At 61.3% G+C, this 42,087-nt stretch carries 47 protein-coding genes and 2 pseudogenes; 31 read left to right on the forward strand and 18 right to left on the reverse strand.

Features of this window, described 5'->3' with window-relative positions; translation table 11 throughout:
• The 3 genes and pseudogenes from ROG8370_RS14245 to ROG8370_RS14255 all read left to right on the forward strand — a co-directional run.
• Positions 1 to 134, forward strand: a pseudogene (locus tag ROG8370_RS14245) (S-(hydroxymethyl)glutathione dehydrogenase); the annotation flags it as partial.
• 117 nt (positions 135 to 251) lie between these two features.
• Positions 252 to 1,118 carry a glutathione-dependent disulfide-bond oxidoreductase gene (gene yghU / locus ROG8370_RS14250; RefSeq protein WP_085827851.1) on the forward strand — a complete coding sequence of 289 codons (867 nt, stop codon included), beginning with the start codon at positions 252 to 254 and terminating at the stop codon, positions 1,116 to 1,118.
• A gap of 123 nt (positions 1,119 to 1,241) precedes the next feature.
• Positions 1,242 to 1,961: an NYN domain-containing protein gene (locus ROG8370_RS14255; protein WP_085827852.1), complete on the forward strand. Its 720-nt coding sequence runs from the start codon at positions 1,242 to 1,244 to the stop codon at positions 1,959 to 1,961.
• A 9-nt stretch (positions 1,962 to 1,970) separates the two neighbouring features.
• On the opposite strand, the gene ROG8370_RS14260 is transcribed toward ROG8370_RS14255, so the two are convergent.
• Positions 1,971 to 3,056 carry a CaiB/BaiF CoA transferase family protein gene (locus tag ROG8370_RS14260; protein ID WP_085827853.1) on the reverse strand — a complete coding sequence of 362 codons (1,086 nt, stop codon included), beginning with the start codon at positions 3,054 to 3,056 and terminating at the stop codon, positions 1,971 to 1,973.
• Positions 3,057 to 3,206: 150 nt separating this feature from the next.
• Here ROG8370_RS14260 and ROG8370_RS14265 point away from each other — a divergent pair, with 150 nt between their 5' ends.
• The gene (locus ROG8370_RS14265; RefSeq protein ID WP_085827854.1) at positions 3,207 to 3,710 is read left to right on the forward strand and encodes an SRPBCC family protein; all 504 of its coding nucleotides are present in this window, start codon (positions 3,207 to 3,209) and stop codon (positions 3,708 to 3,710) included.
• On the opposite strand, the gene ROG8370_RS14270 is transcribed toward ROG8370_RS14265, so the two are convergent.
• The gene (locus tag ROG8370_RS14270) at positions 3,707 to 4,402 is read right to left on the reverse strand and encodes an SGNH/GDSL hydrolase family protein (RefSeq protein ID WP_085827855.1); all 696 of its coding nucleotides are present in this window, start codon (positions 4,400 to 4,402) and stop codon (positions 3,707 to 3,709) included. The genes ROG8370_RS14265 and ROG8370_RS14270 overlap by 4 nt on opposite strands.
• 207 nt (positions 4,403 to 4,609) lie before the next feature.
• Between ROG8370_RS14270 and ROG8370_RS14275 the strand changes: the two genes are divergently transcribed.
• The 14 genes from ROG8370_RS14275 to ROG8370_RS14340 all read left to right on the forward strand — a co-directional run bounded on the left by ROG8370_RS14275 (position 4,610) and on the right by ROG8370_RS14340 (position 15,838).
• Positions 4,610 to 5,539: an ABC transporter ATP-binding protein gene (locus tag ROG8370_RS14275; RefSeq protein WP_085827856.1), complete on the forward strand. Its 930-nt coding sequence runs from the start codon at positions 4,610 to 4,612 to the stop codon at positions 5,537 to 5,539.
• Positions 5,536 to 6,297 carry an ABC transporter permease gene (locus tag ROG8370_RS14280; protein ID WP_085827857.1) on the forward strand — a complete coding sequence of 254 codons (762 nt, stop codon included), beginning with the start codon at positions 5,536 to 5,538 and terminating at the stop codon, positions 6,295 to 6,297. The genes ROG8370_RS14275 and ROG8370_RS14280 overlap by 4 nt, the downstream gene beginning before the upstream one ends.
• Before the next feature lie 112 nt (positions 6,298 to 6,409).
• Entirely contained in the window at positions 6,410 to 7,207 is a 798-nt protein-coding gene (locus tag ROG8370_RS14285; protein WP_085827858.1) for a S49 family peptidase, read from the forward strand.
• Positions 7,188 to 7,379 carry a hypothetical protein gene (locus ROG8370_RS14290; RefSeq protein ID WP_085827859.1) on the forward strand — a complete coding sequence of 64 codons (192 nt, stop codon included), beginning with the start codon at positions 7,188 to 7,190 and terminating at the stop codon, positions 7,377 to 7,379. The genes ROG8370_RS14285 and ROG8370_RS14290 overlap by 20 nt, the downstream gene beginning before the upstream one ends.
• On the forward strand, positions 7,376 to 8,341 hold the full coding sequence (locus tag ROG8370_RS14295; RefSeq protein WP_085827860.1) for a calcium/sodium antiporter: 966 nt from the start codon (positions 7,376 to 7,378) through the stop codon (positions 8,339 to 8,341). Before ROG8370_RS14290 ends, ROG8370_RS14295 begins: the two co-directional genes overlap by 4 nt.
• Positions 8,342 to 8,354: 13 nt before the next feature.
• Complete coding sequence (locus ROG8370_RS14300) at positions 8,355 to 9,134, forward strand: SDR family oxidoreductase (RefSeq protein WP_085827861.1); 780 nt, start codon at positions 8,355 to 8,357, stop codon at positions 9,132 to 9,134.
• Positions 9,135 to 9,431: 297 nt separating this feature from the next.
• Complete coding sequence (gene uvrC, locus ROG8370_RS14305; protein WP_085827862.1) at positions 9,432 to 11,300, forward strand: excinuclease ABC subunit UvrC; 1,869 nt, start codon at positions 9,432 to 9,434, stop codon at positions 11,298 to 11,300.
• Positions 11,301 to 11,378: 78 nt separating this feature from the next.
• Entirely contained in the window at positions 11,379 to 12,059 is a 681-nt protein-coding gene (locus ROG8370_RS14310; RefSeq protein ID WP_085827863.1) for a TetR/AcrR family transcriptional regulator, read from the forward strand.
• Positions 12,056 to 13,357 carry a phenylacetate--CoA ligase family protein gene (locus ROG8370_RS14315; protein ID WP_085827864.1) on the forward strand — a complete coding sequence of 434 codons (1,302 nt, stop codon included), beginning with the start codon at positions 12,056 to 12,058 and terminating at the stop codon, positions 13,355 to 13,357. Before ROG8370_RS14310 ends, ROG8370_RS14315 begins: the two co-directional genes overlap by 4 nt.
• Positions 13,358 to 14,119, forward strand: a complete 762-nt coding sequence (locus ROG8370_RS14320) for an enoyl-CoA hydratase/isomerase family protein (protein WP_085827865.1) — start codon at positions 13,358 to 13,360, stop codon at positions 14,117 to 14,119. It abuts the gene before it with no gap.
• A 60-nt stretch (positions 14,120 to 14,179) separates the two neighbouring features.
• Entirely contained in the window at positions 14,180 to 14,845 is a 666-nt protein-coding gene (pgsA, locus tag ROG8370_RS14325) for a CDP-diacylglycerol--glycerol-3-phosphate 3-phosphatidyltransferase (RefSeq protein WP_085827866.1), read from the forward strand.
• On the forward strand, positions 14,845 to 15,090 hold the full coding sequence (moaD, locus tag ROG8370_RS14330) for a molybdopterin converting factor subunit 1 (RefSeq protein ID WP_085827867.1): 246 nt from the start codon (positions 14,845 to 14,847) through the stop codon (positions 15,088 to 15,090). The genes pgsA and moaD overlap by 1 nt, the downstream gene beginning before the upstream one ends.
• A gap of 3 nt (positions 15,091 to 15,093) precedes the next feature.
• The gene (locus tag ROG8370_RS14335) at positions 15,094 to 15,537 is read left to right on the forward strand and encodes a molybdenum cofactor biosynthesis protein MoaE (RefSeq protein WP_085827868.1); all 444 of its coding nucleotides are present in this window, start codon (positions 15,094 to 15,096) and stop codon (positions 15,535 to 15,537) included.
• Between the two features lie 10 nt (positions 15,538 to 15,547).
• Entirely contained in the window at positions 15,548 to 15,838 is a 291-nt protein-coding gene (locus tag ROG8370_RS14340; RefSeq protein ID WP_085827869.1) for an SCP2 sterol-binding domain-containing protein, read from the forward strand.
• Here ROG8370_RS14340 and ROG8370_RS14345 read toward each other — a convergent pair.
• Both ROG8370_RS14345 and ROG8370_RS14350 read right to left on the reverse strand, forming a co-directional pair.
• Positions 15,835 to 16,485, reverse strand: a complete 651-nt coding sequence (locus ROG8370_RS14345; RefSeq protein WP_085827870.1) for a ChrR family anti-sigma-E factor — start codon at positions 16,483 to 16,485, stop codon at positions 15,835 to 15,837. The two genes, ROG8370_RS14340 and ROG8370_RS14345, sit on opposite strands and share 4 nt — an antisense overlap.
• A 5-nt stretch (positions 16,486 to 16,490) precedes the next feature.
• Complete coding sequence (locus tag ROG8370_RS14350; protein WP_085827871.1) at positions 16,491 to 17,156, reverse strand: sigma-70 family RNA polymerase sigma factor; 666 nt, start codon at positions 17,154 to 17,156, stop codon at positions 16,491 to 16,493.
• A gap of 122 nt (positions 17,157 to 17,278) precedes the next feature.
• Here ROG8370_RS14350 and ROG8370_RS14355 point away from each other — a divergent pair, with 122 nt between their 5' ends.
• The 6 genes from ROG8370_RS14355 (at position 17,279) to ROG8370_RS14380 (ending at position 22,243) form a co-directional block, all read left to right on the forward strand.
• Entirely contained in the window at positions 17,279 to 18,577 is a 1,299-nt protein-coding gene (locus tag ROG8370_RS14355) for an NAD(P)/FAD-dependent oxidoreductase (RefSeq protein ID WP_085827872.1), read from the forward strand.
• Positions 18,574 to 19,329 carry a DUF1365 domain-containing protein gene (locus ROG8370_RS14360; RefSeq protein WP_085827873.1) on the forward strand — a complete coding sequence of 252 codons (756 nt, stop codon included), beginning with the start codon at positions 18,574 to 18,576 and terminating at the stop codon, positions 19,327 to 19,329. The genes ROG8370_RS14355 and ROG8370_RS14360 overlap by 4 nt, the downstream gene beginning before the upstream one ends.
• A complete protein-coding gene (locus ROG8370_RS14365) occupies positions 19,326 to 20,561 on the forward strand; it encodes an MFS transporter (protein ID WP_085827874.1) in 1,236 nt (411 codons plus the stop codon). The genes ROG8370_RS14360 and ROG8370_RS14365 overlap by 4 nt, the downstream gene beginning before the upstream one ends.
• A 4-nt stretch (positions 20,562 to 20,565) precedes the next feature.
• A complete protein-coding gene (locus ROG8370_RS14370; protein WP_085827875.1) occupies positions 20,566 to 21,126 on the forward strand; it encodes a DUF3833 family protein in 561 nt (186 codons plus the stop codon).
• Positions 21,123 to 21,857 (forward strand): SDR family NAD(P)-dependent oxidoreductase, encoded by a 735-nt coding sequence (locus ROG8370_RS14375; protein WP_085827876.1) that lies wholly within the window; start codon positions 21,123 to 21,125, stop codon positions 21,855 to 21,857. The genes ROG8370_RS14370 and ROG8370_RS14375 overlap by 4 nt, the downstream gene beginning before the upstream one ends.
• A 65-nt stretch (positions 21,858 to 21,922) precedes the next feature.
• Complete coding sequence (locus ROG8370_RS14380) at positions 21,923 to 22,243, forward strand: DUF3775 domain-containing protein (protein ID WP_085827877.1); 321 nt, start codon at positions 21,923 to 21,925, stop codon at positions 22,241 to 22,243.
• A 72-nt stretch (positions 22,244 to 22,315) separates the two neighbouring features.
• Here the strand turns inward: ROG8370_RS14380 and ROG8370_RS14385 are convergent, their stop codons facing one another.
• The 5 genes from ROG8370_RS14385 to ROG8370_RS14405 form a co-directional block, all read right to left on the reverse strand.
• Entirely contained in the window at positions 22,316 to 23,458 is a 1,143-nt protein-coding gene (locus ROG8370_RS14385) for a saccharopine dehydrogenase family protein (RefSeq protein ID WP_085827878.1), read from the reverse strand.
• A 2-nt stretch (positions 23,459 to 23,460) separates the two neighbouring features.
• The gene (locus tag ROG8370_RS14390) at positions 23,461 to 24,516 is read right to left on the reverse strand and encodes a saccharopine dehydrogenase (RefSeq protein WP_085827879.1); all 1,056 of its coding nucleotides are present in this window, start codon (positions 24,514 to 24,516) and stop codon (positions 23,461 to 23,463) included.
• Between the two features lie 9 nt (positions 24,517 to 24,525).
• Complete coding sequence (locus tag ROG8370_RS14395) at positions 24,526 to 25,140, reverse strand: glutathione S-transferase family protein (protein WP_085827880.1); 615 nt, start codon at positions 25,138 to 25,140, stop codon at positions 24,526 to 24,528.
• A gap of 28 nt (positions 25,141 to 25,168) precedes the next feature.
• Positions 25,169 to 25,819: a histidine phosphatase family protein gene (locus tag ROG8370_RS14400; RefSeq protein ID WP_085827881.1), complete on the reverse strand. Its 651-nt coding sequence runs from the start codon at positions 25,817 to 25,819 to the stop codon at positions 25,169 to 25,171.
• Between the two features lie 103 nt (positions 25,820 to 25,922).
• On the reverse strand, positions 25,923 to 26,267 hold the full coding sequence (locus tag ROG8370_RS14405; RefSeq protein WP_085827882.1) for a hypothetical protein: 345 nt from the start codon (positions 26,265 to 26,267) through the stop codon (positions 25,923 to 25,925).
• A 244-nt stretch (positions 26,268 to 26,511) separates the two neighbouring features.
• Between ROG8370_RS14405 and fdhF the strand changes: the two genes are divergently transcribed.
• Entirely contained in the window at positions 26,512 to 29,292 is a 2,781-nt protein-coding gene (fdhF, locus tag ROG8370_RS14410) for a formate dehydrogenase subunit alpha (protein ID WP_085827883.1), read from the forward strand.
• Between the two features lie 59 nt (positions 29,293 to 29,351).
• Here the strand turns inward: fdhF and tnpA are convergent, their stop codons facing one another.
• Together tnpA and ROG8370_RS14420 are read right to left on the reverse strand one after the other, a co-directional pair.
• Positions 29,352 to 29,768, reverse strand: coding sequence for an IS200/IS605 family transposase (tnpA, locus tag ROG8370_RS14415; RefSeq protein WP_085825361.1), 417 nt, complete (start codon positions 29,766 to 29,768; stop codon positions 29,352 to 29,354).
• A gap of 146 nt (positions 29,769 to 29,914) precedes the next feature.
• On the reverse strand, positions 29,915 to 30,655 hold the full coding sequence (locus tag ROG8370_RS14420; RefSeq protein ID WP_085827884.1) for a glutamine amidotransferase: 741 nt from the start codon (positions 30,653 to 30,655) through the stop codon (positions 29,915 to 29,917).
• Positions 30,656 to 30,879: 224 nt separating this feature from the next.
• On the opposite strand from ROG8370_RS14420, the gene ROG8370_RS14425 reads away from it, so the two are divergent.
• Positions 30,880 to 32,100, forward strand: coding sequence for a 3-deoxy-D-manno-octulosonic acid transferase (locus tag ROG8370_RS14425; protein WP_085827885.1), 1,221 nt, complete (start codon positions 30,880 to 30,882; stop codon positions 32,098 to 32,100).
• Complete coding sequence (gene lpxK / locus ROG8370_RS14430; protein WP_085827886.1) at positions 32,097 to 33,113, forward strand: tetraacyldisaccharide 4'-kinase; 1,017 nt, start codon at positions 32,097 to 32,099, stop codon at positions 33,111 to 33,113. The genes ROG8370_RS14425 and lpxK overlap by 4 nt, the downstream gene beginning before the upstream one ends.
• A 20-nt stretch (positions 33,114 to 33,133) precedes the next feature.
• On the opposite strand, the gene ROG8370_RS14435 is transcribed toward lpxK, so the two are convergent.
• Positions 33,134 to 33,799 (reverse strand): DsbA family protein, encoded by a 666-nt coding sequence (locus tag ROG8370_RS14435; RefSeq protein ID WP_085827887.1) that lies wholly within the window; start codon positions 33,797 to 33,799, stop codon positions 33,134 to 33,136.
• Between the two features lie 18 nt (positions 33,800 to 33,817).
• Entirely contained in the window at positions 33,818 to 34,327 is a 510-nt protein-coding gene (locus ROG8370_RS14440) for a DUF721 domain-containing protein (protein WP_085827888.1), read from the reverse strand.
• An 80-nt stretch (positions 34,328 to 34,407) separates the two neighbouring features.
• On the opposite strand from ROG8370_RS14440, the gene ROG8370_RS14445 reads away from it, so the two are divergent.
• Positions 34,408 to 35,469 (forward strand): A/G-specific adenine glycosylase, encoded by a 1,062-nt coding sequence (locus tag ROG8370_RS14445; protein WP_085827889.1) that lies wholly within the window; start codon positions 34,408 to 34,410, stop codon positions 35,467 to 35,469.
• A gap of 32 nt (positions 35,470 to 35,501) precedes the next feature.
• Complete coding sequence (locus ROG8370_RS14450; protein ID WP_139838168.1) at positions 35,502 to 36,641, forward strand: alkane 1-monooxygenase; 1,140 nt, start codon at positions 35,502 to 35,504, stop codon at positions 36,639 to 36,641.
• Here the strand turns inward: ROG8370_RS14450 and ROG8370_RS14455 are convergent.
• The 4 genes from ROG8370_RS14455 to petA all read right to left on the reverse strand — a co-directional run bounded on the left by ROG8370_RS14455 (position 36,638) and on the right by petA (position 40,187).
• On the reverse strand, positions 36,638 to 37,303 hold the full coding sequence (locus ROG8370_RS14455) for a cupin domain-containing protein (protein WP_085827891.1): 666 nt from the start codon (positions 37,301 to 37,303) through the stop codon (positions 36,638 to 36,640). The two genes, ROG8370_RS14450 and ROG8370_RS14455, sit on opposite strands and share 4 nt — an antisense overlap.
• Before the next feature lie 123 nt (positions 37,304 to 37,426).
• Positions 37,427 to 38,272 (reverse strand): cytochrome c1, encoded by an 846-nt coding sequence (locus ROG8370_RS14460; protein WP_170925256.1) that lies wholly within the window; start codon positions 38,270 to 38,272, stop codon positions 37,427 to 37,429.
• 16 nt (positions 38,273 to 38,288) lie between these two features.
• A complete protein-coding gene (gene petB / locus ROG8370_RS14465) occupies positions 38,289 to 39,611 on the reverse strand; it encodes a cytochrome b (protein ID WP_073197484.1) in 1,323 nt (440 codons plus the stop codon).
• Between the two features lie 12 nt (positions 39,612 to 39,623).
• Positions 39,624 to 40,187, reverse strand: a complete 564-nt coding sequence (petA, locus tag ROG8370_RS14470; RefSeq protein WP_085827895.1) for a ubiquinol-cytochrome c reductase iron-sulfur subunit — start codon at positions 40,185 to 40,187, stop codon at positions 39,624 to 39,626.
• 226 nt (positions 40,188 to 40,413) lie between these two features.
• Here petA and ROG8370_RS14475 point away from each other — a divergent pair, with 226 nt between their 5' ends.
• Entirely contained in the window at positions 40,414 to 41,106 is a 693-nt protein-coding gene (locus tag ROG8370_RS14475) for an outer membrane beta-barrel protein (protein ID WP_085827893.1), read from the forward strand.
• A 40-nt stretch (positions 41,107 to 41,146) separates the two neighbouring features.
• Here ROG8370_RS14475 and ROG8370_RS14480 read toward each other — a convergent pair whose 3' ends face one another.
• Positions 41,147 to 41,749, reverse strand: a complete 603-nt coding sequence (locus tag ROG8370_RS14480) for a glutathione S-transferase (RefSeq protein WP_085827894.1) — start codon at positions 41,747 to 41,749, stop codon at positions 41,147 to 41,149.
• Between the two features lie 214 nt (positions 41,750 to 41,963).
• Here ROG8370_RS14480 and ROG8370_RS21440 point away from each other — a divergent pair.
• Positions 41,964 to 42,087: pseudogene (locus tag ROG8370_RS21440) on the forward strand (IS110 family RNA-guided transposase); the annotation flags it as partial.

The following is a 42,087-nucleotide window of genomic DNA, read 5'->3' on the forward strand; positions in this document are numbered from 1 at the left end:
TCGTCGATTGGTACATGAACGGCAAGATCGAGATCGACCCGATGATCACCCACACCCTTGCCCTCGACGATATCAACAAGGGCTTCAAGATGATGCACGCAGGCGAATCAATCCGCAGCGTCGTGGTTTACTAAACCAAGCCTCTGCACTCTGAAAAGTACAACGCCGCACAGCCCCCTGTGCGGCGTTACGCATTGCGCGCGGGCCAAGACCGCTTAAATTCTGCCCGAAGCCGAGGAAGGATCATAGATATGAGCGACACTTACACACCCCCCGAGGTCTGGACATGGGAGGCAGAATCAGGCGGCAAGTTCGCCTCGATCAACCGCCCCATCGCCGGGGCTACCCATGACAAGACCCTGCCGGTTGGCAAACACCCGTTCCAGCTTTATTCCCTGGCGACGCCCAACGGCGTCAAGGTGACGGTGATGTTCGAGGAACTGCTGGCCGCAGGTCATGACGCTGAATATGACGCCTGGCGCATCGATATCGGCGAGGGTGATCAGTTTGGCAGCGGCTTTGTCGAGATCAACCCCAACTCGAAAATCCCCGCCCTGATGGATCGCTCTGGCGATACCCCGCTGCGGGTGTTCGAAAGCGGCTCGATCCTGATGCATCTGGCCGAGAAATTCGGGGCTTTCCTGCCCGCCAGCGGCCCGGGGCGCACCGAGGTCTTGAACTGGCTGTTCTGGCAAATGGGCAGCGCGCCCTATCTTGGCGGTGGCTTTGGTCATTTCTACGCCTATGCGCCGGAAAAATGGCAATACCCGATCGACCGCTTCGCGATGGAAACCAAGCGCCAGCTTGACGTGCTGGACCGGCAATTGGCCGAGCGCCCCTATATCGCGGGCAATGACTATTCGATTGCCGATATGGCGATCTGGCCGTGGTACGGACAGCTTGTTCTGGGTCGCCTTTACAGCGCTGCGACATTCCTTGACGTGACCAGCTATACCCATGTCATGACCTGGGCCAAAAAGATCAACGCACGCGAGGCCGTGCAACGCGGTCGAAAAGTCAACCGGAGCTTTGGCGAGCCGCATATGCAGCTGCATGAACGCCATAACGCATCCGATTTTGACACCAAGACACAGGACAAGATTGCGCCCTCGACGTAAGGCCCAAGAAAATTCGGCGAATTTTCTTGGCTGATTTTCTTGGCAGAAGAAAATCCACACCGCAAACGGGTTTCACACCCGGCCTGGATCGGGCATGACTGGGCCGAACCAAGGAGGCTGACCATGCCCGACTCCAAAACTCCGCTTCTCGCGGTATTGATCGACGCCGATAACGTGCCGGCCAAATACGCCCGCGCGATCCTGAAAGAGGTGACAAGCTATGGCGAGCCGGGCCTGCGCCGGGTCTATGGCGACTGGTCCAGCCAGCAGCTGTCCGGCTGGACCAAGACCGCACAGGAACTGGGTCTTGTCCAACACCAGCAGACCGCCAACACCAAGGGCAAGAACGCCAGCGACATCGGCCTGGTGATTGATGCGATGGATATCCTGCACGCGGGCCATTTCAACGGCTTTGTGCTTGTCTCATCGGACAGCGATTTCACCCGTCTCGCAAGCCGCATCCGCGAACAGGGCCTGACCGTGATTGGCATAGGCGAGGCCAAGGCGCCGGATGCGCTCAAGAATGCCTGCAACCGTTTTGTCGCCATCGAAAACATCTATCAAGGCACCGAGAACACCCCGCAGAGCGCGCCTGCGCCAAAGATCGACGCGCAAACCATGACCGCCGCGCGCGACCTAATCTTCGAGGCGATGGAAAAGATCGACCTTGACGATGAATGGTATCCGCTTGGCCGTATCGGCCAGCAGATTCAGGCCGACAAACCCGATTTCGATACCCGCAGCTATGGCAAGAAAAAGCTCAGCGATCTGATCAAGGAACTGAAGGTCTTCGAGACAAAATCAGGCCCCGGCAATCAGCTTTTGGTGCGTCGGGTCGACTAGACAAGACCGTTAGACCTCTGACGCCAGCCAAGCCCTTATCTCGTCGCTCTGCGCCCCGCGCGCAGGCGGCGCGGACACGGCGCGCACGTGACCGTCGAACCGCGGCGCCGGGGCGGGTTCTAGCCCGCCATCGCCTTTACGCCAAACCGCACGTGCGGTCATGTGGGCCTCTTTCGCGGCGTCTTTTGGGGCCAGAACCGGCGCCACGCAGGCATCCGATCCGGCAAAGATCGCGGCCCAATGGGCAAGCGGATGTTGCGCGAAGATCGCCTCAAGCGCGGCGCCCTGCGCGCGCCATTCAGAGCGCTCATGCTGGTTCGCAAATGCCTGCGTTTCCTCAAGCCCCAACAGGCGCAGGAACTCGGCATAGAACTGCGGCTCAAGGCATTGCACGCTCAGATACCCGCCACAGCGACAGCGATAAACACGCGACCAATGCGGACCGTCCAACAGGCTTTGACCGCGCTCTGTGCGCAAATGCCCAGATGGGGCCATCGACATCAAAAGCGCCATCATATGGGCCGAGCCATCGACAATCGCCGCATCAACCACCGTACCCGCCCCGCTACGCGCGGCCTGCAAAAGACCTGCAAGAACACCGGCCACAAGGTACAGCGCGCCACCGCCCACATCGCCGACCATCGTCGCGGGTGTCTGCGGCGGGGTGCCCGGCGCGCCGGCGTACCAAAGCGCCCCAGAGGTGGCGATATAGTTGAGGTCATGCCCGGCCGTTTGCGCGCGCGGCCCCTCTTGGCCCCAACCGGTCATGCGGCCATAGACCAGCTTGGGGTTGACGCGCCGCATCTCTTCGGGGCCGAGGCCAAGCCGCTCCATCACGCCGGGGCGGAACCCCTCGATCAAAGCATCCGAACGCGCGATGAGTGCCTTTGCAACGTCAAGATCGTCCGCGTCCTTGAGATCAAGCGTGATCGAGCGTTTACCCCGATCCAGAAGGTTACGATCCCCGGCCACCAAATTCGCCTTGCCGGGGCGGTGGATCACGATCACCTCGGCACCAAGTTCGGCCAGCATCATCGCCGCAAAGGGCGCAGGCCCCAATCCTTCGATCTCGATCACACGGATGCCTGATAACATGCTCTGCCCTTTCCCGATTTGCCCCAGAGTACAAAGCCGGGCGCAAACCCGCCAGCCACCTTTGCGCGGCTAAGACTTTCTGCTCTCTTGGCCTGAGCGCAACCCTGCGCTAGGCTCTGTGCAATCCCCGCAAGGCAAGGAGCGATACCAATGCAGATGAGTGACGAGCGCGATATCAAGGCGGATCGCGCAACGGTCTGGGCGGCCCTGCTTAGCCCCGAGGTTCTCAAGGAATGCGTGCCCGGCGCGCAAGAGGTGACCGGCACGCCCGAAGACGGGTTTGATGCGTTGGTCGTGCAAAAGGTCGGCCCGGTCAAGGCCACCTTCAAGGGCACCGTGACCCTGTCGAACATGGTCGAAATGGAAAGCCTGACCCTGACGGGTGAAGGCAAGGGCGGGGCCGCAGGCTTTGCCAAGGGCGGCGCCAATGTGCGGCTGGAAGATAGCGAGACCGGCACCCGCCTGATCTATGAGGTCGAGGCAAAGGTCGGTGGCAAACTGGCCCAGCTTGGAAGCCGGATCGTCGATGGCTTTGCCAAGAAGATGGCAGAACAGTTCTTTAGCCGCTTTGAAGAAGTGCTTGAGGGCCCCAAGGATGAAGACGACGCACCCGAGGCGGAAAAGAAAGGCTGGCTCAAGCGGTTGATCAGCTAGCGACGCGCCTCGGTCTGCGCAATGATCCGGGCAATGCGTGCGCCAATGGCAGCGCTTGCCTTGGTCGAGGGGTGGATAAGGTCAATGCCGTGATAGCTTCGGTCGCCATGTGGCACCAGATCGGCCAGCGGCACGAAATGCACGCCCCGGTCAAGCGCGGCCAGACGCGCGACGCGGCGGTCCATCTCGTCGCCCTCATCGGCGCATCCCTCAATCGGCGAGGTCACGCCCGGCGTGCGCATGTACCCCACGTAAATCACCTGCGCGCCGCTGGCCCGCATCCGCGAGGCAAAGCCGGGGATCGCGCCGCGCTTGCCGTCTTTGCTGACCAGCTGATCAAGTTTGGGGCCGCAGGCACCGCACCCACAGCCAAGCCAGATATCATTGCCGCCACCATTCAGCACAACCCAATCCCAATCCCCGGCGCGGTATTGCTTGGGGATGCTAAGCCCCGCCGCCCCGGAAATCGGCAGGCGATAGACAAACCGTGCGCCCGACACGGCACGATCGACGACCGGCTCCTTCAGCGCGCGTTCAATCCCGTTGGCCACCGATTGCCCCGACATCCCATGCACGGCAAATAGCGAATCGCCCATCAGCAAAATCCGCGATGGCGTGTCGCGGTTAACGCTTTCGGTGCACCCAAGCAGCGCGAAAACGAACAAAATAAGGGCGAACACAGGTTTGAACATGTCAGGGGCACTTCATGATCCGGGGGGACGGGCGATGCCGTCTAGGCGATTGGTGGCAAAAGACCAAGACTTGCTGTTTGAAATTGGTCGAAACCGCGACACCGGCAAGGCATCTCGCGCAAATGTGCACAGATCACTCTGCGCCATGGGATGTTGCACATGCCGGGCAAAGGCCTAGGTTTGCCGGGACTGCGAAAGAGGGGCAGAATGGCACCGATTGTAAAAGTAGACGACCTGCGCAAGGTTTATAAAGGCGGGTTCGAGGCGCTTTCTGGCGTGTCTCTGTCGATTGAAGAGGGCGAGATCCTGGCCCTGCTTGGCCCCAATGGCGCGGGCAAGACCACGCTTATTTCGGCGCTCTGCGGCATCACCACCCCGACCGGCGGCAGCGCGACGATTGGCGGGCACGATATTGTGACCGGCTATCGCGCGGCGCGTGCGATGATCGGGCTTGTGCCCCAGGAACTTGCGCTTGAGCCGTTTGAAAAGGTGATCAACACCGTGCGCTTTTCGCGCGGTCTTTTCGGCAAGTCCAATGACCCGGACCTGATCGAACGCATCCTGCGGCAATTGTCGCTTTGGGACAAACGCAACAGCCGCATTCGCGAACTTTCCGGCGGGATGAAGCGCCGGGTGCTGATTGCCAAGGCGCTGTGTCACGAGCCGCGCGTTCTGTTTCTGGACGAGCCGACCGCCGGCGTCGACGTCGAATTGCGCCGCGATATGTGGCAGGTGGTCGAGGGTCTCAAGGCGCAAGGCGTGACCATCATCCTGACCACCCATTACATCGAAGAGGCCGAGGCCATCGCCGATCGCGTCGCGGTGATCAACAAGGGTGAAATCCTCTTGGTGGAAAACAAGGCCGACCTGATGGCCCGGATGGGCCGCAAGACCCTGCGCATTGACCTTTCGGAGCCGCTTGATCGCGTGCCCGAGGCCCTCAAGGATTACGACCTTGAACTGGCCGGGGACGGTGAGGCGCTCAAGTATCATTACGACACCCGCGGCGATGGCACCGGCATCACCCGCCTGCTTCAGGCCCTGGCCAAAGAGGGCTTGTCGCTGCGCGATATCGAAACCCGTCAAAGCAGCCTCGAAGAGATCTTCGTCGGGCTTGTGCACGAGGATACCCCATGAACCTGCATGCAATCCAGGCGATTTACATCTATGAAATGAAACGGTTTTTCCGAACCATCATGGAAAGCCTCCTGTCGCCGGTGATCTCGACATCGCTTTATTTCGTGGTTTTCGGCGCCGCCATCGGAAGCCGGATAGAACAGGTCGAAGGTGTGCCCTATGGCGCCTTTATCGTGCCCGGTCTGATCATGCTGAGCGTGATGACCCAGGCGATCAGCAATGCCTCTTTCGGGATCTATTTCCCAAAATTCATCGGCACCATATTCGAGCTTTTGTCGGCGCCGATCAACTTTCTTGAGATCGTGATCGGCTATGTCGGCGCGGCGGCGACCAAGGCGTTATTGATTGGCGTGGTGATCCTTATCACCGCGAACTTTTTCGTCGATCTCGACATTCAGCACCCGGTCGCGATGCTCGCCTTTCTGGTGATGATCTGCCTGTCGTTTTCTCTGTTTGGGTTCATCATCGGCATCTGGGCCGAGAATTTCCAACAGCTTCAGCTTATCCCGCTTCTGGTGATCACGCCGCTGGTGTTCTTGGGCGGGTCCTTCTATTCGATCTCGATGCTGCCCCCCGCCTGGCAGACGGTGACGCTGTTCAACCCGGTGGTCTACCTGATCTCGGGCTTTCGCTGGTCGTTCTTTGGCACGGCGGATGTGGCCATCGGCTATAGCCTCGCGGCCATCGCGGTGTTCTTCGCGCTCTGCCTTGCGGCGGTCTGGCTGATCTTCAAGACCGGGTACAGGATCAAATCCTGACGCCTCTCAGCGTGATCTTTTTACCCCGCCCCCGCCGCAATTTTGGCGGGTGACGCGGCGGCTGTGCTGCCCTGCCTTGTTTGTCGTGCCCCGGCACTCTACATCGGGGAATATGAAACATTTGATCCCCTTTCTGAAGCGCAAACCGATGGTCTCGGTCATTCGACTTGTCGGCACGATTGGTGCGGGCGGGCGCAGCCAGCTGAATGACGAGGCCCTTGGCCCGGTCATCGAAAAGGCGTTTTCCAAGGGCAAGCCGGTTGCCGTGGCCCTTGTGATCAATTCGCCGGGCGGCTCGCCGGTGCAATCGTCGTTGATTGCCGCGCGCATTCGGCGGCTGGCGGATGAAAAAGACATCCCCGTGCATGCCTTTGTCGAGGACGTTGCGGCCTCTGGCGGCTATTGGCTGGCCACCGCCGCCGATGATATCTGGGCCGATCCCTCGTCGGTTCTTGGCTCGATCGGGGTGATTTCGGCCGGCTTTGGCGCACAGGTTCTTCTGTCGCGCCAGGGGATTGAGCGGCGGGTATACACATCCGGCAAATCCAAGAGCATGCTTGATCCGTTCCTGCCCGAAAAGCCCGAGGACGTGACCCGGCTCAAGGGCATTCTTGAAGATATCCACGAGGCCTTCGTCGCCCACGTCAAATCCCGGCGCGGCGCAAAGCTTGCCGATAACCCGGATATTTTCACCGGTGAGTTCTGGCTTGGTCAGCGCGCGATTGATCTTGGGCTGGCCGATGGTATCGGCCACGTGGTGCCGAAATTGAAAGAGCTTTACGGCGACAAGGTGCGCTTTGCCCGCTATGGCCGCAAACGCGGGCTGTTTCAGCGTTTTGGCGCCGAGATCGCACAGGACGCCATGACCGCAATCGAGGACCGGGCAAGCTATGCCCGGTTTGGGCTCTGATATGGTGGTCAAGATCGTCGTATTGTTTCTGGTCGGCATGGGCGTGATGGCGATGTTCGGCAAGCTCAAGTATCCGGGCCAAAAGCGCCTTGCGCAGGCCAAATGCAAGAGCTGTGGTCGCTACCGGATCGGCAAAGGCCCCTGTTCTTGCCAAAAGGGTAAGCTTAAATGATGCCATGGATTTTATCCGGGCTTGGCCTGGTGATTTTGCTGCTTGCCGGCGATGCCCTGGTCAAAGGCGCCGTCAATCTTAGCCTTCGGGTCGGTATTCCCGCGCTGATCGTCAGCCTGACTATCGTGGCCTTCGGCACATCTGCGCCGGAACTTTTGATTTCGGTCAACGCGGTTCTGTCGGGCAAACCCGGCCTTGCGCTTGGCAATGTTGTCGGCTCGAATACGGCGAATGTGCTTTTGGTCCTTGGTATTCCGGCAATGATGTCGGTGCTTCACACCAGTAGCTGTCGCTGCTCCAAATCCTACCTCCAGATGCTGTTCGCCACCGCGCTTTTCATCGCCCTGGCGTTTCGCGGCGAATATGATGCGCTTTCGGGTATGGTGCTTTTGGGGGCGCTGTTCCTGATGCTGGGCGATGCCTTTCGCGATGCGCGCAACCACCGGCGCGACGCCGCGATCAAGGCCCTTGCCGACGCCGACGAAAACGCCGATGTCGAAGGCGCCGACCCCGATATGCCGTGGTGGCAGATCATCACCTTTTTGCTGCTTGGCCTCATCGGCCTGCCGCTTGGGGCGGATATTCTGGTCGATAACGCCTCGATCATCGCCGAGCGCTATGGCGTCAGCGATTCCGTGATCGGCCTGACGCTTGTGGCGGTTGGCACCTCGCTTCCGGAACTGGCAACCACGGTCATGGCGGCCCTGCGCAAACAGGCCGATGTGGCGCTTGGCAATGTCATCGGATCGAATATGTTCAACCTTCTGGCCATTATCGGGGTAACACCCCTTGTCGGAAGCGTTCCGGTGGATCCCGAGTTCTTGAAATTCGACCTCTGGGTCATGCTCGGGGCGTCGCTTGCGCTTATTCCGTTTGTGTTTTTCCGTCTGGATATCGGGCGGTTTTGGGGCATTGCCTTGACCTCTACCTATGTGGGCTATGTCACGATTGTGTTGATCTAACCGGAGACAGGACATGACACGGGCATTGGTAACAGGCGCCGGAAAACGACTTGGCCGCGCTATGGCGCTTGAACTGGCACGGCAGGGCCATGATGTGGCCGTGCATTACGCAAGCTCGGCTGAGGCCGCCGAAGACGTCGCCAACGAGATCCGCGCAATGGGCCGCAAGGCGGTCACGATTCAGGCCGACCTCTTGGATGAGGGTCAGGTAACGCCGCTTGTAGGGCGCGCCGCAGAGGCGCTTGGCGGGCCGGTTACCACGCTGATCAACAACGCCTCGATCTTTGAATACGACAACATCGAAAGCGCCACGCGCGCGGGCTGGGACCGGCATATCGAAAGCAACCTGCGCGCACCATTCGTTCTGACGCAGGCGATGGCACGCGATATCCCCGGCCCGGTGATGGATGGATTCGGCGAGCCGGTGGCGCAGGGCCTTGTGATCAACATGATAGATCAGAGAGTGCGCAAGCTCACGCCAGAGTTTATGACCTACACCATCGCCAAGATGGGGCTTTGGGCCTTTACTCAGACCGCCGCACAGGCGCTTGCCCCGAAACTGCGGGTGAATGCGATTGGTCCGGGGCCCACGCTTCAGGGTCATCGCCAGAGTGATGGCCATTTCCAGAACCAGCGACAGGCCACGATCATGGCCCGCGGCGCCAATGCCGGTGACATCACCAGCGCGCTTGTCTATTTCCTCTCGGCGCCCGCCGTGACGGGGCAATTGCTCTGTGTGGATGGCGGTCAGCACCTCGGCTGGCAGACCCCGGATGTCCTTGGGGTTGAATAGCCAACGGGGCCTTATGGCAAAAGTTTTGCACTGGTCGCCACTCTGTAATGTAAGCGTTACAAAAACTTCAACGTTTTCAACATTTTGCAGAGGGTTCATTATTTTATAAAATAAAATCAATGGGTTAAGAAAGCGCCTATTTTTTAGGCAAATCAGCGAAGACAGCCAAATGCAACGGAAATTTCCGGTTCACTGAAACTTATCAGCAGAGTTATCCACAGGAATGGTGGAAAGCTTCCCTCTTGCCCTTGGTGCCGTATCATTGCAGCACACCCAAAGAATCAAAAGTTAATGCCAATGACCGAGCCCGATCAGGAAATGCCGCAAAAATCCGGCCATGAGGTGATCCGCGATTACCTGCGCACGCTAGATGCCTCGCCGGGCGTCTACCGCATGCTCGATGCACAGGCGCGGGTGCTTTATGTCGGCAAGGCGCGCAATCTTCGGGCGCGGGTGTCGAACTATGCCCGCCCCACCGGGCACACCGGGCGGATCGCGCGAATGATCTCTGAAACCGCGACGATGATGTTTTTGACCACCGCCACCGAGACCGAGGCGCTGTTGCTTGAACAAAACCTGATCAAGCAACTCAAGCCGCGCTACAACGTGCTTTTGCGCGACGACAAGAGCTTTCCCAACATCCTTGTGACCAGCCACGATTTTCCGATGATCAAAAAGCATCGCGGTGCCAAGCGCGAAAAGGGGTCTTACTACGGCCCGTTTGCAAGCGCCGGTGCGGTCAATCGGTCGCTGGCCCAATTGCAGCGGGTGTTCCAGTTGCGCAATTGTTCTGATGCGATGTTTGAAAGCCGCACGCGCCCCTGCCTGCAATATCAGATCAAGCGCTGCACCGCGCCTTGCGTGGGCCAGATCAGCAAGGAAGATTATCGCGCGCAGGTCGGCGATGCAGAGCGCTATCTGTCCGGCAAATCCACCGAGATTCAGGAAAAGCTTGCGGCCCAGATGGCCGAGGCCTCGGACGCGATGGAATTCGAGCGCGCCGCCGCCCTGCGCGACCGGATCAAGGCGATGACACAGGTGCAGACCGCACAAGGCATCAACCCGCGCAGCGTGGACGAGGCCGACATCGTCGCCCTGCATCTTGAAAAGGGACAGGCCTGCGTGCAGGTATTCTTTATTCGCGGCGGGCAAAACTGGGGCAACCGCGATTTCTATCCCCGCGTTGGCGCGGATGTGGAAGAGGCCGAGGTACTCGAGGCTTTCCTTGGTCAGTTCTACGACAGCAAAGACCCGCCCCGGCAGCTTATCCTGTCGCACGAGATCGAAAACCCCGATCTCATGCAACAGGCGCTCTCGGACAAGCTTGGCCGCAAGGTCACGCTGGCGGTGCCGCTGCGTGGCGAAAAGGCCGAATTGATCGACGGCGCCCTGCGCAATGCCCGCGAAAGCCTCGCGCGCAAGATGGCCGAGACCGCCACGCAGAGCAAACTGCTCAAGGGGCTGGCCGAGGCGTTCGATCTGCCGAGCCCCCCGAAACGGATCGAGGTTTATGACAACAGCCACATTCAGGGCACCAATGCCGTCGGCGCGATGATCGTGGCGGGGGCCGAAGGCTTCATGAAGAACCACTATCGCAAGTTCAACATTCAGGGCGAGGGCCTGACCCCCGGCGACGATTTCGGGATGATGAAAGAGGTGCTGATGCGCCGTTTCAAACGCCTGCTCAAGGAATATCCGGATCGCGATCAGGGCACCTGGCCTGACCTCTTGCTGATCGACGGCGGCGCCGGTCAGGTTAGCGCGGTGGCCCAGATCATGCGCGAAATGGGTGTCGAGGACATCCCGATGGTGGGCGTCGCCAAGGGCGTCGACCGCGATCACGGCAAGGAAGAGTTCCACCGCACCGGCAAGCGGGTCATGGCGCTCCGTCACAACGACCCGGTGCTGTATTTCGTCCAGCGCCTGCGCGACGAGGCGCACCGTTTTGCCATCGGCACCCATCGCGCCAAACGCGCCAAATCCATGGGCGCCACCCCGCTTGACGAGGTGCCCGGCGTCGGCGCGGCGCGCAAACGCGCGCTTTTGGCCCATTTCGGAAGCGCCAAGGCCGTGAGCCGCGCCAATCTTGCCGATCTGCGGGCGGTTGATGGCGTGTCGGACGCTCTGGCGCAAAAGCTCTACGACTTTTTCCACGACAAAGGCTGACCCCTGCGCGCCAATGTGTGGTTGACAGCAGCCTTTCAATCCTGAATATGACGTCAGTTTCAGGTTTAGGTCGTCCAAATGCCCCAAGTTTCCAGAGCCCGCATCGCAGCCCCCGAATTTCACGACTACGCCCGCGTTCTGGCCGCCCGGAGCGCGGCCGAAACCAAAGGACAGCGCACCGCGCAACAGATCAGGATCGCCACCTGCTTCTTGCTGCAAACTGAGGCGGTGCAGGATTTGACCGTTGCGGCGATCTGCAAGGCGGCGGGTGTCGCCAATGGCACCTTTTACCTTTATTTCCCGGATCAGACCCAGCTCTTGAACGATCTTCTGCTCGGCTTTGCCCGCTTTCTTCAGGCCAGCATGATCCGCGCCGCCCATGCCGCCCCGGATCAGAGCATTCGTGCCACGACACGGGCCTATGGCATGCTGTTCGAGCAAAATCGCGGGCTGATGAAATGCCTTGTACATCACCTTGATCACTTCGCGCAGGCGCGCGAGGTGTTTCACGCCCTCAACCGCGACTGGATCGAAACCGTCGTCGGCGCAACCCAACGTCGGCTGATCCGCGAGGGGCGCTATGATGCAATTTCCGGCGCGGAATTGCGCCGCCGCGCCTATGCGCTTGGCGGCATGACGGATCAATATTTCTCAAGCCTTTATCTTTCGGGCGAAGCGGGGTTGATCGCGGTCTCGCAAGACCACGAGGCGGTGATCGACACGCTGACAACCATTTGGGAACGGGGATTAGAGCCATGAGCCTTTTGGAACGCGCCGAATTCGCCGACGCCAAGACCCTGCGCGCCCATCAACAGGGCGCATGGGCCGCGCAGGCAGAGTATGTCGCCGAAAAATCCGCGCTTTACCGCGATCTGTGGCAGGGAAAGACGCCACCCAAGGACCTATCCGATCTGGCGCAATTGCCGCTGTCGGACAAGGCGCAACTGCGGCTGTCACAGGCCGCGAATCCGCCGTTTGGCGATTATCTTGCCGCGCCCCCGCGCGCCGCCGTGCGCCTGCACCGGACATCGGGCACCACCGGTCAGGCGATGAACCTCGCGCTCTCGGCGCGTGATTGCGCGATCACCGAGGCCGTCGGCGGGCGCTGTCAGTCGGCGGCAGGGCTAACGGCCGATCATACGGTCGTGCATTGCCTGAACTATCAGATGTGGATGGGCGGGTTGACCGATCACATGACCCTTCAGGCGACTGGCGCGCTTGTGGTGCCCTTTGGCGTGGGCTCGACCGAGCTTTTGGTGCGCACCATTCAAGAGGTGGGGATTACCGCGATTTCCTGCACGCCGTCCTATCCTTCGGTGCTTGAACGGGTGATTGCCGAGAAATTCCCCGGCCTCAAGCCGCGCGATCTTGGGCTGAAGCTTGGCCTCTTTGGCGGCGAGGCCGGGCTTGACGATCCGGCCTTTCGCGAACGCCTGCGCCGGGTCTGGGGGATGGAGCCGCGCAATGCCAATTACGGCGTCTCGGATGTGTTTTGCAATTTCGCGGCGCAATGCGAGCACGACAGCCGCCTTCATTTCATGGCCGCCGATGTGCTTTATCCAGAGTTGATCGACCCCGAAACGACCGCGCCTGTGCCGCTTGAGGCCGGGCAAACCGGCGAATTGGTCCTGACCCATCTTGCGCGCGACTGTCAGCCGCTGGTGCGGTTTCGCACAGGCGACATCATCACGGTGGATGAAACCGATCCCTGTACCTGCGGGCGCACGGGCTTTCGCTTTCGCGTGGTCGGGCGATCGGATGATATGGTGGTGGTGCGCGGGCTGAACCTGTTTCCGACCATGGTCGCGGCGGTAATCAACGGCTTTGCCGCGCTCTCGGGCGATTACCGCATCACGCTTGACGCGCCCCCGCCCTATGACGCCCTGCCGGTCTCGGTCGAGCTGGCGCCGGGGCACGCGCCATCTGACGCGCTTGCCCAAGAGGTGGCGCAGGCGATGAAAACCGCCCTTGGCGCCACCGCCCGCGTCACCCTTTTGGATAACGGAAGCCTGCCCCTCACCGAGGGGAAAACGAAACGCGTGATACGGGAGTATTAGATGACCGATTTTACATATCAGACCGTGCTCAGCACCCTTGGCGAGGGCGGCGTGCGCACGATCACTCTTAATCGCCCGCAAAGCCTTAATGCGATGAACCGCCAACTGATCGACGATGTTGCGCGTGCGTTTGAGGATGCCAATGCCGATCCGGCCACCCGCGCGATCATCTTTACCGGCGCGGGCAAGGCATTTTGTGCAGGCGACGACCGGCGCGAGCATGTGCATCCGGAAACCGAGGAAGAGGCCCGCGATCTTGTGCAGGCGATTCAGCGCGCGACCCATGCCATCACCCTTGGCGCCAAGCCGGTGGTCGGCGCGATCAACGGCTGGGCCGTGGGCGGCGGGTTTGAGTGGGCGATAAATTGCGACTTCTCCGTTTGGGCCAAATCGGCGCGCGGGTTCTTTCCCGAGGTCTCGCTGAACCTGTTCGTGACCGGCGCAGTCACAAGCCTGTTGCCCGCTTTGGTGGGCCTCAACAAGGCGCGCGAAATGTTGTTTTTCGGTGATCGCTATGGCGCGGAAGAGTTGCACGACATCGGGCTGGCGTGGAAAACCGTTGAAGATGAGGTCCTTATGAGCACGGCCACAGAGACCGCGCGCCGCCTCGCCGATCTTCCGATCCTTTCGGTGCGCGCCATGAAAAGGGTGCTGAACGCCGCCGCAGTGCCCGATCTGCACCGCGCCCTGCACCTTGAAACCGACGCCACGGTGGCCGGTTTCATGGACCCCGAAACCACCCGCTTGCTTAGTGATTTTTGATCGCAGCGTACCGTGCAAGGGCGCTTTCCCTCGGCGTTGTGACAGGATAGAACCGACATCATGACGTGGAACCTGCCAAATATCCTGACCACGCTCCGCCTGCTGGCCGCCCCGGCAGTTGCGGTGATGTTCCTCTATTTCACAAGGCCCTATGCCGATTGGTTCGCCCTGATCCTGTTTGTCAGCGCGGCGATTACCGATTGGTTTGACGGCTATCTTGCCCGAAGCCTCAAGCAGGTCACGAAGCTTGGCACCATGCTTGATCCGATCGCGGATAAGGCGATGGTGGTGATCGCGCTGATGGTGATCGTGGGATATTCAAGCATGTCGCCCTGGCTTGTGCTGCCGGCGACGGTGATCCTGTTTCGCGAGGTCTTTGTGTCTGGCTTGCGCGAGTTTCTGGGCGATACGGCGGGCACGCTCAAGGTCACGCAGCTGGCCAAGTGGAAAACCACCGCGCAGATGTTCGCAATTGCCGTGCTCTTTGCACAAGGCGTGTTCGAGCATTACTTTGGCATGTCGGTCATCGGCATGGATAATGAGATTGTGATCGGCATTCTGGACGGGCGTGAAGAAGATGTGCACGGGCTGCACTGGAAATACACCGGCATGATCTGGGCCGGGCATGCGGGGCTCTGGCTGTTGTGGCTGGCGGCGGCGCTTACTTTGATAACCGGGATGGATTACTTCAAGAAATCCATCCCACACCTAAAGGATACCCAGTGATGGATGTGCTTTATTTTGCCTGGGTGCGCGAACGCGTCGGGCACCCGAAAGACCGGATTGAAACCAACCCGGCCACGGTGATGGACCTTGTGAACGATTTGCGCGCCCGCGAGCCGCGCTATGAGGCGGCGTTTTCCGATCTCGGCGCGCTGCGCGTGGCGATTGATCAGGAATTGGCCGATTTTGACGCCTCTCTGGCCGGCGCACGCGAAGTGGCGTTTTTCCCGCCGATGACAGGCGGCTAGGCGATGGATATCCGGGTAGAGGATGCGGCCTTTGATTTGGGCCGCGAAACCAACGCTTTCGCGACCCGGCAAGCGGGCATGGGCGCGGTGGTGACCTTCACCGGCATCGTGCGCGATCTCGACAAGGGCGCGCTAAGCGCGATGGAGATCGAGCATTACCCCGGCATGACCCAAAAGGCGCTTGAGGCCATCGCGACCGAGGCCAAGACCCGCTGGAATTTGGGCGATGTGCTTGTCATTCACCGCTATGGGCGTCTGCACCCTGACGAGATGATCATGATGGTCGCCACCTCTGCGCGCCACCGGGTTGATGCGTTTCAGGCGGCCGAGTTCCTTATGGATTTCCTGAAATCCCGCGCGCCGTTCTGGAAAAAAGAGGTCACGCAGGAGGGCGCCGAATGGGTGGCTGCCAAGGACATCGACGAAGACGCGCTCAAGCGTTGGTAAGGAGAGCGGAATGGACAGCGTCATTAACGATTACATCGCCAATCTGACCCCCAAGGCCAAAGGCCAGATCAGGGGCACGGCGAAACTTGAGATCACCGATCATGGCAGTGTCATGCTTGACGAAACCGGCGCAAGTGTCGGCAATGACCCCGCCGATGTGGTGCTAAGCGCCAGCGACGAGGTGTTTCGCAACATCCTCTCTGGGGCGCAAAACCCGATCACCGCTTATATGTCCGGCAAGCTCAAGGTTGAGGGTAACGTTCAACGCGCCCTCAAGGTCAGCGCGATCCTGACGGCTTAAATCCGCAGGAACGGCTGGGCCAGTCGCGGGATCAATCCGCGAAAGCGCAGCGGCGCGTCGGTCGCGGCAAGACAGATGCAATCGGCGCCGATATCGGCCACCGGCGTATGGTTGAGATCCTCGTTGGCAATCTCGATGTCGCCGGGCCCGAAGTGATCGACCTCATCGACAAACGCACCTTGCAACACAAGCGTCAACTCGGTGCCGCGATGGCCGTGATCCGGCACCGCCGCCCCGGCCGGAATATACAAAAGCCGCGCTGTCGCCGCGCGTGACGTGGGCAGGATCGCCTGTTTCACCCCCATCCCGACCGAGCGCCACTTTACCGCATCAAGATCGCCGCCGATGTAATCCTGCAACGGCTGCGGCAGGCTACTCTTGCGGCGCGGGGCGGGCGCGGCCAGCGGACCGGCAGCACGAATACGTTGCATCGTCGCCTCAAGGCTTCCGTCCTTCATTGCAACGCTGTCACAGCGCTCTACCATCGCGCCGCCCATGGCATCGAACGCCCCAAGCCGGGCGCGACAGTCGTCACACATCGAAATATGCGTGGCCACAGTCAGGCTGAACGCCTCAGGAAGGCTGCCTGCGGAATAGGCCATCAAAAGCGCGTCGCTCAGGTGATGCTTGATTTGAATATCGGTCATAACGGTCACTTCATTGCGTGGCGCAAACGATCGAGCGCCAGTCTAATACGGGATTTGATGGTGCCAAGCGGCAGGCCGGTCTGATCTGCGATCTCGGAATGGCTGAGATCGCTGAAATAGGCCTTTTCGATCAGCACCCTTTGTTTCTCGGGCAGGGCGGCAATCGCGTCGCCCAGCTGGTTGCTTTCCTCTTGCAGAGCCAGAACATCGGCCTGATCCGGCTCGGGCTCGTTGCCCCAGGGAAGATCCTCGGGCTCGGGCCGCTTTTGTTTGCGCAGCGCGTCGATCTTGCGATTGCGCGCGATGGTGAAAATCCAGGTCGCGGCACTGGCGCGGGAGGGATCAAACATATGCGCCTTTTGCCAAAGCGTCGCCATCACCTCCTGGGCGCATTCCTCGGCCAGGGTGGCATCCGTCCCCGAGCGCATCAAAAACGCCTTAACCCGGGGCGCAAAGTGGCTGAAGAGCCGCGCAAAGGCGGCCTCGTCCTGCGCCTCTCGGATGCGGGCGATGCACGCCACCCAATCCTCGTTTTCCTTTTGCTTCTTATCTTTTGTCGGTGTCACGTGCGCCGGTCCTGACCGTTTGCCTGCCAATTGCGATGTTCTAGCACGCGCGGCAGTCACCGGCGAGGGGGCAGGACGATCAACGAGGGCGCAATCCGTGAACATGAACCTGTTACGCGGCCCATCACCGATCGGATCACTGTTTTGAAAAATTATTCTTTCTAATCCGTTCTCGCCGCCCCTGCGTATACCGTTCGAAACAACAAGAACGGGTTCGGACACTTCTTATGCCATTTGAAACAAGCGCCGCGGCGCGCAAGAACATTGCCGTGATCGGCGCGGGTATCTCTGGGATGGGGGCGGCGCATCGCCTGGCCGACACCCATAACGTGACCCTGTTCGAGGCCGAACCGCGCCTTGGCGGTCACGCCCGCACGATCATCGCCGGCAAGCGCGGCGATCAGCCGGTCGATACCGGGTTCATCGTGTTCAACTATGCCAACTACCCAAATCTGGCCGATCTGTTTGCCCGCCTTGAAGTGCCCGTCGTCAAAAGCAACATGAGCTTTGGCGCCTCGGTGTGCGGCGGGGCGCTTGAATACGGGCTGGCCAGCGCCGGGGCCTTTTTCGCACAGCGCCGCAACGCGCTCAACCCGCGCTTTCTGCGGATGCTGCGTGATATTTTCCGCTTCAACGCGCGCGCGCTTGACCACGCCAGCGACCGCGACCTGACCATCGGCCAGTTCCTCGACAAGATCGGCACCGGGTCATATTTCCGCGATTATTACCTGTTGCCATTGTCCGGCGCGATCTGGTCGACGCCGACCGAACAAATCCTGGATTTTCCCGCCCATGCGATGATCCAGTTTTTCGAGAACCACGCCCTGTTGAATTACTCCGGCCAGCATCAGTGGTACACGGTTCAGGGCGGCTCAATCGCTTATGTCTCGCGCCTTGAGGCGGCCTTGCGCGCGCAAGGCGCAAACCTGCGCCCCGGCACCCCGGTTCAGGGCGTGCGCCGGATTGACGAGGCCGTTGAAATCCGCGCCGAGGGCGGCGAGTGGGAACGCTTTGACGAGGTGATCTTTGCCACCCATTCCGACGATGCCCTGCGCCTGTTGAGTGATCCAAGCGAGGCCGAGCGCACCAACCTTGGCGCCATCGCCTATCAGCCGAACGACATCATCCTGCACGCCGACACAAGCGTGATGCCCAAGCGGCGCGCGGTCTGGTCGTCGTGGAATTATACCGAAGCCGCCGCCAAGCGGGATGGGCAGATCGACCTCACCTACTGGATGAACTGTCTGCAACCGATCCCTGAGGATGACCCGCATTTCGTCACCCTCAATTCCACCCGCGAGATCCGCCAGGAGTTGATCTATGATCAGGTGACCCTGCGCCATCCGGTCTATGATCTGGCGGCACTAAAGGCTCAGGATCGCGTGCGCATGACCAATGGCGCGCAAAACACCTGGTTCTGCGGGGCCTGGATGCGCCACGGGTTTCATGAAGACGGCCTTACCAGCGGGCTTGAGGCGGCCGAGGCGCTTCTTGACCGCTCCGCGCTTTCCATGGCGGCCGAATGAGGGCTGTTGACCATATCGTCGGCCACACCTGGCATGGGCGCAAGGGAGCGGTAGAAAACGCCTTTCGCTATAGCATCGACTATGTGCTGCTTGACGCCGAAGGCCCGGTCGGTGCGCCGCGCCTGTTTGGGCGCAACAAGGGCGGGCTTGCCTCGGTCTGGGATAGCGATCATGGCGGCCCGCCCCGGCATGGACATGGCGCGGCTTGGGTCCGCGAGGTACTGGCGGCGCATGACCTTCCGGCGCCCGAGCGGATCGAACTTCTGGCGCAACCGCGCATCCTTGGGCATCTGTTCAACCCGGTTGCCTTCTGGATCTGCCGCGACGCGCAGGGCGACATTCCGGTCATTATCGCCGAGGTCACCAATACCTATGGGCATCGCCACTCGTACCTCTGTCACCGCAACGACCTTGCCCCGATCACCGCCAGTGACCGCCTCCGGGCCAACAAGGTTTTCTATGTCTCGCCGTTTCAGCGCATCGAGGGCAGCTATGAGTTTCGTTTCGATCTGCGCCCTGACCGGATTGGCGTCTGGATTGATTTTACTGGCGGCAACGGCGGCGTGATTGCCACGCTGGTGGGCCCGCGCAAACCGCTTAGCAACATGGGCCTGATCCGCGCCATCCTGCGCCGTCCCTTTGGCTCGCGCCGGGTGCTTGCGCTTATTCATTGGCAGGCGCTCAAGCTTTGGTGGAAGGGCGCGCGCTTTCGCTCGCCGCCCAAGCCCCCGGCCGAAGAAATCAGCCGATGAGCCACGCAATCACAGCCCCCGCCACCGCGCCGCGCCTGCCCGGTTTTGCGGTCTTTGCCGCGCTTCTGGCCTCGGCCGGCCTGCCGCTTTATATCCACGCGCCCAAGTTCTACGTGGATGAATACGGCGTGTCGCTGGCAGCGCTTGGTACGGTGCTGTTCGGCTTGCGGCTGTTGGATGTGGTGCAAGACCCGCTTTTGGGCCGACTCTCGGAACGGCTGCGCGCGCATCGCGCCACAACGGTGTGGGTTGCGGTTCTGGCGATGGCCGGGGCGATGCTTGGCCTGTTTGCCGTGACCCCGCCGATGGCGCCGTTGTGGTGGTTTGCGCTCATGCTGACGGTGGTGTTTTCCGCCTTCAGCTACCTCACGATCTGTTTTTATGCACAAGGCGTGGCAAGCGCCGATGACCTGCCCGGACAGGGCCATTTGCGGCTGGCCCGTTGGCGTGAAACCGGCGCCCTTTTGGGCATCTGCGCGGCTGCGGTCGCGCCTTTGGTGCTTGGCGGCTATGCCGGGTTTTCACTGGCCTTTCTGGGCCTTGCCCTGGTCGCGATCTGGGCCATGACAGGGCAGTGGCAGGGCGCGGACCTTCCGCCAAGCACCGGCTTTGGCAGGGTTCTGGGCGATCCCATCGCGCGCCGTTTGTTGCTGGTGGCGCTGATAAACGCCGCCCCCGTCGCCGTCAGCTCTACTCTGTTTCTGTTCTTCGTTGAAAGCCGCCTTGCCGCACCGGGATGGGAGGGGCCGTTCCTGTTGCTGTTCTTCCTCTCCGCCGCCGTGGCCGCGCCGTTCTGGGGCCGCCTCGCAGAAAGCCGGGGCGCAAAGCCCGTGTTGCTTGCGGGCATGGTCTTGTCGATCGCGGCCTTTGGCGGGGCGATCCTGCTTGGGGCGGGCGACCTTTGGGCCTTTGGCGTGATCTGTCTGGTGTCAGGCGCGGCGCTTGGCGCGGATATGACCCTTTTGCCGGCGCTCTTCGCCACCCGCATGGCCGTGATTTCACCCAATGCCGCAGAGGGGTTCGGCCTCTGGTCCTTCGTGTCGAAATTCACCCTCGCCCTGGCCGCCGTATCGCTCTTGCCGCTCTTGCAGGCGGGCGGTTTTCAGGCCGGTCAAGACAACGACAGCCAAGCGCTCTGGCTGTTGAGCCTGCTTTATGGCGCCCTGCCCTGTGCCCTGAAACTTTTGGCCATCACGCTTTTGGCCATCACCCCGATTGACGAAAGGAACTGATCCGATGGAAGCCCTGAGCTATATCCTTGTCGGCGCGCTGTTGATGCTGGCGCTTGCCCTGTTGCGCGAGCGATTTGCCGATTTTCGCGCTCAACGCCCGGATGATTACGCAAGCGAGTCCAACCAGATCGACCTGCGCGAGCATCTCAGCGGCGCGATCAAATGCGATGGCGTGATCTATGGTCCCACCGGGCGCGTCGTGTCGCGTTTCACCGGCGATTTCATGGCGAAATGGCAGGGTAATCGCGGCGTCATGCAGGAGCATTTCGACTATGACAGCGGCAATAGCCAGGATCGCGAATGGCGCCTTGAGCTTGGCAATGATGGGTCCATCCGCGCCGAGGCCGATGATCTTGTCGGCATGGGGCATGGTCGCCAACTTGGCTCGGCGACGAGGCTTTGCTATCGCATCCGCCTTCCCAAAGAGGCCGGTGGTCATGTGCTTAGCGTGACCGACTGGATGTACCTTACCCCGAACGGCGCGGTGGTGAACCGAAGCCAGTTTCGCAAATTCGGCATCAAGGTGGCAGAGCTTGTGGCAACCATGCGCCGGGTGGATGCATGATGCAGTGGCAGGGCAAGAAATACTGGCTTGTCGGGGCCAGCGAAGGCCTTGGCGCGGCTCTGGCCCATAAGCTAAGTGCTGCCGGGGCAGAGGTCATTGTCTCGGCGCGCAGCGCGGATCGGCTTGACGCCCTGGTGGCCGAGCTTCCGGGTCGCGCCCGCGCCGTAAGCGTCGATGTGACAGATGCGCAAAGCGTGGCCACGGCCCTCGCCGAAATCGGCGAGATTGACGGCACGATCTATCTCGCCGGGGTCTATTGGCCGATGGCTGCGGGCGAGTGGAACGCCGAACACGCTGTCGCCATGGCGGATGTGAATTTCACCGGCGCCTTGCGGGTCGCCGGGGCGGTCCTGCCCGAAATGGTGGCGCGGGATGCGGGCCACGTGGTGATGACCGGCTCTCTCTCGGGCTTTCGCGGCCTGCCCGGCGCAATCGGTTATGGCGCGTCCAAGGCCGGGGTCATGTCGCTCGCCGAATCGATGCGCGCCGATTTGTGGCGCACCGGCGTGCGGGTGCAACTGGCCAATCCCGGCTTTATCAAGACCCGGCTGACCGACAAAAACGACTTCAAGATGCCCTTCATCATGACACCCGAGGCCGCCGCGCAAGAGATGTTCGAGCTGATGTGCGACGACACCGCCTTCGTGCGCCATTTCCCGCGCGGGTTCAGCTATCTCTTCCGCCTCTCGCGGTTCTTGCCGGACTGGGCCTATTACCGGCTATTTGCGTAAGATCAAGGACGCCGCCTCCTGTCCGCGCCATTCCTGAGAAGGACACGCGCAACAGGAGACACCTCATGCTGGAAATTTCAGTCTATAAAATCGCACAGATCATCCTTATGTCCCGCGAACTGGACCGGGCCGAAGCAGAACTCAGGGCTTTCATCGACCAGCTCACGGACGAGGAAAAGGCAAGCCTTGTCGCCGTCATGTGGATCGGGCGCGACAGCTTTGATGCCTCGGATCTGGAAGAGGCGAAGCGCACCGCCTTTGAAGAGGCGACAACCCCGACCGCCGATTACCTGCTCGGCTCGCCGCACCTTTCGGATCACCTTGAAAACGGGCTTGAGGCGCTTGGCCTCTCGGCGGCGGACGCCGAAGAGGACCTGATGCGCTGATGCCATTTATGCCCGACAGGCCGCCCCGCGAACGAGGCGGCCTGTCAGGGCTGACGAGTGGCCAACAACGCCTCAGGCGAGATGATCAACCACCTGCAAATGCTGCGCAAGGCGGTCCACCTCGGCCAGAAAGCGGTTGACCAGTTTCGGGTCATGCGGCGCCGGGCTCACCCCGGCGGGGATTTCGCGGTTGAGAACGGCCTCGACCGCCAGCGATACCGGCACCGACACAAGCCGCGCCATCGCGGTGCTGCGGGCGTCACCCCAGGCATCCATGACATAGGTCTTGTGCCAGACCGGCACGCCCGCCTTTTCGGCCTTGAGGCCGACGCACATCACAACGCGATCCGGCTCGCCCTCGTCATAGGCATTCTCGTTCCAGAAGGTATCCGACATCTCTTTGAGACGCGCGTCGCCCTCTGGCCCCTCCAGCGTTTCGATCTCGGCAAAGACATCGCCCCAGGCCTCCGCCCAGCCGTTCAGCCGCAGCGTGCCGCGCACGAATTCCTTGACGCGCCAAGCCGGATCAAACCGGTAATCCTCGATGAACGGCAGGGAATCGCGGTTCGGATAGACCTCGAAGGTCTCGGGCGTCGGCAAGGGCGCACCATAGCTGCTGATCGCATCCCAGGGGCGCGCAACGTTCAACTCGCTGTAATCGCGGATCGAGCGCGACGGCGAGCGCAGCGCCTTGAGCACGCCAAGCGGCGACCAGCTGAATTTATAACGGAACGGATTGGGGCGTTTCGGAATGCCGCCGCAATAGGAAATGAACGAAATGTCATTGCCGACGTCATAGGCCTCCGAAGCGCGATAATCGGCCACCAGATGATGCGCCATCAAATGATCAATGCCCGGATCAAGCCCGATCTCGTTGACCAAGCTCAGCCCCTTTTCGCGCGCCGCCGCGTCCAGCGCCCGCATTTCCGGCGCGATATAAGACGAGCTGACGAAATGCGCGCCTTTTTCAAGGCAAAGCTCGGCCAGCGGCACATGCCAATCCCCCGGCAGCATCGACACCACCAGATCACCGGCCCTGAGATCGCCCGCCAGGGCATCACGATCAAACGCCTTGATCGCCTGTGTGAGGTCACCAACGGCGGCCTCGGCCTTATCGACCGAACGGTTCCAGACCGTCACGGGATGCCCCGCCTCGATCAAGCGACGCAGGCCGGGAATGGCCGAAAGCCCTGTGCCGCACCAGTGAATAGTCATCCTCAAATTCCCTTCATGTTGTCGTCAAACACCGCCTGCGCCCGCCCCCAGACACCGGCATCAAGCCGGTCCAGCGTCGCCAGCGAGGCCAAAAGCTGTCCGGCGTAATCCTGCGAGGCTTCGACCGGCAAAAGCGAGGGCAGGTTGTCGATTGCCATCACGTCAAGCGCCGGATCGCTCGCCACCCGCACCACCGGCTCTTGCCAGGTGGTGGCACGGTCATAGACCGGCACCGGGTTGTAATCGCTATCAGGATCACAGGCCACATCGCCAATCACCGACAGGCGGCGCGGCGCCTCAAGCGCCGATTTCGGCACGAAGACCGGCGTTCCGGGGCGCGCAAAGATACAGTTCAGGAACAGGTCATGGTCAAGAATTTCCGGGAACGGCCCACCCGTGGCGGTCTCGGCCATGTCCCATTTGGTGGTGCTCACCTCAAGCGCCTCGCAGAGGTCGGCCGCGCCTGTGCCAACCCGGCCAAGCGCGCCGATCACGATGGCGCTTGGGCGTGGCTTCCCCGTGCCATCAAGCCGCGCGCGCAGGTCATCAAGCAAGGCGTCGCGCCCGCCAAAGGTCGCCACCGGCGCACAGGTCTTGCCCGCTTGGGCCGCGCCCCACGCCATTAGCGCCACTGCCGCCCCGGCATAGCCTGCCCAATACCCAAAGGCGGCAACGCGGCGGCCATCCTCGTCGACAAGGTATTCCAGATCATAGAGCGTGCCGCCCCCCGCCTTGAACCGCTCAAGCAAGCGACGGCCAGAATGCTGCCCCTTGAAGGCATGGCCAAACATGATGTGGCGATGTGGCAGGGGGGTGCCATCCTCGGGCAATTCCTTGAGGCCAAAGATGATTGCATCGGCGGGCGCATCGGGCCAGCTGTTCTCGGGCGCTATCGCACAGCCCGCCGCGCGATAGCCCTCAATCGGGATCGCGCGGACATGGCTTTGCTCGACCGTGACCTTGATGCCCTTGGCAATCAGCGCCACCGCCCCTTCGGGCGTCAGGCCGACGCGTTCTTCATTTGGGCGCTGCTCGGCCCTGACCCAGAGATGTGTCATGTGACCCCCTTAGAGCATGCCAAGACTGACGGCGCGTTCGACCGAGGGACGCGCGCGCATCGCCGCCATGAAGGCCTGAATTTTCGGGAAATCGGCGACATTGACGCCATCCCCCTCAAGCCAGTTGCAGGCGATGAAAAGGTAAGGATCGGCCATGCAGATCTTGTCACCCAAGATATAGGGCCCGGTCAGCACGTTGTTTTCGATGAAAGTGGCGCTGTCGGTCATGGTCTGCACCATCTTGGCCTTCATATCCTCGATCGAGCTTTGCTGATCCGCCCAACGGGTGCCGCGCGCACCATGCGCGTGGTTCACATGCATGGTCGAGGCAATGTAATACATCACCGCACGCACCTGCGCGACCTCGTAGGGATCGGCGGGGCGCAGCTTCGCCTCGGGCGCAAGATCGGCGATGTAATCAAGCAAAGCGCCGGTTTCCGTCAGAATGCCCCGGTCGGTCACAAGCGCGGGCACGCGGCCCTTGGGGTTGACCTTGTGATACTCGGCCTTGGTCTGTTCCGCGTTGCGGAAATCAAGCCGGATCGGATCATACTCGATCCCCGCCTCGTGAAGGGTGATCGCCACGGCAATCGCGATGGTCTTCGGCGCATAGTAAAGTTTCATCCTGCGTCCTTTCAGGCTCAGACAAGGGTCAGATAAAGGTGCGGGCATGGGCCCGGTCCGGCGTATCAAGATGCGGCGTGGCGTTGAACGCCCCCAGCATGAGCATATCGTGAACATGCTCCAAACGGTGCATCGAGCTGTTCATGATCTGAAGCATGACCTTGGCCATGCCCGGCGTTTCAAGCCCAAGCGCGTGGCGCATCACCATCCCGATCACCCCGCCCGAGGTCACCACAAGGATACGCCCATGGCCGTCGCAAAGCTCGTCGATCACCGCGGTGATCCGGCCCGCGAACTCTTCAAAGGTTTCGGGCACATCGCTTAGCGCGCCGCGCGCCCAATGGTCGATCACCTGCGGCAGGTAGCGGGCAAATTCGACCGCCTCTCGCGGGGCCGGAATGCCATGCTCGGCCTCAAGCGCATGGGCAAGCGCGAAATAGCTAAGCTCGTTCAGGCGCGGGTCATGCGTGGTGATGCCATAGCCCATCCCGATCGCCGTCTCGACCTGCCGGTTGAGCGTGCCGGTCAGAACCTGATCAAAATGCGGGTTGGTGGTGGCGAGATGCTCGCCAAGCCATTTTGCCTGACGTTGCCCAAGGGCGGACAGCTGATCATAGCTGGCCTCGCTGGTGGCGTGGCTATTGGCCTGCCCGTGCCGCACCAAAATCAACTCTGCCAAGGTTCGCGTCCTTCCCTGCCCCACTTTCGCGCGACGTTAGCGCCGGGAACGCCGGGGTTAAAGGTGCGCGGTGAAATATTTGCAGGCGCGGCCAAGCGCGCGCCTAGCCCTCGTCGCCCCAGGGGGCAGGCACGGCCGATCCGTTGACCCGCACCTCGCCGATCTCGTTGTCAAGCACGACAGGACTGTCAAACAAAGTCAGCGTGGGGCGAACGCCAAAGCGGCCCTCCATCCAGTCGGCCCAGCCCGCGTTGAACCAGGCCTCGGCCTCTGCGCGCGTGGCGAATTCATAAACGCCTCCGCCGCCCGCCTCGCTGTTGAGATAATATTTCCGACGCAGGCCTTTGACCTTGTGAAAGATCTTCGTCGACTCAAGCGATTGGGCGATCACATCAGACTCGGGCCGTTTGGGCCCCTCCATCGGGATTTGCACAAGGGCGATGATCATGATTCTCTGGCTCCAACTAAAGGACACATGGCGTTTGCACGCGCTCAGGTGCACGATAGCCGAGGCGCGCCACCCTGAAAATGCCCCTGAAACGCCCGTCCCCACAATGATCATCCGGCGCGCCGTGTTGCGGATACGAAACTTCTGCTCATCCAGTGGCGTAAAAATGCGGTGAGGTGTCGGGATTAGCGGACTCACTTTTCGCATCGCATGCTCTAACATCGCCAACAAAGGAGACACGCGCATGTCTGACAGGATCACATTCACCCTTGATGGCAATCAAGTCGAGGCCGAGGCCGGTCTGACCATCTGGGAAGTTGCCAATGGCCGAGGTCTGGTCATTCCGCACCTCTGCCACAAGCCCGCCCCCGGCTATCGCCCGGATGGCAACTGTCGGGCCTGCATGGTCGAAGTCGAAGGTGAGCGCACGCTTGTCGCGTCCTGCATCCGCGAAGCCCGCGACGGCATGGTCGTCACCACCAATTCCGCGCGCGCCGAAAACGCCCGCAAGATGGTCATCGAAATGCTCGTCGCCGATCAGCCCGAGCGCGCCGAGGCCCGCGATAAATCAAGCCACCTCTGGGACATGGCCGATGCAAACGGCGTCAGCCAGAGCCGCTTTCCCAAGCTTGAAGAGGGCCGCATTCCGCTTCTCGACGACAGCCATGTAGCGATGCGCGTCAACCTTGACGCCTGCATTTCCTGCGGTCTTTGCGTGCGCGCCTGCCGCGAGGTTCAGGTCAACGACGTGATCGGTATGTCCGGGCGGGGCCATGATGCCTATCCGACCTTCGACATGGCCGACCCGATGGGCGCCTCGACCTGCGTCGCCTGTGGTGAATGCGTTCAGGCCTGCCCGACCGGCGCGCTTATGCCCGCCACGGTTCTGGACGATGCGCAACAGGGCGATAGCGCCGATTTCGACAGCGAAACCAAGAGCATCTGCCCGTTCTGCGGTGTCGGTTGCCAGATCAGCCTCAAGGTCAAGGACGGCCGCGTCAAATATGTCGAGGGCCTCAATGGTCCGGCCAACGAAGGCCGCCTTTGCGTCAAGGGCCGCTTCGGCTTTGACTACATCCACCACGCACATCGCCTGACCAAGCCGCTGATCCGCCGCGAGGATGCGCCCGCCAAGGGGCTCAACGTCGATCCCTCGAACTGGCAGGAATATTTCCGCGAGGCCGAGTGGGACGAGGCGCTTGACCTGACCGCTGGCAAGCTCAAGGGACTCAAGGACGATCATGGCGGCAAGTCGGTTGCGGGCTTCGGCTCGGCCAAATGCACCAACGAAGAGGCCTATCTTTTCCAGAAGTTCATCCGTCAGGGCTTTGGCCACAACAACGTCGACCACTGCACGCGGCTGTGCCATGCCTCCTCGGTCGCGGCGCTGATCGAAAACGTCGGCTCGGGCGCGGTGACCGCCACCTTCAACGAGATCGAAAACGCCGATGTGGCGATCGCCATCGGCTGTAACCCGATTGAAAACCATCCCGTCGCGGCCACCTATTTCAAACAGTTCACCAAGCGCGGCGGCAAGTTGATCGTGATGGACCCGCGCGGCGTTGGCCTGCGCCGGTTCGCCACCCACATGCTGCAATTCCGCCCCGGCGCGGATGTGTCGATGCTCAACGCGATCATGCATACGATCGTCGAAGAGGGTCTCTATGACCAGCAATACATCGACGCCTACACCGAGAACTGGGAGGCCGAAAAGGCCCACCTCGCCGATTTCTCGCCCGAAGCGATGCAAGGCATCTGTGGTATCCCGGCCGAAACCCTGCGCGAGGTCGCCCGCACCTTTGCCGGCGCCAAATCGGCAATGATCTTCTGGGGCATGGGGATTTCCCAGCATATCCACGGCACCGACAATTCCCGCTGCCTGATCAGCCTCGCCTTGATGACCGGTCAGGTCGGGCGCCCCGGCACCGGGCTGCACCCGCTGCGCGGTCAGAACAACGTTCAGGGCGCGTCGGACGCCGGCCTCGTGCCGATGTTCCTGCCAGATTATCAGACCGTCACCGACGACGGCGTGCGCCGCGCCTTTACCGAGGTTTGGAAATCAGAGGACTTCAGCGCCGAAAAGGGCCTGACCGTCACCGAGATCATGGATGACGTGCATGCGGGCAACACCCGCGGCATGTATATCCTTGGCGAAAACCCGGCCATGTCCGATCCGGATGTCGAACACGCCCGCGATGCTCTGGCCAAGCTCGAACATCTGGTGGTGCAGGATATCTTCCTCACCGAAACGGCGAACTATGCCGATGTGATCCTGCCCGCCTCGGCCTTTGCCGAGAAATCCGGCACCGTGACCAACACCAATCGTCAGGTGCAAATGGGCCGCCCGGCCCTGCCGCCCCCCGGCGATGCACGCGAGGATTGGGCGATCACCACCGCGCTCGCCAAACGGATCGGCCTCAACTGGGATTACGCATCCCCCGCCGATGTCTTTGCCGAGATGAAGCAGAACATGCGCTCGCTTAACAACATCACCTGGGAGCGGCTTGAGCGTGAAAACGCCGTGACCTACCCCTGCCATGGCCCCGATGAGCCGGGCAAGGCGGTGGTGTTCGGCGACGGCTTCCCGCGCCCCGAGGGTCGCGCGCGCTTCACCCCCGCCAGCGTGATTGCGCCCGACGATGTGCCCGATGAGGATTACCCGATGATCCTCACCACCGGGCGCCAGCTTGAGCATTGGCACACCGGCTCGATGACCCGCCGCTCTGCGGTCCTTGACGCGGTCGAGCCTGAGGCGAACTGCTCAATGCACCCCGCCACCCTGCGCAAGCTCGGCGTCGAACCGGGTGGCATGGTGCAGCTGAGCACCAAGCGCGGCACCATTCAGATCATGGCCCGCGCCGATCGCGCGGTCTCGCCGGACATGGTGTTCCTCCCCTTCGCCTATGTCGAGGCAGCGGCGAATATCCTGACTAACTCGGCGGTCGATCCCTATGGCAAGATCCCCGAGTTCAAGTTCTCCGCCGTCAAGGTCGAAGCCGCCCCGGCACAGGTCGCCGCAGAATAAAACAACGGGGGCGGATCATACTCCGCCCCCTGCTTCTTCTTGGCATAAATACTGAACCACTACCGGCTGGCGCCGGTAGGATCAGCGATGTGCTGTTCCAGGTACTGAAGTACGATGTCTTCCGTAATGGCACCGTTGGTGGTTGAAAAGTATCCTCGGCCCCAAAATCGGCAGCCCCAGTAGCGCTTTCGGATGGCTGGAAACTCCCGTTGCACCTTGTGGGACGAACGGCCCTTCATCTTGCGCACCAGATCCGAGATGGCGAGCTTCGGCGGCACCGAGACGAACATGTGGACGTGATCGCTCGACAGCACCCCGCGCAAGATGTCGACCTCGTTCTCGCGGCAGACCTGCCGACAGATGTCGCGCACCCGCAGTCGCAGTGCCCCCGTCAGCACCTTATAACGGTACTTGGTCGACCAGACGATGTGGTAGCGGTGATAGAAAACGCAGTGTTTGCCGGTGTCATATTGCATGATCGTACCCTCAGAAAAATGAGCCTCCGACCCGGCTGCGGCTCATTTTTCTGAGGGTACGATCATAAAGCGATTCTTTCACGCTGAAGCGGGTCCGACTGGAAGTCGGAGGGTTTGCTCCACGGCGTGGATACTAAAATTCCGCCCTATCCCCCATAGCGCCTGACGAAGTTGCGCAAGATCCGCTCGGGGGCATGCACATCCGCCGCCCGGCACATTGCGATAAGATCCTGCGCGGCCTCGGGCGGGAAATAGCCCTTGTGGCGATAGATGTTGATCCGGGTCTCAAAACCCGCGCCATCGGCCTCGGGGTGAAACTGCGTGGCATAGACATGCTCGCCGAACCGGATCATCTGATAGGGACAACTCGGGGAACTGATCAAGTGCACACACCCCGGCGGCAGCTCCTGCAACGCTTCCTTGTGGCCGACGAAAGCCTGAAACGCGGGCGGAAGCCCAGCCAGAAGCGGATCATCACGCCCCGCCTCGGTCAGAGCACAATCGGCGGTGCCGACCGGCTCGCCATATGCCGCCTTGCTGACATCACCCTTTAGATGCTTGCCCAGAATGCCAATGCCATAGCAACAGCCAAGATAGGGAAAATTCTCTGCAGTGATCTGTGGCATAAGCGACATCACCTGCGCCTCGATCCTTGCTTCGACCGGGGGTTTATCCCCGGGCGCATCGCTGACACAGCCCGGACCGCCGCCCACGATCACCCCGGCATACTCGGCAAGACAGAGATCGGGCGGCAGCACCTCTTGATCAAGGCGAATGCGGTGCGCGCGCTCCGCCGCTAGCCCGCCTTTGCGCAGGATCGCGGCAAACTCGTCATCGGCGGCCTCGGTTTCGGGGCGCAGTTGCAGGATCAGGAAAGGTTTGGTCATGGGCACGGCCTTTGCAGGGATGCCTCTGTGCTTGCCCTGCGTCCGCCGTCGCGTCAACCCGGCAACCTGCACCGTGACAGGCGTGCCATCGCTTGACCCTGCGGCGCAATAGAATACCCTGCGCGCATCCGCAGCCTTTCCAAGGAATACCCATGACCCCACGCCTGCACCTGGTTCTTGGCGGCAAATCGACCGCGCCAGCCGAACGGTTGGGGTGATCGGACATGAGCCGCTCGCTCAGCCTTGCGGCTTATCTTGCCTATGCCCGCCGCACCGGCAAGCCCGGCGTTGCGCCTGACATGCCGCGACCCGAGGGGCCGCTGATCTGGGCCCATGCGGTGGATGCGGCGCGCGCCGATACTCTGGTGCATCTGGCCGAGCGCCTGGCACAGCAACGTCCCGGCGCGCATATGGTCCTGACCACTTCCGGGCCTGCGCCCGAGCGCCTAAAGGCCGGGGGGCCGGTGATCTGGCAACCCCTGCCCGAAGATTCGATCCCCGCCGCCGAGGCCTTTCTTGACTATTGGACACCCGATATCGTGCTCTGGACCGGCGGCGACCTTAAACCTGCGCTGCTGATCTCTGCGGATAAGGCGGATATCCCACGCTACCTTGTTGACGCGGATGAGCCGCTTCTGGAGCGCCCGGCCTGGCGCTGGTTCCCGGATATGCCGCGTGCCGTTCTCGGCGGGTTTGTCACCATCCTCGCCCGCTCCGAGGCCGCCGCGCGCGTTTTGCGCCGCTATGGCGCGCCGGAAAGCATCGTCACCGTGACCGGCCCCTTTCAGGAGGGCACGATGGCCCTGCCCTATACCCATGCCGAGCGCGAAGAGCTTGCCAGCCTGCTGCGCAGCCGCCCGATCTGGCTTGGGGCGATGATCCAGGTGGCAGAGCTGGACACCCTGCTCAGCGCCCATCGCGACACCAGCCGCCTTGCCCACCGCAGCCTTTTGATCATCGTCCCCGACGACCTAGAAGACAGCCCCGCGATCCGCGAGGTGCTTGACGCGCAGGGCTGGCGTTATGTGGTCTGGTCCGAGGGCGAACTTCCGACCGAGACGACACAGGTCATTCTGGCTGATACGCGGGGCGAAATGGGGCTTTGGTATCGGCTGTCACCGATCACCTTCATGGGCTCGTCGCTTGTCTCGGGGCAATATGGCCGCGATCCCAATGAACCGGCGGCGCATGGCTCTGCGATACTTTACGGCCCGAACGTCGGGCGATATCTGAACCGCTATTCGCGCTATGCCGAGGCGGGCGCGGCGCGGATCGTGCGCGATACCGGAACATTGGCCGCAGCGGTGCAGCGGCTGATTGCACCCGATCAGGCGGCAACCATGGCGCATGCGGCATGGGATGTGGCATCAAAGGGCGCGGCGGTGACGGATAGCATCCTTGATCTGTTGCTTGACCGGTTGGATTTATTGGAGGCGAAGCGATGAAAACACCCGCATTCTGGTTTCGGCCCCGCAAGCGGCCCGGCCTCAAGGCGCGCCTCTTGGCACCGCTCGGTGCGCTTTATGCGCGCGCCACCCGGCAAAGGCTGGCGCAGGGCGAGGGCTGGCGCGCGCCGGTGCCGGTGATCTGTGTCGGCAATATCAACGCGGGTGGCACGGGCAAGACCCCGACCGTGCTTGCGGTGATATCCCGTCTGCATGCGAGGAACAAAGAGCCGGTGATCCTGTCGCGCGGCCATGGCGGCGCCCTGACTGGTCCGATTGAAGTAAACCCGCGCACCCATACCGCCGCCGATGTTGGCGACGAGCCGCTCTTGGCGGCGGCCTTTGGCCCGACCTGGATATCGCGCGACCGCGCGGCGGGCGCGCGCGCGCTTTTGGCCGCAGCGCAAGACGAAGACAGCGACGAGGTCGATTGCATCGTGATGGATGACGGGTTGCAGAACCCCGACCTGATCAAGGACATCTCGATTGTCGTGGTGGATGCGATCAAGGGCTTTGGCAATGGCCGTTGTATCCCCGCAGGGCCACTGCGCGAGCCGGTCAAGGCGGGCATGGTGCGCGCTGACCTATTGCTTTCGATCGGCCCGCAGAGCGCGCAGGAACGCTTTGTCGAAGAGTGGGGCAGCGAAATCACCGTGCCGCACCTGAGAGGGCAGCTTGAGCCGCTCAAGACCGGGATGGACTGGAAAGGGGCCAAATTGCTGGCCTTTGCGGGCATCGGGCATCCGGGCAAGTTTTTCGCCACCCTGCGCAGCCTTGGCGCGACGCTGGCCCGTTGCGAGGCGCTTGAGGATCACCAACCGCTGACGCCCGCCTTGATGACGCGGCTTGAACACGAGGCCAGCGTTCTTGGTGCACAGCTTGTGACCACGGAAAAAGACGCGGTGCGCCTGCCGCCCGATTTCCGGCGCAAGGTTCTCACCCTGCCGGTGCGTTTGATTGTCGAAGATTGGGGGCCGTTTGATGCGGCCCTTGCGCGTGTCGGGCTAGACTGACCCGACACGCAGGGGGCCGTTTACTCGGCCAGTTTTTCGTCGATGATCACCTTCAGATCAGCATAGTTCATGTTGCTGTATTTCTTGCCGTTGATCACCAACGTCGGGGTCGAGGTGACATCATCGGCCTCGGCGTTTTTCTGATACCACGCCACCAGCGCCTTGGCCTTTTCGCTATCGTTCATGCAGGCCTCGACCTGCTCGGGCGCAAGCCCGGCGACCTTGCCGATGCGACGCAGGTTATCGGCGATTTTCGCCGGTTCGCCATCGGTCCACTCGCGCTGTTGCGTATAGATCATGTCGGAAATGCCAAAGAATTTCTCGGGCCCGGCACAGCGCGCCACCATCGAGGCCCAGAGGCCGAAGCGGTCAAAATAGACGTCGCGATAGATGAAGGTCACCTTGTCGGTATCGAGATACTCGGCTTTCAATTCCTTGAACGGGCCCTTGTGAAAGTTCGCGCAATGCGGACAGGTAAAGGACGCGTATTCGACGATCGTCACCTTCGAGGTTTCCGCGCCAAGCGTCATTTCGACGATGCCCGAGGTGTCGACATCCGCCGCCTCTTGCGCCGAAACCGCGCCAAGCGGCAGGTCGGCGGTGGGCGTGCTCCCGGTGCTGCCCCAAAAGGCCGCGCCTGTCACCACGGCAAGGCCAACAGCCCCGATTGCAATCAGTTTATTCATCACTCTTCCCTTTGCAGTTCAGCGTTTCGATTTGGATATAACGTTTCGGCCCAGAGATTCCAGCGCAAGGCGCAAACCTTCGTCGCCCACGGGGGCGGCAAGCTCGGCGGCGACCGCTTGTGCCTCGGGGGCATGGTCGGGGCCGGATTTGGCCTTGGGGCGGTGGGTAAAGTCGACCTGACCCTCGGCAAAGCCGGTCGGCGCGGTCTGGGTGATGCGCAGCCGGGAAATGGCGTTATAGCCGTAAACCGCATTCACCTTTTCGCGCAGTTTCTCCTTTTGCATCTCAAGCATCGGCGCCTGCGCGCCCGTGGTCAGCACAGAAAGCGTCGCGCCCATCCCCTGACGGCCATAAGAAACCTCGACCGGGCGGGCGATGGCAGCGATATCCTCGCCCACGATCTCGGCCCAATGGGTCAGAAGCCGCGATTGCGCAAAGCCACGCGTCTCCGAGGCACGGCGAATGCTGTGCTGAAGAAGCGACGAGGTGCGTTTGAACCCCGTTGATTTCGCCTTGCGGCCGACCATGGCTGGACTCCTGTTCAGATGCTCTATTTTAGGGCATGTAACGGGGCATACCAGCCCCAAACCCTTGGCGAGGATAAAACATGCGTGACACCGCCGATCCGCTGGACTTGCTGCACTGGTATGACGCCAATGCGCGCGATTTGCCGTGGCGCGTGTCCCCGCGCGCGCGGGCCAGCGGCGTGATGCCCGATCCCTATCGGATCTGGCTTTCCGAGGTGATGTTGCAGCAAACCACCGTCGCGGCGGTGCGTACCTATTTTGAGCGTTTTACCACGCTCTGGCCAAGCGTCACCGATCTTGCCGCCGCCGAAGATGCAAAAGTGATGGGCGAATGGGCCGGGCTTGGCTATTACGCGCGCGCCCGCAACCTGTTGAAATGCGCCCGCGCCGTGGTGGCCGATCATGGCGGGATTTTCCCGGTGACGCGCGAGGGCCTGCTTGGCCTGCCCGGTATCGGGCCCTACACGGCGGCGGCGATTTCGGCGATTGCCTTTGACCGGCCCGAGGTGGTGGTTGATGGCAATGTCGAGCGGGTGATGGCAAGGCTGCATGACATTCACACGCCTCTGCCCACCGCCAAGCCGGAACTGACCCGCGCCGCCGCCGCCCTTACGCCAGAGACCCGCCCCGGCGATTACGCGCAGGCGGTGATGGATCTTGGCGCGACGATCTGCACGCCCAAATCCCCGGCCTGCGGGATTTGCCCGTGGCTGCGCGCCTGCGCGGCGCGCGCGACGGGGACACAGGCCGAGTTGCCCAGGAAACTGGCCAAAAAGCAAAAGCCCACCCGGTTTGGCATCGCCTATGTGGCCCGGCGCCACGACGGTGCGCTCTTGCTTGAACGCCGCCCCGACAAGGGGCTTCTGGGCGGCATGCTCGGCTGGCCCGGAAGCGATTGGAATGGCGCCCCCGCCCCCGCCCCGCCGCTTGAGGCCCCCTGGCAGATGCTTGACGAAGAGGCGCGCCACACCTTTACCCATTTCCATTTGCGCCTGAGGGTCGCGGTGGCGCATGTCGGCAAGGATGCCACCCCCGAATTGGGGGAATTCATGCCCAAACATGCGTTTCGACGCAGCGACCTACCCACCGTCATGCGAAAGGTGTTTGACCTTGCGCAAGGCACACTGACAGATAGGGCCTAAGTTATGCGCAATCCCCCATGTCGGAGCCTGTCATGATCCCCGCCGCCCAAGTTTCCAGATTTCAGCGTGCCCTGCCCTTTGCGATGTCGCTTTTGCTGGTGCCGATTGCGCTGATCGGGGCGTTTTACGGCGGATGGACGGTGATCCTCTTGCCGCTGGTCACATGGTATTTCTTTTCCATTCTAGACGCCTTTCTCGGGCTTTACCTTGAGAACGCAGACCTTGAGACCCGCGAAGATCAGCTCAGCTGGTACAAGGCGATCACCCTGATTTGGGCGCCAGTGCAATTTGTGCTGTTGTACTGGATGATCTGGTACGTGACCGGGCCGGGCGATGCGCATCTTTCGACCCTCGAAACGATCCTGCTGTTCTTTGGCGTCGGGGTGATCACCGGCACCGTTGGCATCAATTACAGCCATGAATTGATGCATCAAAAGGACAGGAGCGAGCGGTTCATGGGCGATGCCCTATTGGCGATGGTGCTTTATTCGCATTTCCGCTCCGAGCATCTCTTGGTGCATCACCGCTATGTCGGCACGCCGCGCGATCCGGTGACCGCGCGTTATAACGAGGGGTTTCACCGCTTCTTTCCGCGCGTCCTGAAGGGGTGTTTCGTCTCGGCTTTCAAGGCGGAAAAGGCGATGTTGGCGCGGCGCGGCAAGCCCTGGTTCGACCTGAAAAACCCGTTTTTCAAGTACTGGGCGTTGCAGGGGTTCATGCTTTTGCTGGCGCTGCTGATCGGCGGTTGGATCGGGCTTGGGCTTTTTGTCTGGCAGGCCTTTGTCGCGATCTGGCAGCTTGAACTGGTCAATTACGTCGAGCATTACGGCCTGACCCGCAAACACCTTGGGGACGGCAAATACGAGCACGTCAAACCGCAGCATAGCTGGAACGCGGCGCATAAGGCGTCGAACTGGCTGCTGATCAACCTGCAACGCCACTCAGATCACCATTACAAGCCCGACCGCCGTTTTCCGCTATTGCAGAACTACACAGAGGCGGACGCGCCGCAATTGCCCTATGGCTATCCGGTGATGACCGTCGCGGCGATGTTTCCGCCGATCTGGCGGCGGGTGATGAACCCGCGCGTGCGCCGCTGGCGCCAAATGTATTACCCCGAAATCACCGATTGGCGGCCCTATAACAAGGCGCGCAATCCGTTGCCGCGCTAGGCGACCTGATCCGGCAGGTGCCCGGTTTTCATGTAGATAAGACAGCCCTCGTCGGAAAACGGCGTGTGCTCTGACATATCCGGGCTGCGCAGCCATGTGCCCGCCGGATAGGTGCCGTGCTCATCGGCAAGGGTGCCTTCGAGAACATAGATTTCTTCGCCGCCCTTGTGCGCATGCGCCGGCGCGCGCGCACCGGGGGCAAAGCGCACGAGGCGCACCTCTTCGTTGACGGCGCTGTGCAGCGGCAGGACCGAAACACCCTCGCTGGCGCTTGGCGCAAACTCGGCGGTCGTCGTGTCGATGTGAAACTGCACTGTGTCCGAAGCGGCGAACTGATGCAGCTTCACAAGGATGGTACAGCCCTCTTTGGTATGCGGCTTATGGCTTGTGCCGATCGGGTTGCGCACATAGGTGCCAGCCGGATAGTCGCCGGTTTCATCGGAAAACACCCCCTCAAGCACGAAAAACTCTTCGCCGCCGCCGTGGGTATGGGCGTCAAAGTATGATTCAGGCGCAAACCGCACGATGGTGGTGGCGCGGGCCACCTCCTCGCCGATCCGGTCAAGCATCATCCGCTCGACCCCCGCCGCAGGGGATTTGACCCAGTCGTAATTATCGGGCCGGATCACGACCCGCTTTGAAAAATCGGCATTGATGCGCATTTCAGTTCCTTCGGCTCAGACCTGTAATCTTGTAGGTTGGCCCCCGAAAATCAAGCCTGGCAAAAGAAAAAGCCCCACAGGCAAAACCTGCGGGGCCTTTATATCTTATCGCCAGACGCGGGATCAGTGGGTTTTCTTGCCCTTGATCGGGGCCCAGATCCGCTTGTTGGTGAGATAGAGCAGCACCGACAACAGCGTCAGGAAGATAACGCCGACAAGGCCGGCATGCTGACGTGCCATCATCTTGGGTTCGGCGGTCCACATCAGGAAGGCGGCGACGTCTTCTGCCGACTGCTCAAGCGTCGCTTCGGTGCCGTCGTCGAATTCAACGTCGTCCCCCCAAAGCGGCTGACCCATGGCGATCCAGCTACCGGGAACGGTGTGGCCGCCATGATCGTCCTTGCAGGACTCAGGGAAACCACCGGCGGCGAAGGCCGCGTTATAGCTGCCGGGGAAATCCTCGGGGGCGCATTCGGGGGCCTCGTGATAGCCGGTCATCAGCGAATAGATGTACTCGGGGCCACCCATACCGTTGAACAACTGGCTCAGACCAGAGCCGTAGGGGCCGTGAAAGCCCGCACGTTTCTTGGCCATAAGCGACAGGTCCGGCGCATTCTCAAGCGCCGAGCCGGGGAAATGATCGGCCGGGATCGCCGGGCGAGTATCGTCCAGCTCCTTGTCGAACACTTCGAACTGCGAGGAATAGGCGCGCACCTGATCTTCGGGAAGATGCGGGCCACCCTCATCGCCAAGCGTGCGCAGCGGGACATATTGCAGCCCGTGGCAGGCCGAACAGACCTGAGTATAGATCTTGAGGCCACGCTGAAGCTGGTTCTGGTCGAATTTGCCAAACGGCCCCTCGAACGAGAACGCGATGTCTTCGACATGCGCTTCGGCACCTGCGGCCCATGCGCCACCGGCGGAAAGGGTCAGGGCAGTCAGCGCTGCAATGCCTGTTTTCTTGAACATTGTCCTGTGTCCTTTCTTATTCAGCGGGCGTTTCAGCTTTGCCATAATGCGCATCGAAATCGTCTTCGATGGTGGCAGGCTGAGCCTCGGGTTTCTCGATCACACCCAGAAGCGGCAGGATCACAAGGAAGTAGGCGAACCAATAGGCAGACGCGATCAGCGAGATCGTCGAATAGGGCGGTTCCGCCGGCATCGCGCCGACCCACATCAGGACGACAAAGTCGATGGCCAACAGCCAGAACCACCACTTGAACATCGGGCGATAGCGGCCCGAACGGACCGAAGAGGTATCAAGCCAGGGCGCCAGCGCCATCACGGCAATCGCGCCGAACATCGCCAGGACACCGAAGAACTTGGCGTCAACGATGCCGCCGGTGATCCAGCTGGCGAACATCACCACCCAAACGTCGGCGGTAAAGGCACGCAGGATCGCGTAGAACGGCAGGAAGTACCATTCCGGCACGATATGCGCTGGCGTCACAAGCGGGTTCGCTTCGATATAGTTGTCGGGGTGGCCAAGATAGTTGGGCATAAAGCCAACGATGGCAAAGAACACCACCAGGATCACCGCCAGGGCGAACAGATCCTTGATCACGAAGTAGGGCCAGAACGACACGGTATCCTTGTCCGCTTCGGCCTTGGAGCTGCGGCGCACGTCAACACCGGTCGGGTTGTTGTTGCCCGTGGTGTGGAACGCCCAGATGTGAAGCGCGACCAGCGCGGCAATCACGAAGGGCAGCAGGTAGTGCAGCGAGAAAAAGCGGTTCAGCGTGGCGTTGCCAACGGCCGGTCCGCCCAAAAGCCAGGTCTGGATCGATTCGCCGATGAACGGGATCGCGCCGAACAGGCCGGTGATCACCGTGGCACCCCAGAATGACATCTGGCCCCAGGGCAGAACGTAACCCATGAACGCGGTGCCCATCATTGCCAGATAGATCAGCATGCCGATGATCCATGTGATCTCGCGCGGGGCCTTGTAGGACCCGTAATAAAGACCACGGAAGATGTGCAGATAAACGGCAACGAAGAACAGCGAGGCGCCGTTCATGTGCAGATAGCGGATGAAATGCCCGCCATTCACGTTGCGCATGATGTGTTCGATCGACGCAAACGCCATATCGACCTGCGGCGTGTAATGCATCGCCAGGACAATCCCGGTAACGATTTGCAGCGCCAGGCAGAAGGTAAGAACGATGCCCCAGATCCACATCCAGTTCAGGTTCTTGGGTGTGGGGATCATGATGGTGTCATAAAGCAGCCCGACGATGGGAAGGCGCGAATGCAGCCATTTTTCACCGTTCGTCTTGGGCTCGTAATGATCGTGCGGAATGCCGGACATAATTGTGTTTCCTTATCCCAGTTTGATCGTCGTCTCGTCGACGAATTCGGCCAGTGGCACCGGCAGGTTCTCGGGTGCGGGCCCTTTGCGGATCCGCCCGGCGGTATCATAGTGCGACCCGTGACAGGGGCAGAACCAGCCGCCGAAATCACCGGCGCCATCGCCGATCGGGACACAGCCCAAGTGGGTACAAACACCCATCTGAACCAGCCATTCGCCGGCCTCGTCCAGAGTGCGGTTTTCGTCGGTTGCGGGCACTTCACCGGCAACATTGCCGTTGCGCGCGATCGGATCGGGCAGGCTGTCGACGTCGACGGCGCGGCCGGCTTCGATGTCTTTTTCGGTACGGCGGCGAATGAACACCGGCTTACCAAGCCACTTGACCGTGATCTGCGTGCCCGGCTCAACGCCGCCCACATCAACGCGAATAGAGGCGAGCGCCTGCACATCGGCCGAAGGATTCATTTGATTGACCAGCGGCCAGATGGCCGCACCGGCGGTGACAGCACCAGCGCCTGCGGTGGCGTAGTAGAGGAAATCCCTACGGGTGCCTTCGTGATCGTCTGCGTGGGACACGAGGTTTACTCCATTTATCAGCGCCGCTATCGGCCGCATACGGGTTTCAGGCCGCAGGATTCCCGCAACCAGTCTGGGCCGGTATTTAGCTGGGCTTTCAAGGGCAGTCCAGTGCGCAATGCCGCTGATTTGATCAAGGCGCGCAAGTGTCGCGCTTGTGATGCAACAAATCCGGGTATAAGTAACCTGAAAAACCCGCATTTTTGGTATCCAGAGGGCCTTTGACATGCTGAACAACCTGAAATTTGCCGCTGTGGCGATGATGCTGACCGCCGCACCGGCCGCGGCAGAGCTTGAAATCAGTCTCTATACAGGTGTCCAGAACGCCGAAAGCTCGACCGACTCGGTCCGCCTTCCCGGCTCGGCCACGACCGTGAAGCGTGACATCACCTGGAAGGCAAAGCCGCTCAGCAACCCGTTTTACTATGGTGGCCGCGCCACATGGTGGACGGACAAGAACATCGGCTTCGGCATTGAAGGCACCCACACCAAGGCCGTGGCCTCGCCCGCCGACCGCGCCGCCCTTGGGGTCGACAAGCTTGAATTCACCGATGGTCACAACATCATCACCGCCAACATCATGAAACGCTGGCCCGGTGCCTTCGTCAAAGCGCCCAAGTTCACGCCCTATGTCGGTGCGGGCCTCGGGATCGCAGTGCCGCATGTCGATATCAAGGTCACCGGCGCCTCGGGCCGCACCTTCGGCTACGAGACAACCGGTCCCGCAGTGCGCGGCATCGCAGGCGTGAAATACAACATCAACGAGAAATGGGCGCTGTTTGGCGAATATCAGATCGTCTATTCCGACAACGATGCCACCATCGACGCCGATCCCGCAGTCGCGGGCCAGACCGATGGCAAGCTCAAGACCGAACTGCTGACCCAGGCCATCAACGTCGGCTTCAGCTACAGCTTCTGATCACCGCTTCACCGCGATCGATCCACCAAGACGGCGCCGGTTATTCCGGCGCCGTCTTTGTCATGCTGTCACGCTCTGAAAAAGCCGCGTACCAATCGGCCAGGGCCTCGTTGCCAACCCGCCAGCCACGCGCGTCATGGCGAAAATCAAGATAGCCCAGCGCACAGCCCATGGCGATGTGGCTCATGTCGAGCGGCCCCGCCAGATGGCTCATCCAGCGGGCATTGACCGCCGCCAAGGCGCGCGAGGCCTTTTGCCACTGGCCCTCGACCCAAGGCGCATATTGCATCTCTTCGGGGCGAAACCGCGCCTCATAGGTCATCGACAGGGCGGCCTCCATGATCCCTTCGGCGGTCGCCTCAAGCGTCAGCACATCCCAAAGCCGCGCCTCCGGGTACATTTTGCCGCCCGCGCGATGATCCAGATAGCGGGTGATCACCCGACTGTCATAGAGCGTCGGCCCGTCGGCGCGCACCAAGGCCGGGATTTTGCCCAACGGATTGGCCGCCGCCGCCTCGGGGTTGGTATCAAGCGGCGTGGTGGCCACATCCACCACCTCGACATCGCCCAACTGCCCGGTCTCATGCAACAACACATGAACCTTGCGTACAAAAGGTGAAAGCGGCGAGAAAATCAGTTTCATGTCGGCGTCCCCTGCTAAACGGTCACCGCGACGTTAGGCACGCCTCCGGCTCCTGTCCAGTGCCCGCGCACTGAACCACTACCGGCTGGCGCCGGTAGGATCAGCGATGTGCTGTTCCAGGTACTGAAGATGGGGTGGTTGCCGCCCTCCCCTGACGGCATCGCAATGTGCCAAGATGGTGGTCTGTAGACCATCTAACGGAGAGGACGGCAAAATGAAGGATACAATGATTGGTGTAGATCTGGCGAAGAGTATTTTCCAGGTTCACGGGGCATTGCTGTCGGGGAAGGAACAATTCCGCAAAAAACTGACACGGCCCCAGTTCTGGAAATTCATGT

It is taken from the genome of Roseovarius gaetbuli (genome assembly GCF_900172365.1).
Lineage (GTDB): Bacteria > Pseudomonadota > Alphaproteobacteria > Rhodobacterales > Rhodobacteraceae > Roseovarius > Roseovarius gaetbuli.

Bases quoted from the DNA above. Each gene is read 5' to 3' on its own strand.
- yghU (WP_085827851.1), top strand. From the start codon at position 252: ATGAGCGACACTTACACACCCCCCGAGGTCTGGACATGGGAGGCAGAA.
- ROG8370_RS14255 (WP_085827852.1), top strand. From the start codon at position 1,242: ATGCCCGACTCCAAAACTCCGCTTCTCGCGGTATTGATCGACGCCGAT.
- ROG8370_RS14260 (WP_085827853.1), bottom strand. From the start codon at position 3,056: ATGTTATCAGGCATCCGTGTGATCGAGATCGAAGGATTGGGGCCTGCG.
- ROG8370_RS14265 (WP_085827854.1), top strand. From the start codon at position 3,207: ATGCAGATGAGTGACGAGCGCGATATCAAGGCGGATCGCGCAACGGTC.
- ROG8370_RS14270 (WP_085827855.1), bottom strand. From the start codon at position 4,402: ATGTTCAAACCTGTGTTCGCCCTTATTTTGTTCGTTTTCGCGCTGCTT.
- ROG8370_RS14275 (WP_085827856.1), top strand. From the start codon at position 4,610: ATGGCACCGATTGTAAAAGTAGACGACCTGCGCAAGGTTTATAAAGGC.
- ROG8370_RS14280 (WP_085827857.1), top strand. From the start codon at position 5,536: ATGAACCTGCATGCAATCCAGGCGATTTACATCTATGAAATGAAACGG.
- ROG8370_RS14285 (WP_085827858.1), top strand. From the start codon at position 6,410: ATGAAACATTTGATCCCCTTTCTGAAGCGCAAACCGATGGTCTCGGTC.
- ROG8370_RS14290 (WP_085827859.1), top strand. From the start codon at position 7,188: ATGCCCGGTTTGGGCTCTGATATGGTGGTCAAGATCGTCGTATTGTTT.
- ROG8370_RS14295 (WP_085827860.1), top strand. From the start codon at position 7,376: ATGATGCCATGGATTTTATCCGGGCTTGGCCTGGTGATTTTGCTGCTT.
- ROG8370_RS14300 (WP_085827861.1), top strand. From the start codon at position 8,355: ATGACACGGGCATTGGTAACAGGCGCCGGAAAACGACTTGGCCGCGCT.
- uvrC (WP_085827862.1), top strand. From the start codon at position 9,432: ATGACCGAGCCCGATCAGGAAATGCCGCAAAAATCCGGCCATGAGGTG.
- ROG8370_RS14310 (WP_085827863.1), top strand. From the start codon at position 11,379: ATGCCCCAAGTTTCCAGAGCCCGCATCGCAGCCCCCGAATTTCACGAC.
- ROG8370_RS14315 (WP_085827864.1), top strand. From the start codon at position 12,056: ATGAGCCTTTTGGAACGCGCCGAATTCGCCGACGCCAAGACCCTGCGC.
- ROG8370_RS14320 (WP_085827865.1), top strand. From the start codon at position 13,358: ATGACCGATTTTACATATCAGACCGTGCTCAGCACCCTTGGCGAGGGC.
- pgsA (WP_085827866.1), top strand. From the start codon at position 14,180: ATGACGTGGAACCTGCCAAATATCCTGACCACGCTCCGCCTGCTGGCC.
- moaD (WP_085827867.1), top strand. From the start codon at position 14,845: ATGGATGTGCTTTATTTTGCCTGGGTGCGCGAACGCGTCGGGCACCCG.
- ROG8370_RS14335 (WP_085827868.1), top strand. From the start codon at position 15,094: ATGGATATCCGGGTAGAGGATGCGGCCTTTGATTTGGGCCGCGAAACC.
- ROG8370_RS14340 (WP_085827869.1), top strand. From the start codon at position 15,548: ATGGACAGCGTCATTAACGATTACATCGCCAATCTGACCCCCAAGGCC.
- ROG8370_RS14345 (WP_085827870.1), bottom strand. From the start codon at position 16,485: ATGACCGATATTCAAATCAAGCATCACCTGAGCGACGCGCTTTTGATG.
- ROG8370_RS14350 (WP_085827871.1), bottom strand. From the start codon at position 17,156: ATGTTCACGGATTGCGCCCTCGTTGATCGTCCTGCCCCCTCGCCGGTG.
- ROG8370_RS14355 (WP_085827872.1), top strand. From the start codon at position 17,279: ATGCCATTTGAAACAAGCGCCGCGGCGCGCAAGAACATTGCCGTGATC.
- ROG8370_RS14360 (WP_085827873.1), top strand. From the start codon at position 18,574: ATGAGGGCTGTTGACCATATCGTCGGCCACACCTGGCATGGGCGCAAG.
- ROG8370_RS14365 (WP_085827874.1), top strand. From the start codon at position 19,326: ATGAGCCACGCAATCACAGCCCCCGCCACCGCGCCGCGCCTGCCCGGT.
- ROG8370_RS14370 (WP_085827875.1), top strand. From the start codon at position 20,566: ATGGAAGCCCTGAGCTATATCCTTGTCGGCGCGCTGTTGATGCTGGCG.
- ROG8370_RS14375 (WP_085827876.1), top strand. From the start codon at position 21,123: ATGATGCAGTGGCAGGGCAAGAAATACTGGCTTGTCGGGGCCAGCGAA.
- ROG8370_RS14380 (WP_085827877.1), top strand. From the start codon at position 21,923: ATGCTGGAAATTTCAGTCTATAAAATCGCACAGATCATCCTTATGTCC.
- ROG8370_RS14385 (WP_085827878.1), bottom strand. From the start codon at position 23,458: ATGACTATTCACTGGTGCGGCACAGGGCTTTCGGCCATTCCCGGCCTG.
- ROG8370_RS14390 (WP_085827879.1), bottom strand. From the start codon at position 24,516: ATGACACATCTCTGGGTCAGGGCCGAGCAGCGCCCAAATGAAGAACGC.
- ROG8370_RS14395 (WP_085827880.1), bottom strand. From the start codon at position 25,140: ATGAAACTTTACTATGCGCCGAAGACCATCGCGATTGCCGTGGCGATC.
- ROG8370_RS14405 (WP_085827882.1), bottom strand. From the start codon at position 26,267: ATGATCATCGCCCTTGTGCAAATCCCGATGGAGGGGCCCAAACGGCCC.
- fdhF (WP_085827883.1), top strand. From the start codon at position 26,512: ATGTCTGACAGGATCACATTCACCCTTGATGGCAATCAAGTCGAGGCC.
- tnpA (WP_085825361.1), bottom strand. From the start codon at position 29,768: ATGCAATATGACACCGGCAAACACTGCGTTTTCTATCACCGCTACCAC.
- ROG8370_RS14420 (WP_085827884.1), bottom strand. From the start codon at position 30,655: ATGACCAAACCTTTCCTGATCCTGCAACTGCGCCCCGAAACCGAGGCC.
- ROG8370_RS14425 (WP_085827885.1), top strand. From the start codon at position 30,880: ATGAGCCGCTCGCTCAGCCTTGCGGCTTATCTTGCCTATGCCCGCCGC.
- lpxK (WP_085827886.1), top strand. From the start codon at position 32,097: ATGAAAACACCCGCATTCTGGTTTCGGCCCCGCAAGCGGCCCGGCCTC.
- ROG8370_RS14435 (WP_085827887.1), bottom strand. From the start codon at position 33,799: ATGAATAAACTGATTGCAATCGGGGCTGTTGGCCTTGCCGTGGTGACA.
- ROG8370_RS14440 (WP_085827888.1), bottom strand. From the start codon at position 34,327: ATGGTCGGCCGCAAGGCGAAATCAACGGGGTTCAAACGCACCTCGTCG.
- ROG8370_RS14445 (WP_085827889.1), top strand. From the start codon at position 34,408: ATGCGTGACACCGCCGATCCGCTGGACTTGCTGCACTGGTATGACGCC.
- ROG8370_RS14450 (WP_139838168.1), top strand. From the start codon at position 35,502: ATGATCCCCGCCGCCCAAGTTTCCAGATTTCAGCGTGCCCTGCCCTTT.
- ROG8370_RS14455 (WP_085827891.1), bottom strand. From the start codon at position 37,303: ATGCGCATCAATGCCGATTTTTCAAAGCGGGTCGTGATCCGGCCCGAT.
- ROG8370_RS14460 (WP_170925256.1), bottom strand. From the start codon at position 38,272: ATGTTCAAGAAAACAGGCATTGCAGCGCTGACTGCCCTGACCCTTTCC.
- petB (WP_073197484.1), bottom strand. From the start codon at position 39,611: ATGTCCGGCATTCCGCACGATCATTACGAGCCCAAGACGAACGGTGAA.
- ROG8370_RS14475 (WP_085827893.1), top strand. From the start codon at position 40,414: ATGCTGAACAACCTGAAATTTGCCGCTGTGGCGATGATGCTGACCGCC.
- ROG8370_RS14480 (WP_085827894.1), bottom strand. From the start codon at position 41,749: ATGAAACTGATTTTCTCGCCGCTTTCACCTTTTGTACGCAAGGTTCAT.